This is a genomic window from Acinetobacter sp. YH12095 (assembly GCF_013419245.1).
GTDB classification, from domain to species: Bacteria; Pseudomonadota; Gammaproteobacteria; order Pseudomonadales; family Moraxellaceae; genus Acinetobacter; species Acinetobacter towneri.
The window spans coordinates 1-57,671 of sequence record NZ_VPAL01000013.1; the positions used below are offsets into that span (position 1 = coordinate 1).

Here is a 57,671-nt window from a genome sequence, read left to right on the forward strand (position 1 = left end):
TTAGCAACAGGAGGTGTTGCTGAATATATATCCATGTTCATGGATTAAGTCCCCACTTGTTTTTAGGTGGGAACTAAATTAAGGCTTATAGGATCGCTTGGTAAGGCTGTGTTAGCCGGATGCTTACGAATGGTTAGCTTTTCGACCAAATAGTCGATAAATACACGTACAGCAGGTAATAAACCACGGCGTGATGGATAGACGGCATGGAAAATACCATGCGGTGCGTGCCAGTCGGGTAAAACACGAACCAATTCACCCGATGCAACATAATCTTCAACAATCGTGTCAGGCAACAACACAATGCCACAATTTTGTCGTGCCAATTGCGCTAGCATCATTAAATCTGAACCCATGACTGTAGGGTTGACCTTAATTTTTTTCGGTTGCTGTTGTTGATCATGCACAACCATGTATTGATCTAAATGCTCATCCGACATGCTTAAAATTTTATGATGACTTAAATCTTCAGGTTTTTTCAAATCGCCAAATTCATTCAAATAAGCCTGACTGGCAAATAGATGTTGTTCGATGTTGCTGAATTTGCGAATCACCAAACTTGGATCATCATCTAAATTTGAGCGGACACGCAGGGCAATGTCGATCCCTTCGTTGACGATATCGACACGACGGTTGCTGACAATTAGCTGTACTTTAATTTCAGGGTAGGCTTTCAAAAACTCAGGCAAGATTTTGGCAATTTCATTTTGTGCAATTGAAACAGGTAAGCTGACTTTAATTACACCACGCGGTTGAATACTTAGGTGATCGACCAAGTCGTGCGCGGCTTGGGCAGCATTCATCATTACTTGCGCATGCCGATACACATTCATACCAATTTCTGTGACCGCAAAATGACGTGAGCTGCGCTGAATTAAACGCACACCTAAGCGTTCTTCTAGGTTGTGTACGCGTCGGCTAAGTTTGGATTTTGGAATATCGGTGGCGCGTTCTGCTGCACTAAATCCACCATGTTCGACCACTTGGGCAAAACAATAAAAATCATCCAGATCTGTAAGCATGACTAAATTCCATTTATGCAACAATACTTAAATTAAAGTGGCATCGTTGCATGTTGTCAATCTTTAATTGTGCTTTATTGCTGTGCTTTTTTGCAGAATCTCTAAAACTTGTCGGTATTCTTCTAAACGGGCTAAATCACGTGCTGTAGGATTGGGAATCCGCGTTAAATTCATGTTGTCTTGCACATCTGCAATTTTTACAGCACAGGCAAGCGGGTTTTGTGCAGTACGCATAGCCGCTTGAACACGAGTTTCATGCGGCAGTTTGGTGAGCGCCTGAATTGCTTGAATAATATGCGTTTGAAATCCTAAATTTTGCAGGTCTTGTGCTGTGGTGTGGGTATCTTCAAGAATGTCGTGCAGTACAGCGACAATTTGCTGATCGGGCTGTTGTAATTGCAACATTACACGTAAGGGATGCAAAATATAAGGCTGACCGCCTTTATCTAGCTGCCCTGTATGTTGTTGTACTGCAAGTGTAATTGCATTTTCTAGAGTTGCCATAAGTATAATTAAAAAAATTTCTATAATTATAAGCCGTGCTTAGCGCAAAATATAGAAATTGCTTGTTATGATGCAAACAGATTTTATGTTTATCTATTTTACTATTGGTGATGCTGCTCTATGCCATATCAACTCATTGAACTGAATACGCCTGCGACTGAAAATTTGCTTTGCCCACATTGCCAACATGCTGTTATTGATTGGGCAGAAGAACAATATATTCAGCCTTGCGAGCATACTTTGTTTGTCGCAATGGATTTGGGTTTTGAATATGCCTCAGATGTATTTGAACAAAGCATGCCACGCAGTGTCGATGAAATTCATGCACATGATGATCAGTTGGATATGTGGCAAGAACTGACTTCAAGTCGTTATCCGCAATATTTGATTTATAAAACGGATTTAGGCGTGCAAGGTTTATCTCGCTATGTTGGATTTACCGCGGCTTAATTGCACTTAACTTAGAGAGTCTAAGATATAAAAATAGGGAAATTCAAAAGCTGAATTTCCCTATATTTTGATGGATTAGATATTTTTTCTGCGTTTAGCTCTCCATATCTTCTTCTATTTCATCATCGGCACTGTCCATTCCTAATTCTTTGAGTTTTCGCGTCAAAGTATTACGTCCCCAACCCAATAATTCAGCGGCATGACGTTTACGTCCACGGGTTTGTTGCAGTGCAGCATTAATTAAGGTGCGTTCAAACATTGGAATGGCGATATCCAGAAGTTTCATCTCGCCATTTTTTAACTTTTGTACTGCCCATTGCCCAAGTAATTCATCCCAATGCTGCATAGATACCCGATCTGCCACATGAAGCGCAGAATGTTCGGCTAATTTTTCAATTGGAATTTGCTTGAGTTCGGTTGGTAAATCTTCAGGATAGACCTCACGTCCTGTAATCATCACGGTAAGCCAGCGACAAGTGTTTTCCAATTGGCGCACGTTACCTTGCCACGGCAATTGCTGCATATATTCGACTGTTTCAGGACGCAATATTTTTGGACTCACGCCTAATTCTTTGCCTGCACGTGCCAAAAAGTGCTGTGCCAACATTGGAATATCTTCACTGCGATGCGCCAGTTTAGGAATATGAATCCGAATGACGTTCAGGCGATGATATAAGTCTTCACGGAAGCGTCCATCTTGTACCAGTTTTTCCAAATCCTGATGTGTTGCTGCGACAATCCGTACATCCACTTTGACAGCAATATGTCCACCAACCCGATAAAATTCACCATCTGCCAAGACGCGCAATAAGCGGGTTTGGGTTTCAAAAGGCATATCACCAATTTCATCTAAAAACAAGGTGCCGCCGTTGGCTTGTTCAAAGCGTCCCTGACGTTGTGTATTGGCACCTGTAAATGCACCTTTTTCATGTCCAAAAAGTTCGGTTTCAATCAAATCTTTCGGAATGGCTGCCATATTCAGCGCAATAAATGGTTTGCTGCTACGCGGTGAGTGGCGATGCAGTGCATGCGCCACCAACTCTTTGCCTGTACCTGATTCACCATTAATGAGCACAGTAATGTGTGATTGCGATAAACGACCAATCGCACGAAACACTTCCTGCATGGCAGGCGATTCACCAATAATTTCTGTCGATTGAATTGGCTGCACTGTCGATTTTGCAGATTCTTGCTGTTGTAGTTTGGTGATATGCAAAATTGCACGATTGACTAAAGCAAGTGCTTCATCAATATCAAAAGGCTTGGGTAGGTATTCAAATGCACCTGTTTGATAGCTAGATACTGCCGATTCTAAATCGGAGTGCGCAGTCATAATAATCACAGGCAAGTCGGGATAACTGACTTTGACTTTGCCAAGAAAAGTTAAACCATCAATTCCAGGCATGCGAATGTCGGTCAAAATTACATCGGGTGCATCTTGGTTTAACTCATCTAGTGCAGACTGTGCTTCTTCAAAACTGGTGACTTCAAAACCTTCTTCTCTAAAAGTTTTTTCCAGTACCCAGCGCATTGCACGGTCATCATCAATCACCCAAATTTTATTTCGCGACATGACTCGCCTCCCAAGGTAAATATAAGCTAAATATTGTTTTTCCTGGAATGGATTGGCATTCAATCATTCCGTTATGTTGATGCATAATATTTTGTGCGATGCTCAAACCAAGTCCTGTACCGTTTGCGCGTCCAGTCACCAATGGATAAAACACGGATTCTAAAATGTCTTCAGGTACGCCTGGGCCGTTATCTTCAATATCAACACGTACGGTAGAACGATTCAGCACACCATTAATGGTAACCAAGCGTTGAATACGAGTTCTTAAAATCAATTCAGGTCGATGCTCGGTAAAGAAATCGGGATGTTCGGTCATGGCTTGTACTGCATTGGCGCAAATATTCAGCATGACTTGAATCAATTGATCGCGGTCTGCCATGACTTCAGGTAAAGAAAGGTCATAATCACGGATAATATTTATTTTGTTTTTAGTTTGATTGACGATCAGGCTGCGCACCCGTTCTAAAGGTTCGTGAATATTGACCAGTTCATAGCTTGGTAGTTGGCGTGAGCCGAGCATGGTATCGGCCAAGTTTCTTAAACGATCTACCTCGCTAATAATAATGTCGGTAAATTCATCATATTTCGGGTCATTTAAACTTCGTGCTAACAGTTGTGTCGCACCACGAATTCCTGCAAGCGGGTTTTTAATTTCATGTGCCACACCACGAATCAGCTGACGTGCGACTTGATGCTGTTGAATAAAGTTTTCTTCTTTGGAAATTTTGAGCATCCGATCAATCGGATTCAATTCAATCAGCAAAAGAGGATGATAAGGCTTGCCTGCATTTAACTGTGATGCAGTGTAATCGACATGAATATCTTTAAAATTGACATTAATGGTCGCTTCACGGCGGGTGTAGGGTTGACCAGTTTTGATGGTATTCAGGAAAGCCTCTTGCGTATTGAACTCATCATCAGGCATGTGCAGCAAATTTAAAACGGGTTGCCCCGAAGCGCGAATTAAACTGATATCAAACAATGCTTCACAAGACGAGTTTAAATAAAAAATATTCAGGTCACGATCAACCAGTAAAATTGCGGTGCTGAGGTTATCCACCAAAAGACGATAGTCAATGCTCTGGGTCTGATCCATTCGTGAATGCTTCCTGTATGAAATATTGTGCAAGGGCATTGTCATCTGTCAGCCATGTTCCAAATTTGGATCGAATTGAGGCGAATTAAGCAAAATGCACGCCAACTTTTCGTTTTTAGTGCATTTATCACTGAAGAATCGGAAAAATGCGCAGGAACTGGACTGAATTTTCAAGATATAACGGATAACAGAAACACTGTAAATAAAAAATGCATTAAAATGGTGCAATATTTAAATCATTCAGCCTGAATGGTTGTATTTTGGTGCATTATGCAAAGAGTCGGCTATTTCTCTATTTTTATGCAAAGAAAAGTCATACAATACGCGCATTCTAGTGGAGTGCAGATTCTATGAAATCCCCCAAAGTCGGTTTTGTTTCTTTAGGTTGTCCTAAGGCATTGGTAGATTCCGAACGAATTTTAACTCAGTTAAAAACTGAAGGTTATGATGTCGCATCTGATTATGAAGGTGCTGACTTAGTTGTTGTCAATACATGTGGTTTTATTGAATCTGCAGTACAAGAGTCCTTAGACGCGATTGGCGAAGCCATGAATGCCAATGGTCGTGTCATTGTGACAGGTTGCTTGGGTAAAGATGAAGATAAAATTCGTCAAATGCATCCCAACGTATTAAAAGTGACTGGCGCGGCTGCTTATCAGGACGTGATGGAAGCGGTGCATCAATATGTTCCTGAGCCACCAAAACATAATCCATTTATTGATTTGGTACCTGAACAAGGCATTCGTTTGACGCCTAAACATTATGCCTATCTTAAAATTTCAGAAGGCTGTAACCATCGCTGTACTTTCTGCATCATTCCAAGCATGCGTGGCGATTTAGTTTCGCGTCCTGTGGGTTCGGTATTAGAAGAAGCTGCGGCACTGAAACGTGCAGGCGTAAAAGAAGTATTGGTAATTTCTCAAGATACTTCTGCCTACGGCGTAGATACCAAATACAAATTGGACTTTTGGAACGGTCAGCCTGTTAAAACCAAATTCTATGATATGTGTGAAGCCTTAGGGCAATTGGGTATTTGGGTGCGTTTGCACTATGTCTATCCATATCCGCATGTGGATGCTGTAATTGATTTAATGGCACAAGGCAAAATTTTGCCTTATTTGGATATTCCATTCCAACATGCCAGCCCGAAAGTATTAAAGTTGATGAAGCGACCTGCGCACAGCGAAAACACGTTGGAGCGTTTAAAACTTTGGCGTGAAAAATGCCCTGAGCTGGTGATTCGTTCAACCTTTGTGGTGGGTTTTCCAGGCGAAACAGAAGAAGATTTCCAAATTTTGCTCGACTGGCTAAAAGAAGCGCAATTAGACCGTGTTGGTTGCTTTACTTATTCACCTGTTGAAGGTGCGGCAGCAAACGACTTGCCAGATCATGTGCCAGAAGAAATCAAGCAAGAACGCTATGAGCGTTTTATGCAGGTTCAGCAAGAAATTTCAGCAGCTAAACTGCAAAAACGTATTGGTCAAACCATGACCGTGTTGGTAGATGATTTGGAAGAAGAATTTCCAGTCGCAGTGGCACGTTCTTATGCAGATGCGCCAGAAATTGATGGCAACGTCTTTGTAGAAGATATTGACAAGAGCGTGATTAAAGCAGGTGATTTACTTGAAGTTGAAATTACCGATGCCGATGAATACGACTTATTTGCCAAGCTGATTCAGGTCAAATCTGCATAATGCTTTGCAGATTTGGATTGCTAGCTGTAAGCCATACAAATTGTAAAAAATTAAAGTTTAGAATTTAGAATTGGAGTAATGACAATGTTAGATTCAAAAAAGCCACGTTATGCACGTATCTTGTTGAAACTATCGGGTGAGGCACTTGCGGGTAATAAAGACATGGGGATTGATGCGCAAGTGCTCGATCAAATGTCTTTGGCAATTGCACACTTGGTCGGTTTAGGTGTGCAAGTGGGTATTGTTGTCGGTGGTGGTAACTTATACCGTGGCAGCCAATTACAAAAAGATGGTTTAGTCGGCCGTGTAACAGGCGACCAAATGGGTATGTTGGCAACGGTGATGAACGGTTTAGCCATGCGTGATGCCTTGGTGCGCCGTAACATCAAAACCCGTTTAATGTCTGCATTGCCTATTGGTACAGTGGTTGAGTCTTACTCAAGCCGTGATGCGATTCGTCACCTGACTCAAGGTGAAGTGTGTGTGTTCGTTGCGGGTACAGGCAATCCATTCTTTACCACAGATACAGCAGCATGTTTACGTGGTATCGAAATCGAAGCTAACTTGATCTTAAAAGCGACCAAAGTAGATGGCGTATATAACAAAGATCCAAGCAAATACGAAGATGCGGTGAAATATGACACACTTACATTTGACCAGGTGTTGGATGAAAAATTAGGTGTTATGGATTTAACTGCAATCTGCTTATGCCGCGATCACAATGTGCCGTTGCAAGTTTTTGATATGAATAAAGCAGGTGCATTGCTTTCTGTAGTGATGGGCGAAAAAGAAGGAACTCACGTTACGAACTAATGTACGTGAGCCACAAAGCTCTTTATACTACGGTTTAATTTAACCCTATATTTTGACTCAAATTTTAGAATACAGTAAGGAAGATCTTATGATTAACGATCTTAAAAAAGACAGCGAAGAACGTATGAGCAAGACTTTAGAGTCTTTAGAACATGGTTTTGCCAAAGTACGTACAGGTCGTGCACATCCATCAATTTTAAATGGTGTGATGGTTTCTTACTACGGTTCCGATGTGCCACTTAACCAAGTAGCCAACATTGGTGTAGAAGATTCACGTACCTTATTGGTTCAGCCATTTGAGCGTTCAATGGTGTCTGCAATTGATAAAGCAATTCGTGAGTCAGATTTGGGTCTAAACCCAATCACAGCCGATGCAATTCGTGTACCGCTTGCAGCATTGACTGAAGAAACTCGTCGTGACATGCAAAAAGTTGCGCGTTCTGAAGCAGAAAATGCCAAAGTTGCTATTCGTAACATCCGCCGTGATGTATTGGGCGACATCAAAGCATTATTGAAAGAAAAAGAAATTTCTGAAGATGATGAGCGCCGTGCAGCAGATGACATCCAAAAAATCACAGACAAATACGTTGCAGAAGTAGACAAGCGTCTTGCTGCAAAAGAAGCTGAGTTGATGAAGGTCTAATCAATGACCACATCGGAAGACAGCGCGTCTTTGCCAAAACATGTTGCCATCATTATGGATGGCAACAATCGTTTTGCAAAAAAAAATCAAATGCAAAAAGGGGAAGGACATCGCTCTGGTAAAGATGTACTTGACCCGATTGTTGAACATTGTAGAAAAAAACACATTCAAGCTTTAACCGTTTTTGCTTTTTCGAGTGAAAACTGGAATCGTCCGCAGTTTGAAGTGGATTTACTCATGCAATTGCTGGAAACCACAATTCATGAGCAATTACCACGCATGGAAAAATTCAATATTGCCTTACGTTTTATTGGTGACCGTTCACGTTTGTCGCCGCATTTGCGTGAGTTAATGTTGCATGCCGAACAAAGGACTGCTAATTTCAACAGCATGACACTCACAATTGCCATTAGTTATGGTGGTATGTGGGATATGGCACAAGCTGCAAAACAAATTGCTGCAGATGTTGTGGCGCATAAAATTGATATTGAACAAATAGATACACAACTTTTTGGTCAATATGTCAGTCTGGCAGACCTACCACCTGTCGATCTGTTGATTCGTACAGGTGGCGATTTTAGATTGTCCAACTTTTTACTTTGGCAAGCTGCGTATGCTGAATTGTATTTTACCCAAACCTTGTGGCCTGAATTTAGCATAGAAGAATTTGACGATGCACTGGCAGTATTTGGTGGTCGCGAACGTCGTTTTGGTAAAACTTCTGAGCAAATTCAACAAGAGAAAATTGAGAATTAATACATGTTAGAGCGGATTATTACCGCATTGGTATTGGTTGCTGTGGTGTTGAGTTGTATGTTTGCAACTCAGTCGCACTATCCAATGTTTATGCTGATGATTGTTGCAGCAGGGGTTGCGGGCTATGAGTGGTTCAAACTCATGCCAAGAAAAACTAAATATGTCCTCAAACCTGTGGCTTGGGGCTTTGGTGTATTGACTGCCGCTTTGGCAGCAATGGCACTTTATTTTAGTGATATTGCCTTGTTACTTTGGGCAGCTTCTATTTTGACATGGTTACTCAGTATTTATTGGGTCAAGTCTTATCCAGAATACGATGCATGGTATAACCCAAGCTTAAGTTTTATTGGTTTTATTCTAATTTCTGCTGCGGTCACTGCAATTTTTTCCGTATGGAATAGTTCGCCGTGGTGGTTAATGTACTTGTTCTTGTTGGTTTGGGGTGCAGACTCAGGTGCTTATTTTGTTGGGCGTAAACTGGGCAAGAAAAAACTTGCACCGAATGTCAGTCCAAACAAATCAGTAGAAGGCTTATATGGCGGTGTTTTTACTGCCATGCTAATCGTGATTGTTGTTGAAGTGGTGTATTTAGACCTGACTTTGGCACAACATATTTTATTCCTGATTCTTTCGGTGATTACGGTATTTAGCTCGGTATTGGGCGATTTATTTGAATCCATGATCAAACGCCGTGCAGGTATTAAAGACTCTGGGCGCGTCTTGCCAGGTCATGGTGGTGTGCTAGATCGGATTGATTCTTTGCTTGCAGCAGCTCCAATTTTTGCTGCGGGTATGTATGTTTTAAAACTTATTGGCGTAGATTTATAAATGTCACAAGCTGTTTGTATCTTGGGTGTGACAGGTTCAATTGGACAAAGCACCCTAAAAGTACTGCAACAACATCCAGAGCAGTATTCAGTTTTTGCCGTGACGGCGCACAGCCGAATTCAAGAACTGGTTCAAATATGCAAACAGTACCATCCTAAAATTGTGGTTGTACCTGCGTCAAAAGTTGATGAGTTACAGCAATCACTTGCACAGCAACATATTTCTGAAATTGAAATTCTAAGCGATGAAGCGGGTCTAATCGCAGTTGCCGAACATCCTGAAGTGGATGTGGTAATGGCAGCCATTGTTGGTGCGGCAGGTTTGTTACCTACACTGGCTGCGGTTAAAGCGGGTAAACGCGTATTATTGGCCAATAAAGAAGCTTTGGTGATGTCGGGTGACATCATGATGCAGGCGGCACGTGAACATGGAGCTTTGTTATTGCCTGTAGATTCTGAACATAACGCGATTTTCCAATGTTTGCCTGAACATTATTTACAGGCTGAGCGGAATGGACAACCTAAGTTAGGTGTATCACAAATTTTACTGACTGCTTCGGGCGGCCCATTTTTAAACCACAGCCTAGAAGAACTGCAACACGTTACTCCTGCACAAGCTTGCAAACATCCAAATTGGTCTATGGGACAAAAAATTTCGGTAGATTCTGCAACCTTAATGAACAAAGGTTTGGAATTAATCGAAGCGTGTCATCTTTTTGCAATTTCAGAGCACTTTGTTACAGTGGTGGTGCATCCACAGAGTATTATTCATTCCATGGTTCAATATGTGGATGGTTCAACTTTGGCACAAATGGGTAATCCTGATATGTGTACGCCAATTGCGCATGCTTTGGCATGGCCGCAGCGTATCCAAACGCATGTTCCGCCTTTAGATTTGTTTGTCAATCATCAGCTTGATTTTCAAGCACCCGATACCACACGTTTTCCTGCGTTAAGTCTGGCACGTCAAGCCATGCAAGAAGGTGGTCTGGCGCCTGCTATTTTAAATGCAGCAAATGAAATTGCAGTTGCAGCATTCTTGCAGCAAAAAATTCGTTTTACTGAAATTGCGACAGTGGTTGAGCATACCTTGAACCAAATACAAAATTCAGCCGCAGAAAGCATTGAACTGATTTTGCAGGCAGACCAAAATGCTCGTGCTATTGCACAGTATTTTGTGTTGAATAAAGGAAGCTAAAGCATGAGTGCTCTATTTATTGTGGTTACAGCGATTCTTTTGCTAGGACCTTTAATTGCAATTCATGAATTTGGGCACTACTTTGTTGCACGTAAACTAGGTGTCAAAGTTTTGGTGTATTCCATCGGCTTTGGACCAACCATTTTAAAATGGACTTCCAAAAAATCAGGGATTCAATATCAGCTTTCGGCATTGCCTTTGGGTGGCTATGTCAAAATGCTAGATGAACGCGAAGAAAACGTTGCTGTAGAAGACCTACCTTATGCCTTTAACCGTCAGCATCCGTGGAAACGTATTGCGATTGTGGCAGCAGGTCCGTTAATCAACCTGATTTTTGCCATATTATTGTTCTGGCTATTATTTTTACCCTCTCAAGAACAGTTGAATACCCGTGTGGGTAAGGTACTGGCAGATACACCTGCGGCGGCAGCGCAAATGCAAGTAGGTGATAAGATTACCGCCATTGATGGTACGCCTGTGACGACATGGGAAAAGCTGAACTTTGCCTTGGTAGATCGTGTAGGTGAAACAGGCAAGATCCAGGTACAGGCGGAACGCGCAGGTGAAATCAAAACATTTAGCTTACCCATTCAAAATTTCTTAAATGATCAATCCCAATCACCTTTAGATATCTTGGGTTTTACACCGTATCGCCCACAAATTCCTGCAATTGTCAGTAAGTTAAGTGAAGATGGTGCGGCCATTCGTCAAGGTATGCAAGTCGGCGATCAAATTATTGCGATTGATGGCGTCAAAATGAATGACTGGTACGATGTGGTACAAGTTGTTCAAGCATCGCCAGAAAAATTACTGAAAGTAGATGTGCTGCGTAACAATCAAGTACAGCAACTGGAAGTGATGCCGCAAGGCAAACGTGACAATATGGGCAATGTTTCGGGTGTATTGGGTGTGCAAAGTGATCCTGGAAAAATTGTCATTCCAGAAGATTTTAAGCAAACCATTCAATACAGCCCGAGTGAAGCTTTATTTATGGCGGTAGATAAAACAGGTCAGCTGTCTAGCATGATTCTGAATTCTATTGTCAAAATGGTACGTGGTTTAATTGGTTTAGATAACTTATCAGGCCCAATTACTATTGCCAAAGTCGCAGGGCAAAGTGCGGAAATGGGGTGGCAAACTTTTATTTCCTTTATGGCACTTATGAGCGTAAGCTTAGGAATTCTAAATTTATTGCCAATTCCAATGTTGGATGGCGGGCATTTAGTTTATTATTTTATCGAGCTGATTCGTGGAAAACCTGTTTCTGAACAAATACAATTAGTTGGTTTAAAAATTGGTATGGTACTGCTTGGAAGTATGATGCTCCTTGCATTATTTAATGACATTATGCGTTTATAACAACGTAGATACGAAATAAATTTAACACTGGAAAAGACTGGCATGCAGCACACACATTTATTTATGCCCTTGGCACTGGTTAGTGCAATGGCGGCAACACAACAAGTATATGCAGCAGATGAATTTATTGCGCGAGATATAAAAATAGATGGTCTTGTTCGTTTAACGCCAGCCAATGTCTATGGAATGATTCCAGTGAATAGTGGTGATCGTGTCAATGAAGCAGTGTTGGCCAATGCGATTCGTTCACTCTATGCCACAGGTTTGTTTGATGACATTCAGGCCAGTCGTGAAGCCGACACTTTAGTGTTTAAAGTGGTTGAGCGCCCAATCATTTCTAAGGTTGAATTTAAAGGCAATAAACTGATTCCAAAAGAAGCGTTGGAAGATGGTTTAAAGAAAATGGGTGTGGCTGAGGGTGAAGTGCTGAAAAAGTCAGCACTACAAACTTTAGAATCTGAGCTTGAACAGCAGTATATGCAGCAAGGTCGTTATGATGCAGATGTACGCGTCATTACCACAGCACGCCCAAATAACCGTGTAGATTTAACCGTAGAATTTGTTGAAGGCAAAGCCGCCAAAGTGGTAGATATCAACATCATTGGCAATACGGTATTTAAAGATAGCGATATTAAGCAGGCGTTTGCTGTTAAAGAAAGTAGCTGGAGTTCGATTGTTACCCGTAATGACCGTTATGCACGCGAAAAAATGGCAGCAAGCTTGGAAGCATTACGTGCTCTATACCTCAACAAAGGTTACATCAACTTCAATATCACCAATTCAAGTTTGAACTTGAGCGAAGATAAAAAACATATCTTTGTTGAAGTGTCTGTAGATGAAGGTGAGCAATTTAAGTTTGGTGAGAGTAAATTCTTGGGTGATGCTTTATATAAGCCTGAAGAACTGACCGCACTGCAAATTTACAAAGACGGTGAAACTTATTCACAAGAAAAAGTGAATGCAGTAAAACAATTATTGCTGCGTAAATATGGTAATGCAGGCTATTACTATGCCGAAGTCAATATTGTTCCGCAAATTGACAAAGAAACTAAACTGGTAGATTTAAACTACTACATCAACCCAGGTCAGCAAGTTACAGTGCGTCGTATTAACTTCGCTGGTAACAGTAAAACCGCCGATGAAGTACTGCGTCGTGAAATGCGTCAAATGGAAGGTGCATTGGCAAGCAATGAAAAAATTGATTTGTCTAAAGTCCGTTTAGAGCGTACAGGTTTCTTTAAAACCGTTGATGTCAAGCCTGTGCGTATTCCAAATGTGCCAGACCAAATTGACTTAAATGTAAATGTAGAAGAACAGCACTCAGGTACAAGTACTTTAGCGGTAGGTTTCTCGCAAAGCGGTGGTGTGACGTTCCAAGCTGGTTTAAGCCAAACTAACTTCTTAGGTACGGGTAATTCGGTTTCGATTGATTTATCACGTTCTGAAACACAAGATTACTATAACCTGAGTGTGACTGATCCATACTTCACGATTGATGGTGTGCGTCGTGGTTACAACATGTACTACCGTAAAACCAAGTTAGATGATAACTATAACGTTAACAACTATGTGACTGACAGTTTCGGTGGTGGAATTAACTTCGGTTACCCAATTGATGAAAACCAAAGCATTAGTGCAGGTTTAAACATTGATCAGACCGAAGTAACCACAGGTCCTTATGTTTCGACTTATGTTCGAGACTATTTGTTGGCTAATGGAGGATCTCATACCAGCATAAGTCAATACTGTACTAATGGTACATGGAAATTCAATGAAGCTACTAAATCAAATGATTGTGTGGATGAAAATGATAATGTTTTACCAACTACTCCGTACCAAGATAAGTTTAAAGGCGATTTTTTAACCTATAATTTAAATTTAGGCTGGTCATATAATACCTTAAACCGTCCAATTTTCCCAACCAATGGTATGTCACACCGTGTGAATGCAGAAATTGCCTTACCAGGCAGTGATGTCGAGTTCCAAAAAGTGACCTATGATGCACAGGCATATTTCCCATTAGGTCAAGACTTTGTTTTACGTGGCTACGGTAAGTTAGGTTTTGGTAATGATTTACCGTTCTATAAAAACTTCTATGCAGGTGGTTATGGCTCGGTACGTGGTTATGATAATAGTACTTTGGGACCTAAATATCCTGGAGTTGAGTTCCAAGAGCGCATGAACATCGATCCTTTGCGCAATAAGCAAGACCCTTCTTTTGAGGAAGTGGGTGGTAATGCTTTAGTACAGTTTGGTACGGAACTGGCTTTACCTGTACCATTTAAAGGGGATTGGACACGTCAAGTTCGCCCAGTGATTTTTGCAGAAGGTGCACAAGTTTTTGATACGCAGTGTGATGTTCCACATGGTAATTTAACTATTAATGGTGTGGATATCGATGCTAAAAAGTACTGTAAAGACAACTACGGCTTTGACTTCGGTGAAGTGCGTTATAGCGTGGGTGTAGGCTTTACTTGGATCACCATGATTGGTCCATTATCACTCAGTTATGCATATCCGTTAAATGATAAACAAGGCGATGACACTAAAAATATCCAATTCGAAATTGGTCGTACTTTCTAAGTATGACCACTTTTTGGGTAGCATAAATACAGGATAGAAATATGAAAAAAACAATATTGAGTTTGGCATTGTTGGGTTTATCTACAATGGCTGCAGTAGCACATGCTGCAGGCTATGGTGTAGTAAGTTTAGAGCGTGTTGTAGAAAATAGCAGTTATTTAAAACAGCAAAATTTGGCGTTACAGCAGTCGGTCAAACCACAAACCAGCAAACTTGAGCAATTGGCAAAAGAATTAGAAGCTATGCAGCAGCGTGCGCAGCAATCTAATAATTTATCTGATGCTGAAAAGCAAAAAATGAATACTCAGTTTCAAGCGAAATTGAAAGAATTTAATGGTTTGCAACAAGTAGTGCAAACTCGTGTTCAGTCAGAATTGCACAAAATTAACGATGGTTTTGAAACTCGTTTAAAGCAAGTTGCTGAACAATTGCGTAAAGAAAATGGTTTAGATGTGGTTTTGAATAAAAACTCAGCACTTGCCTATGACCCGAAGTATGATTTAACTGATAAAATGATCCAAAAGGTCAACGTACTTAAATAATCAATGAGTTCCCAATATTATCGCTTAGAAGAAATTGCTGGTTTAGTTCAAGGTCAATACATTGGACAAGCCGACTTACGTTTGCAAGGTTTGGCAAGCCTTGAGTCTGCTCAGGCGCATCAACTTGCATTCGTGAATGGCGATAAATATTTAGCGCAAGCACGTAGCTCCCAAGCGGGAGCTTTCATTGTGACCGCTTCACTACAAGCCGAGTTAGACAATCATCACAACTTTATTGTGGTCGATAATCCGTATTTAGCTTTTGCAATTTTAACCCATGTATTTGAGCGTAAGCATACGCAACGTGGTATAGAAAGCACAGCCCAAATCCATCCATCAGCCATCATCGCCGATAGTGCCTATATTGGTCATTACGTCGTAATTGGTGAAAATTGTGTGGTGGGTGACAATACGATTGTACAATCGCATTGTAAAATAGATGACTTTGTTGAAATTGGTCAACAGTGTTTTATTGATTCACATGTGACGCTAACAGGCGAAGCCAAGCTTGGGCATCGCGTGCGTATACATGCCAATACCGTAATTGGTAGTGAAGGCTTTGGCTTTGCACCTTATCAAGGCAAATGGCACCGTATTGCACAGCTGGGTTCGGTGATTATTGGTAATGACGTTCGTATTGGCTCGAATTGCAGCGTAGATCGCGGTGCACTAAATGATACAATTTTGGAAGATGGTGTCATTATTGATAACCTTGTGCAAATCGCACATAACGTCAAATTAGGTGCTCATACGGCCATTGCAGCAAAAACTGCCGTGGCTGGAAGTGTGACAATTGGCAAAAACTGTATCATTGGTGGTGGAAGTGCAATTTCAGGGCACTTAAATATTGCTGATAATGTGACTTTGACAGGAATGTCAATGGTCACAAATAATATTTCTGAATCAGGAAAATATTCGTCAGGTATAGGCTTGTTTGAAAATCAAAAGTGGAAACGTACTGTTGTGCGCCTCAGACAATTAGCAGATGTGCCATTGACCCAATTGGTGAAAAGACTTGATGATATGCAATCTCAAATTGAGTCCCTTGAATCAACTTTTAAATTGCGTAAATAATTATGATGACTGAGTCGAATTCTAGCACCTTCACTAAACCTGAATTGCCAATGCACATTCAAACCATTCGTGAATATTTACCCCATCGCTATCCGTTTTTATTGGTAGACCGTATTGTAGAAGTCACTGATAACGGTATCGTGGGTTATAAAAACGTATCTATCAATGAAGAATTCTTGCAAGGACACTTCCCGAATTATCCGATCATGCCGGGTGTTTTAATCGTTGAAGCGATGGCACAAGTGTCGGGTATTTTAGGTTTTATCATGAATAATGAGAAACCGAGCGCAGGTTCTTTGTTCCTTTTTGCAGGCGCAGAAAAAGTTCGATTTAAAAAACAAGTCGTTGCAGGCGATCAACTTGTATTAAAATCTGAATTAGTTATGCAAAAACGAGGCATTTACAAATATAATTGTATCGCCACCGTTGATGGCGTCGTCGCAGCAACCGCGGAAATTATGGTTTCGCATCAGAAAACAGAGCAAGCATGAGCAATAACCCACTCATTCACCCAACCGCTATTATTGACTCATCTGCAGTAATCGCTTCAGATGTCACGATTGGTCCATACTGTATTATTGGCCCAAATGTAACGATTGGTGAGGGTACAAAACTTCATTCGCATGTGGTGATTGGTGGTTACACCCGTATTGGTCAGCACAATGAAATTTTCCAGTTCGCCAGCGTAGGTGAGGTCTGTCAGGACTTAAAATATGCAGGTGAGGAAACTTGGCTAGAAATTGGTGATCACAACAAAATTCGTGAACACTGCAGTTTGCATCGTGGTACGGTGCAAGACAATAGCCTGACCAAAATTGGTAGTCACAACTTACTTATGGTCAATACGCATATCGCACATGACTGTATGGTGGGTGATCACAATATTTTTGCCAATAACGTGGGTGTGGCAGGTCATGTGCATGTTGGGGATTATGTGGTTGTCGGTGGAAACTCTGGTATTCACCAATTCTGTAAAATTGACTCTTATAGCATGATTGGTGGTGCATCGCTCATTCTTAAAGATGTGCCTGCGTATGTCATGGTTTCTGGTAATCCTGCACATGCATTTGCAATGAATGTGGAAGGAATGCGTCGTAAAGGCTGGTCGAAGGATGTGATTCAAGGTCTTCGTGAAGCCTTTAAACTCATTTACAAATCTGGATTAACCACTGAGCAAGCCATTCAGCAAATTCGCATTGATATTTTGCCAAATGTGGCAGAAGCGCAGCGTTTAATTGATTCTTTAGAGCAATCTGAACGTGGTATTGTGCGTTAAGCTTTGAGTTTGTCGAATGCGGCAAGCTTCAGAATATTAAAAGACATCCTCGGATGTCTTTTTTATTGGCTTATTTAAAGAATCTTGCTTCTTCAGACTTTGGGTATTGGCTCAGAATTTTACTTTTGTATTGCGCTGCCAAAGCAGGTTTGTGATCTACATCTTGCGCAATACTATATAAACGATATAGGGCACTTGATGCTTTTGCAGATTGAGGGTACTTGGTTGCCACAATTTCAAAATTCTTTTTGGCTTCGCTGTAATTGGTCGGTTCAATCGCTAAATTAAACTCAGCTAACCAAAAATAAGCATTGCTGATATACACACTGTTTGGGTGGTTTTTAATAAAGTTTTGCATGGGTGCAATGGCTTTTTTAGCACCACCTTGTTTATAGGCATCCAATGCAACAGTATAGGCTGCTTTTTCTAGCTCAATATTGGTATTTAAACCTTGAGCTGTTGGGCTAACATGCGTTGTATTTTGCGCAGATTGCGGGGCATTGCTATTTAACTGGTTGTTGCTGGTGACTGGGTGCAGTATCCTTTTGGTTATCCTCCTCAGCGGTAGGAGTAGATTCAGGGTCTATTTTTTGCTGGAGCAGTTCTAGACGTTGATCTAAATCGGTATAGCGATTTTGCAATTCATGTTTGAGCTGCGCAATTTCATTGTCTTGTTCTTCAATTTTGCCGCGTAACTGGCGGATGTCATTTTCAAGTTGCTGGTTTTTTTGCATCAACTGCCAATTGATATTGGTGGGTACATTGGCAGTTGCCATATTACTCGTTGCAATCGCAGGGCTATTGGCATACCTAGCACTGCTTTGGCTGAGATTGTGGCTTTCAATTGGAATATTGGCAAATATAGGCGTTGAGCACAGTAGGGCAAGAGCACAAAGTGCATGCTTTTTTAGCATAATTGAACATCCATCTTAATCTTGTGTAGGTGAGTCCTTGTAAGCATATTGAACTCAACCTGTTGATTTGGTCATTTTCCACATTTAAAACGTCCACGCGTGGAATTGCAATAAGCTTTTACAAACTTATCATCAATCTCAGCGCAATATGGGTAAATCTAGGATTTAAATCTCGAAATAATTTTATGATGGGTTAGTTAGACTAAATTTTAAATGACGTTATTCTATAAATGTCTTCAATTGTTTTTAAAATAATCAATTGGATAGCATTATAAAAGGAAATACAGAACAACGCTTGCAAGTTTGTTAAAAATCTCTATACTCTGTTTTTGCAATGGTAGCCCTGCTGGTTACTTCGCAATTGTACTCTACGAACCCCGTCAGGACCGGAAGGTAGCAGCGGTAGTGGAACTATGATGTGCCGAAGGCTTGCTGGTAGGGTTGCCACCAGTTTTGAAATAATAATTCTATTTATCTTCTACTTATTTTGATCTTATATCCACTATTTTAAAAATCCTGCTCTTTCCTACGAATTGCTTTCATAATCTCATCCATATCAAAGCCCCGATACTGTAAAAAACGAATTTGTTTGGCTTTAAGTTTTGGCTCGTTTGCGACTTCTGTGCCGAATTTTTTCACTTTCAGTTGATAGGCTTGTTCTGTCCAATCAGTTTCTTTAAGTTCTTCTGAAATTAAACTGCTATCCACTTTTTTGTTTTTAAGAGCCATTTTAATACGATTTGGCCCTTTACCTTGCCGCTTTTGGCTAGCCAGTAACATTTCTGCTAGGCGTTGATCACTCTGATAATTTTCACGTGCCAATTCATTGACTAACTCAATCACTTCATCACGGTTTTCTGCATATAAAGCCAGTTTTTCAATTAAGTCATTTTTAGAATATTCTTTACGCGTTAAGACAGCAAAGGCGTAGCTGCGTAGACGAGAACCTGTTAGTCCTGGGCGTTTGTTTTGCTGTTCGTCTTGGTCTTCATTGTGATTGTGTTCTTGATCATCAATGGCATCTGTATAAGCAGGGTATTGTTTATTAATGTTAGGCGCAGAATTTGAGGCAAAATGCAGGGCAGACGTTGTTTCGGAATATATCTGCTCAGTTCGGCTACATGATTGCTCATCTTCGCCAAATTGTTGTTTTAGCGCAGCGTAATCAATCAGTTTGGGGAATTTGTCTTCAGGCATGGTAATGCTTCCATATACAATAAAACGCTCCGTAGAGCGTTCTATTTAATTCAGTTTGTTGTGTTCATATTAGCGTATGCTTAAACATCAAGTAAGTCGAATTCTTCTTCGTCTTTATCTTCTACAGGTGCTGCTTGACCTGTCGTGAGCAGTTGTTCACGAATAATCGCTTCGATGCCTTTAGCAAGCTCTGGATGTTCTTCAAGGTGGCGAATGGTGTTGTTTTTACCTTGACCAATTTTATCGCCTTGATAAGAATACCAAGCACCTGCTTTTTGCACGATATTTTGTTGAACAGCCAAATCGACCAGCTCGCCCAAATGGTTAACGCCTTTACCGTAAAGAATCTGGAACAATGCTTCTTTAAATGGAGGCGCCATTTTGTTTTTCACAACTTTGACTTTGGTTTCAGAACCAATAATCTCGTCGCCTTCTTTCACCTGACCTACACGGCGAATATCTAAACGAACAGAAGCATAGAACTTCAATGCGTTACCGCCAGTTGTGGTTTCTGGGCTACCAAACATTACACCAATTTTCATACGAATTTGGTTAATGAAGATCACCATACAGTTCGAACGTTTGGCATTACCTGTGATTTTACGCAAGGCTTGGCTCATTAAGCGCGCTTGTAAGCCCATGTGTGAATCACCCATTTCACCCTCAATCTCGGCGCGAGGGGTTAAGGCAGCCACGGAGTCGACTACAATCATGTCAATTGCACCAGAACGTACCAACATATCGGCAATTTCAAGGGCTTGTTCACCGTTGTCTGGTTGCGATACTAAAAGATTGTCAATATCTACACCAAGTTTACGTGCATATTGAGGATCAAGCGCGTGTTCGGCATCAATAAAGGCACAAGTTCCACCAGCTTTTTGACATTCTGCAATGGCTTGCAAGGTCATAGTCGTTTTACCTGATGATTCAGGGCCGTAAATTTCAATGATACGACCTTTAGGTAAGCCACCAATACCCAATGCAATATCTAGGGTCAATGAGCCTGTAGATACGGCTTCTACCGCTTGCACAGTGTTGTCACCAAGACGCATGACTGTGTTCTTACCAAATTGTTTTTCAATCTGGCTTAACGCAGCGTTTAACGCCTTGCTTTTATTCTCATCCATCTTACAACCTCAATACGATGTCACGAAACAATATACTCAAGTGGATGCATTTACTTAAATCTTTTCCACATGCAATATAGTGACAGAATTTGTCCTGTAGTTCTATTTATATCACGGGCTGTGCGACAGCCTGTGACGCTCTATTTAATCATCATTATATGACCAAAATTGGTCAAATTGCTGATCATTCTCTTGTTTAAATTTGCTGATGTCACGACGGTCTTTTTTACTTGGTCGATGATCAGGTCGTGCTAGATTATGCAACTTTCTTTGGGTCGCAATCAATTCCCTGCGTGCAATACTCACTTCAGTTTCTTCATAAAGTTGCTGAGCGACAGGGGCAGGGCCGCGTACGCCGGATAATGCCTTGACCAATACGGTTTTCTTATCAAAACCTTGTTGAATGGTCAGCTCAGTTCCTACACGAATTTCTTTGGAAACTTTAACGCGCTCGCCATTGTGATGTACTTTGCCGCCTTCAATGGCAGCTTTTGCAATAGAGCGGGTCTTGAAAAAACGTGCAGCCCATAGCCATTTATCAATTCGGATCGTTTCAATGGCTTCGTGGGACGAAGTTTTAGGCATATTTTTGAGTGTCCTCAAATTGTTCTAAGACAGGAATTAAATCTGTTAATTGGTGCAACATAGGGTAATTACAAGTCTGACGCGTAGGTTTTGCTGAGGATGGCTGGGCAATACTATATAAGTGTCCAATCCCAAAGGCTTTAGCACCATTAAGCACCTTTTCGGTGTCATCTATAAAATAGCAATCTTCAGGATTAAATGCATGTTGTTGTTGCAATGTTTGCCAAAATTCAACGCGCTCTTTGGCATAACCAATACTTTCAGAACTAACAATCACTTCAAAATACTTTGCTAAACCTGTATGTGCTAATTTAAAGTCTAAACCTGCACAATCGGCATTGGTGGTGAGCCAAATGTGATAGCCATTATTTTTTAAATATTCCAGTAACTCGATAGCTTGTGGACGCAACGTGACTTGATCTTTATATTCAAGTTGCATCGCAAGCATATCTACACCCACTTTAGCCGTCCAAAAACGTGAGGAATACCACTCTAAGGTGTGGCTATGCGCTTGATAAAAATCGTATAAAATTTCTTTGCTGCGCTCTAAAGAACAGGCGTGTAATTCTGCATAGCGAATAGGCAGTTGTTCATTCCAAATAAAATCATCATAAGCGAGATCTAACAGCGTTCCGTCCATGTCAAACATGATGATATTTTTGTGCATTTAGACATCCTAAACCATAAAGCAATTGCCAAAAGGCAAATAAAACTGGCTCATTTAAACATGCTTGAGGCATAACTCAAAATGCTGTCTGATTATTCGCCAAATTGTGCTAGGCTAAATAAATAAGCACTGTACATGCGTTGCATATAAATTAGGTGAGATGGGGCAGTTGTAAAAAGTAACTGTAGCGTTCACAAAAACAATTTTTTTGACATATTTCTGTATTTGTTTGTCTGTACAAGCATAGAAATTGAATGGTAAATTTTTTAAATTAGGGAGCTAGTAATGGCTGAACAACAGTATTTAGATTTAAAACACTTAGATAAACAACTCGATGAGTTTGAGAAAAAGAAGAAAAAAATTAAGAAAATGCGTATCGGCTATAAATTATTTGCGCATTTAATGGGCGATGAAAAATTCGCCCATCATGTTTCAGAGTCGGCATTAAACCCAGATAAACGTAGTTATCGTAAAGTCAAAATTAAAATCACCTCAGATGAGGGAGAGTTAACTTTTCTAGAAAAGGATTGATTAATTTTTTGATTTAAAATTCTAGTGATTTTGATTATGTATACAAATATGTGTACCTTTAAATCTGGCCCGATTGATGCAGATCGGGCTTTTTTATACCTTAATTCTATGAATGGTTCAACCTGAATTAGAATCCTTTTATAAGTCGAAATTTGATCATAAATGATCAGTAAAATTAGTATTGAAAGTCCCTTCTTTTACGCTATGTATTGCTCAGGATGAGGAGTATATTCCGCAAGTGGATGAGGGGATTCTTATAAAAAACCTCTCCCTGAGGAGCATGCTCCGCAAGTCTCCTAAAAGGAAAGGGAATTTCCTTTGCAGTGATTCAAAAATGATTTAAGAAAGAATCTTTTTAAATAAAATGCATCAAGTTGTCATAATCTGCACTTAAGCTATTCAGCAAACTCAGTGAAATGTAATAGGTCGTGTTTAGTCTATTTCAGTATAAGTTCTGTGTATAAATGTGGCAAGGTGCGCTCAAATGTTACGCTTTAACTATCAAAAGAGGCATGAATATGACAGAACGATACCTGAGAATATTGACAATTTTTCATGATTAAATAAATTTAAAAGGAATTGTGATGTCTATTTTAGGAATTGCTATTACCACTATTTTGGGTTTATTGGGTATTGCTGCAATTATTATTGGTTTTTTTGGTGGTGAAACTTATTTGGTGATTGTGGGTATTTTATTATTGGTTAGTGGTGCACTCACTTTATCGATGTTTAAAAAAAGATTATCCAATCCATTTAAAGATTAATTAACTAAGCACTCAATAAATAAAAAACTCAAGTAAAAATGAATTGCTTTGACACATAAAGTCTTGATTTAGCATATCTAGCCACTAAATTTTATCTACGCATCAGCCGTAAATTTTATTACAATGTTTTTATGAAAGTAATGAAAAATTAGACCTTTAGATACAGTCTAAAAAGGATAGTTATGTTTATAAAAACAAAGGCGCCAACGCATACTTTAATTTTACAGTTATTGCCAATCGTGCAGCAGGCGTGTGAAATTTTAAATCAGGAATTTCAAGATTATTGTTCAGGTGCTGCTTTTGATGTAGAAAAGAAAACCGATGATTCTCCTGTTACGCAAGCCGATTATCGAGTCAATTATTATTTAATGCAGGCTTTGGCAAAAATCTCCAATTTACCTGTGTTGTCCGAAGAAGGTGAGCAAGACCAACGTCAGCAATGGCAGCAATTTTGGTTGCTTGACCCTTTAGATGGCACAAAAGAGTTTTTACATCAACGTCCTGAATTTACCATTAATTTAAGTTTAATTTGTAGTGTGCAAACAACTTTTGCAGTACTTGCAGTACCAGGCGAGCAAACTATTTATTTTTGTCCTGAACAGGGTATGCCATTGAAATATCATATTTTAACTCAGCAATGGTATCTCTATCAGTCTGAACCCACGGTAACATCTTCAGTTCTAAAAATTGGATTAAGCCACAGTAGTCAAAAAAAATCACACTATGCAGACTATTTAAAAAGCTTGGCGCAGTTGACCAATTTTGAAGAACTAAAAGCAGGTAGTGCTTATAAATTCTGCATGATTTTGGAAGATCGTGTCGATATTTACCCACGTTTTCATCCGACTTCTGAGTGGGACACCAGTGCAGGACAATGTTTATTGGAACGAATAGGTGGTGGATTGGTCGATTTTCAGGGGCGGGCATTTTTATATAATCAGCGCGATACATTGTTAAATAGTGGTTTTATCGCCTATAAAAATACGCAGATGAAACAGATTGCCTTACAAGCACTTGGACTTATGGCGAAGTCAGATTGAGCAAAGTGCTGAACATGGTATAGTGTCAAGCAACCAAGTTAAAATTTTGGCTAGATCATGGCATTAGAACTACTCCCTGCAAGTATGCTTAAAGCAATTGATTTATTGCCTGATGCTCAGACGCCTGTGACTTTGTTTACCCGTCATTCTATTCGTGAAATTGTCGTTGGTCAGGGTTTGGCTGGCTATAATTTACAATTGACCGAACAAGGTCGCGATTTAGCCGAAGCATGGGGAGGCTACTTGGTTGGAAATACAGATCGGGTGATTCAACACTGTATTTCAAGTCCTATTCAGCGTTGTGTCGATACGGCTGCTTTAATGATTCGTGGGGCAGATGGCATTACCCTTGAACCAAATACCCATCACATTGAAATTAGAGAACAAGGTTTATTGGTGGAACCAGGAAGCTTTGTACTTGATATCAAACAGGCAGGCCCATATTTTCAGAAACAGGGTGCTTTAGGCTTTATTAATAGTTTTGTGAATAATGCCTTGCCCGGCATGAAACATCCGATTCATGGTGTCGTGGATGTCCTTGAGCTGATTTATAACACCCATCCAACCAACCAATACGGACTGAGTTTGGCTGTGAGTCATGATACGATTTTAGCTGCAATTATCGCGGTAATTTCTGGACGTAATGAAGTCACGCAAGCCGATTGGCCAGACATGATGGAAGGTTTATTCGTTTGGTTTGAAGGTGATGAGTTTTTAGAATCCAAGCTAAAATGGATTTGGCGCGGTCAGATTCACACTTTAGATATCTCGCAATTTCGTCAGAAAGTTTAAGCAGAACATTGAACGCATATTCTAGTGCTATCCATTCAGTACGATAGAATACCGTCTGTCAGAAATTAAAAAAAATAATTCAAATTTTATTCTCTTTTTTTCCTTCATTTTATGCAGTTGTGAGCGCAAACTCGATCAAATATTGTCTATCAATCTGTGTGCTGCTTTAAAAATTCGCTGATTTTTATAAAGAAAAATTAATAAAATTGTGTTGAAAATATAAAGCGATATGAAACTTGAGAATTGCATAATTTTATACATCTATTTAATATAAAAATACAAGTGATTGAAAAATATGTGTTTATTTTTATATTTTTTGTCATAAATTGACATTGGGGTGGAATAAATAATGAAAAGTGTGACTCGGTTTTCGCTTAGTCTATTAAGTGTATGTATATTATCATCCATGCTTGCTGCATGTGGTGGTGGTGGCGATGGGGAGGCCGCTGGGAATTCAAATCAAGAAAATCCAACACCATTGGAAATTCCTCAGCAACCACCTGTGGGTAATGTGGCTAATCCTTACCCTGAACCTACACAAGATGTCATCAATCAATCGGCACTTGGGTTTTATGATTACAACGCCAATTCTGAATCACGTGAAGTGCGTAATGATTTAGAAGGTGATTTTCAGGCAATGATTCAATTTGCTCAAGGGCATGTGGTTGATCCGAATGGTAACGAGGCGAAAAAAATGCCACGTTTGACCGCAGAAAAAGAAGCATTATTATTGGTTACACCAAATCAGGGCATGGACAATATCGACACTTTGCAGCTTGAAGTGTATCAAAATGAACGCTTGTTACGTCGTGTTGCTTTACTTGATCCAACCCAGATTCCTGCTTCAGACCAGAGCAATCAAGATGGTCGTGCTGAGGTGTTGTATAGTAAGCGTGCGTGGTCGGCTAAATTAAATTGGGATGAAGTACGTCCCAGTTTAAAGCTGCGTTTGGTCGATTCTAAAAACCGTACTGGTGCACTCGAAGCAGAAAAAATTGATTTTGCCGCACCGGGTGAATTGGTACTCAATAATATTCGTATCGGTCTACTAACTGCACCACCGAAATCGGGCGGGCATTATATGTTATTAGAGCCTGAAAAAGCGGGTACCGATTATTTCCAAACCATTCCTGCGGCACAAATGACCGTGGCAAAATATGATGACATTCAGCTAGATCGAGTGATGGTCGCCAACGGCACGATTTACGATACCCAAAGTGCGGGTGAAGGTGGTGTCTAGTCGGGGGACATGCGGGAAAATACTGCAAAATCGACCTTTAGTGTAGGAATTAACTTGGCCAACTGGGGGGTGACCAGTGCCTCGATGTTGAGTCATCAACAGCCACAACTTACACAAACTGTAATTGCCCATCATGCACGAGGTAAATATACAAATGGTGATCAAACGCATGGTTTAAGTGGCGGTAATGGTATGTTGACCCTGTATGATTCTGTGGGCAACGAGTTCAGCCATGAAATTGGACATCATTATGGTCTAGGGCATTATCCGGGTTCACAAGGTGAAAATATGTTCTGGGCTGCACACCATGCAGACAGCGGTTGGGGCTATATTGCGTATCGTAATAAAATGCGCGGTAACTTAGCGTGGCATACTCGAAACTTGGGTGATGGCAAAAATGGTGTGCCTAACTTCCTGAAACAATATGCTTATGGTTGGGATGCGATGTCAGGTGGTGCAACCAACAGTAGCATTTCGCGTTATACCCATTACACGGGTTACAGTACCCATATTCGGATTCAACCCCCACTTTGGGGCGCGACATGTTTGGGATGAAAGCTCACCAAGTGGTTATAAAATTTGGAATAAAGACACACGCCAAATGGAAGTGGTTTATCCAAAAGTACCAAGCTCCAATCAGGTTTGGTACAACAGTGCCGATGGTTACTATTTAAAACCGCGCTTATTTGGTGTGCCTGTAATTACTATTATTGGCGGATATGATCCTGAAACTCAGCAAGGTGTGTTGTATCCTGCTGCACGCAGTAACTGGGGTAATGTTTATAATTTACCTGGGGCAAATCGTGCTGCTGAAAATGCCGCATGTTGCTTAGATGTTCAATATGCCAATCGTAATCAGAACGTGGCATTGGCACCTAACCGTATGACCAGCAATGCCAATAAACTGCATGTCAATTTAGCACTTGCTGAGCAGCCAAAACAGGTGAATTTATACTGTAAAAAAGCCAATCATGCCGAGAAGTTATTATCGACACTGAATATTCCGCAATATAGCGATAGTATTCAACCTGCGGTAAAAATTGGTCGTACACATGGCTATGAAGCTTTAAGAAAAGTTGAAATGCCTGATTTTCAGAAGCAGTTGGAAGCGCAAGCCAGTCAAGCTGTGGTGGCTTTAAAACCTGCTGCACAACTATTGTATGATTCTTATGCAGATTATCGTCAAGAGCTAAGTGCAACTGCACAGCAACAATTACAGCGTTATGAACAACAGCAAAATACGATTTATCGTTTAAACCGCTGGATGAATGTTTATCGTGCCGATTTAGAAAAGACTAAGCCTGAAGCGGAAACAGCATTGCACAATTTTGTGGAGCGATTGGGTTTAGGCAATGAAAATATTGTGGCTGAAGCAACACTAATGAAAAACAGAAATAACTGTTTGAAAGTTGAAACTTTGGCGAGTGGTCAGAAAAATGCTTACATTAGTGGAGCAAGTGGCTGTACAGGCGATGCAACTGAGCAGTGGATTTATGATGGTTTGGGGCGTATTCACAGCAAAGCAGAAATGGATCAGTGCTTAACCAACAACGGCAATGTGGTCTCACTTGCAAGCTGCAGTACATCTAAAGACAGTCAGGTCTGGGAAATGCACACAGCTTCGGGAACGATTCGTCAGGGGAATCAGTGCTTTGATTTAGAGCATGGCTACCTAAAAGAAAACCGCGCGCGTTTAATTCGTTATGGTTGCACAGGTGGTGCGAATCAGCAATGGACGCAATTAAAGGCTAATAACAGTTTGCAACTGGCTTATTTAAGTCCACAAAATTTACGACTGATGCTGAAATAATTCTTCGTCTGAATTATTCATCTTCATTAATTTAAAACACCTTTTGACCAGTTCAGGAGGTGTTTTTTATTTTATGGTGGCAGGTGTATTTGAAGTGATGTAATTGGCGTGCAGAAATTAAAGATTGCTTAATTTGATAAATTATCGAAACAGCAGGCACAAAAAAAGCCCTTAACGGGCTTCTTTTGTTTAACACTTAGTTAGAAGCTAAAGCTTTAACTTGAGCGTTTAAACGGCTCTTATGACGAGCTGCTTTGTTCTTATGGATGATGCCTTTATCAGCCATACGGTCAATTACTGGAACAGCTTTTTTGTAAGCTTCAGTAGCAACCGCATAATCACCTGCAGCAATAGCAGCGATTGTGCGTTTTAAATAAGTACGAACCATAGAACGTAAGCTTGCGTTGTGTTTACGTGCTTTAACGTTTTGACGAGCACGTTTTCTAGCTTGAGCAGAGTTTGCCACTCGTGCACTCCTTGAAATAGATTGGTCTGGGCGGGCTGCAATTACTTCCGAAAACCAACATCAGAAGAATTATCACCAGCCCGTAAACAAGTGCCATATTTTGATGAAACTAGACAGTTAAGTCAAGTCTTGACATGCTTTGACAACATTTTAGCTGCAGAAAAATCAGAAAGAAACAGGTAGATTAGCTTTAAGCCTCAGAGATTGTTTAAAAAATGACAAATTCTATTCAAAATGCAATTGTAATTGGTGGGAATGGTTTAGTTGGGCAGCAATTGGTCAAACAGCTTAATCAGCTGCCTGAATGTAAAAATATCACCGTTGTTTTGCGTAGACCTTGCTCGGAATTAAATCGCTTAGAAAAAGTCCAGACGTTACTCCTCGAAGACTTTTTATTGCTCAATGATGAAGATGTGAGCGGTTATAGTCATGCATTCAGTTGTTTAGGCACAACCTTAAAAAAGGCAGGCTCAAAGCAGGGATTTTATGCTGTGGACTATACCATCAATGCACATTTTGCCGAATTATTGCAGGCGAAGGGTACGCATTACATATTGGTCAGTGCTTTGGGAGCAGAAGCCAAATCAGCCGTATTTTATAATCGTGTCAAAGGTGAGCTAGAACAATATATTGAAAGTTTGGATTTAGACAAAGTATCAATTTTGCGTCCATCTTTATTATTGGGTGAGCGCAACGAACAACGGCGTTTAGAAGATTTAGGACAAAAGCTGTATCTTAAAATATCACGATTTATTCCCGATCATTTTACATATAAGCCAGTAAATGCTACGCAAGTGACTCATACTATGGTCGAGGCAGCGCAATCGCAAATTCATAAATTTCAAATTTATGATAATTTACAAATACAAAAAACCAAGTAAAAGGGGAACAACGTGTCTACAGTACCATTCGTAACTTGTGACTTATTAGATGACCATCCAGAACATGACCTTCAAGTGGTGATTCCATCTTTGGATGGTAAATTTTTCAAAAGTTACGGTGCACGTAAAACTTTTGGTGGTCAAATTGTGACTGTAAAATGCTTTGAAGATAACTCACGTGTAAAAGAGTTATTGGCAACCGATGGCACAGGCAAAGTTTTGGTGGTAGATGGTGGGGCATCTATGCGCTGTGCCTTAATGGGTGACTTGATTGCTGAATCCGCAGTGAAAAATCACTGGAATGGCGTGATCATTTACGGCTGTGTACGTGATGTCGATGCAATTGCAGCACTTGATTTAGGCGTACATGCTTTGGCTTCAATTCCACAAAAAAGTAACCGCAAAGGCGTGGGTGAAGTGGATGTGAGTTTGCATTTCGGACAAGTCACTTTTAATTCGGGCGATTATGTCTATGCTGATAACAACGGTATTATTGTGGCAAAAGAAAAGTTGGTCGATTTATAAGCGGTTTGATGGCGCAGTCATCAAATTGCTGAGCACATCACAAGGAAAACAAAATGGTGCATCATCAAATTAAAGTCATTCAGGCAGTGGCATCTATGCTCACCGAAGGTGGACGTGGAGTGAATGGGACAGCATTTCCTAAGCAACCCGAAAAAGCCTTAAAGTTATATGAGTTTGAAGGTTCACCATTTTGCCGTCGTGTACGCGAAGTCATGACCTTGTTAAATTTGGATTATGAGGTTTATCCATGCCCCAAAGGCGGCACAAAATATCGACCTTTGGTGAAACAACTGGGTGGTAAAACTCAGTTTCCATTTTTAATTGATGAAAATACAGGTGATCAGCTCTATGAATCACAGCAGATCATTCATCATTTATTCAAACATTATGGCAAAAGTGGAAAAACGCCAAAAAAATACGCGCATTTTCCTAAAATTCCTTATGTTGCACTTGCAGGCACGTTATTGAATGGTGCACGTGGTGTGTGGATTAACCAGAAAATTGTAGAGCGCGCTGCACCTGAACAACTGATTGAACTGTGGGGTTTTGAGGGAAGTCCTTATACACGTGTAGTACGTGGTGTATTGACTGAACTGGAGTTGCCATTCAAATTTCATAATGTAGCCAAAGAGCGTTGGCAAGATCAAGGCTTGGCAAAATTACGTTTAAAACCGGGTAAATATGTGCCACTGGCAGGTGGTAAGCGTGAGCAGGTATTAAAAGTCATGGGTGATAATATTCAAGTCCCATTTTTAATCGATCCAAATACCCAGACTCAGCTTTTTGAATCAGCTAAGATTGTGAAGTATTTACAGCAAACTTATGGCAAATAAGCTTTAAGTCATTTTTTGATTGTTATAAAAGCATCTTCAAGATGCTTTTTTGCATTTGGCAGGATGCAAAATATGCATCATTATAAATAGCCTAAGCAAAGTGGGGTTGAAACACTGACTTATAACATCAGGGGAGCATAAATCACCCTGATCAGTTGCATCTATTTTAGTGAAGCATTTAAACTCTGCAGCATTCACTTTGATTTCGCCAATTTATAGGTTCAAAATGTTCAGCAAACTTACAGGGTTGTTTAAAAATAAAGCCAATCTCGAAGAAATTGCCTATTTAGAAGCACAGAATATTCAATGGGATGCGGAACAAGGCTATATTGTCGATGGTATTTTGCTTAACGATGTTTTGGCAGAGCGTTTAAATTATTTATCCAACCGCCGTATGCAGCAGTTTGATGATTTGGCACAGCTGTATTCTACAGCTATGATTATCAATGAAAAAATTGATCTGGAAATTGCGCAACAGCGTTTTAACACAATGCTTGGTAATACCGAAGAAAACTTACTGGAATTTAAAGCGATTGTTAAAAAATTGAATGATTATTATCGACAGTTTTTACGTGATCAAAAGTAAAGAGGCGTGTGTATCAAACTTTAAAGCTCGCTGTTTTATAAAATTTTGCAATTAAATACGCTGTAATGGTGGATGAAAAAAATTACGTAAAACCGTCAATTCATCGTGCTAGTATAAGCCCCATGTTGTTTAGACCCTAAAGCTATATACATGTTCCAACACGAAATTTCCCAACTCAATTTAGCACAACTGAAAGCTGGCGAAAAACGCTGGATTGGTAATCTACAAGGTTCTGCCGCAGCATTATTATTTAAAGAAATTGGTCAGCAGAATCAGCATTTATTTGTGATTGTCGCGCGCAATCAACAACATTTGGCGCAGTTAGAAAGCGAATTAGAATTTTACGGGGTAAAACCGACTATTTTCCCCGATTGGGAAATTTTGCCTTATGACCGCTTGTCACCGCATCAAGATATTGTGTCGGAGCGTTTGGCGATTTTATCCAATATGCCGCAGCAAGGTGTATTGTTGGTTTCGGCAACCACTTTGGCACAACGTGTTGCACCAACCTCATGGGTGTTAGGCGAGCATTTCGATATTCGTGTTGGGCAAAAGTTTGCTTTGGAACAACAAAAGCAGCGTTTGGTACAAGCAGGCTATCATCTGGTCGATACAGTCTATGATCATGGTGAATTCGCTGTGCGTGGCAGTATTATGGATATTTATGCTTCGGGACAGGAAGCACCCATCCGTATTGATTTATTTGATGATGAAGTTGAAACCTTAAAGTTTTTTGATCCAGAAACGCAGCGTACCACCCAAAGTTTGCAGAATTTTACGGTTTTACCCGCCAAAGAATTTCCATTAAAAGAAGGTCGTGCGATTTTCCGTGACCGCTATGCAGAAAGTTTCCCAACGGCAAACCCGAAAAAGAACCCTGTGTATCAGGATGTGTTAGAAGGCATTGCATCGCCTGGTTTAGAGTTTTATTTTCCGTTATTCTTCACTCAAGCACAGCTTGAAGGTCAAAATACATTACTTTCATACTTACCAAAGCATTGCATTGTCATTACAGATAAGGCGGTGGATGACTGTTTAACTCAATTTTGGAAAGATGTGCTGTATCGTTATGAGGACAGACGTCATAACATCGACCAGCCGATTTTGCCGCCTGAGCAATTATTCCTACAACCAAATCAATTATTAGAACAACTGAATCAATTTGGACGTGTGATTGCATCGCCCGAAGCTTTTGAGCAAAAAGCAGGTGTAGTGAACTTAAGCACACTTGTACCACCACGTTTGGCGGTTGATCCTAAACAAGAACAACCCTTTCATGCCGTTAAGCAATATATTGATGCGGCCAATCATCCTGTTTTATTGGTGGCAGAAAGTGCAGGTCGTCGTGAAACCTTAAAAGATGCGTTGCGTGCCGCTTTGGGTGAAATTCCACAAGTGGAGAGTTTTGAGGCATTTCAGCAGTCTTTACAAGCCATTGCGATTACCAATGCACCTTTAGATCGCGGCTTGGTCATTCAAGATCAATTGAGTGTAATCTCAGAAAATCAGTTGTATGAACATCGTGTGGTGCAGCGCCGTCGTAAACGTCAGCAGGAAGTTTCTGAAGAGTTTTTAATTCGCAGTTTGACCGAGTTAAGCATTGGTGCACCTGTGGTACATATTGATTATGGCGTAGGGCGTTATGCAGGTTTAATTACTTTAAATATTGATGAGCAAGAGCATGAGTTTTTACAACTTGATTATGCCGATGCTGCAAAAGTGTATGTACCTGTTACCAATTTGCATTTAATCAGCCGTTATAGCGGTGGTGATCCAGACCTTGCGCCTTTGCATAAATTAGGCACAGATGCATGGAATAAAGCCAAACGCAAAGCGTTGGAACAAATTCACGATGTGGCAGCAGAATTACTGCATATTCAGGCACGTCGTCAATCTAAACCGGGTTTTGCTTTTGAGTTGGATCATAGTCTTTATATGCAATTTGCCAGTGGCTTTGCTTATGAAGAAACCCTAGACCAAGCCAATGCAATTGAAGCGACTTTACATGACATGCAACTGGCAAAACCAATGGATCGTTTGGTCTGTGGTGATGTTGGTTTTGGTAAAACCGAAGTCGCCATGCGGGCTGCATTTGTCGCGGTACAGAATAATAAACAAGTCGCGGTATTGGTTCCGACCACATTGTTGGCACAACAGCATTATGAATCTTTTAAAGACCGTTTTGCCGACTGGCCTGTGCGTATTGAAGTCTTATCGCGTTTTGGTTCAAGCAAATCTCATCAAAAAACCATTGAAGATTTAGCTGAAGGCAAAGTCGATATTGTGATTGGGACGCACAAAATTCTGCAAGAAAATATTCAGTTCAAGCAGTTGGGTTTAATGATTGTCGATGAAGAACATCGTTTTGGGGTGCGTGACAAAGAACGTATTAAAGCGCTGCGCGCCGATGTGGATATGCTGACTTTAACCGCAACGCCAATTCCACGTACCTTAAATATGGCATTTAGCGGTATGCGCGATTTATCCATTATTGCTACACCACCTGCACGCCGTTTAGCGGTCAAAACCTTTGTGCAAGAGCATACAGGCGATACGGTGAAAGAAGCCATTTTACGTGAATTGTTACGTGGTGGTCAGGTGTATTTCCTGCATAATGAAGTGGAAACCATTGAGCGTAGTGCTGAAACCATTCGTGAATTGGTACCAGAAGCGCGGGTTGCAGTTGCGCATGGGCAAATGCGCGAGCGTGAATTAGAGCAAGTCATGCAGCAGTTTTATCATAAAGAATATAACGTGTTGGTTTGCTCAACCATTATTGAAACAGGGATTGATGTTCCAAATGCCAATACCATTTTAATTGAACGTGCAGATAAACTCGGATTGGCGCAGTTGCACCAACTACGTGGTCGTGTTGGACGTTCGCATCACCAAGCTTATGCGTATTTGCTGGTACCTTCCATTAAGGGCTTAAAAGGCGATGCTGAAAAACGCTTGGATGCGATTCAGCGTGCCTCAACTTTGGGTGCAGGTTTTATGCTGGCAACCGAAGACTTGGAAATTCGTGGTGCGGGCGAATTACTGGGTGAGCAACAAAGCGGTTCAATGCAAGCTATTGGTTATAGCCTGTATATGGAAATGCTGGAAAAAGCCACCAAAGCCATTCAAAAAGGTAAAACCCCTAACTTCGATGCACCATTGTCTTTAACTGCAGAAATCAACCTGCACATGCCTGCTTTAATTCCAGATGATTATTTGGGCGATGTGCATCAGCGCTTATTGTTCTACAAACGCATTAGTAATACCGATACTCAAGAAAAGCTTGATCATATCCGTATGGAGTTGATTGACCGTTTTGGTATTCCACCACAAGCGGTGAAACAATTATTTGCTGTACATCAACTGCGTTTAAAAGCAGAGCAGTTGGGCATCACTAAAATTGATATTGGTACAAATGGCGGTCATATCGAATTTTCACCAGATACACCTGTGCAAGCCATGAGCATCATTCAAATGATGCAAAAACATCCGACCTATTTCCGTATGGATGGTGGACAGCGTTTAAAAGTGATGGTGATGTTGGAGGAAGCTGAAAAGCGGATTCAATTTATTGCCGATCTATTAAACAGCCTGCTAAAAACTTTGCACAGCTGAGTTTAAAAATGCAAATTGATCCAAATATCATATCGGTAAATTTATGAATATTTGCTAAGAAACCTCTGATTCTATAATGAATATTATTCATGATGAATTTGGTTAAAATTGCACTTTATTTACATCGAAACATGATGGGAATCATACTCAGTTCACTAGGGATGTGATAGTATTACCCATCATTACAATTTGCGTCATTTATAAAGATATGTTTAGTTTGCATCCACAACTTGCTCAAGATACTTTTTTTGTAGGCGACTTTCCTCTGTCAACATGTCGTTTAATGAATGATATGCAATTCCCTTGGTTAATTCTAATTCCACGTGTGCCAGGGGTTACAGAACTATACGAATTAAGCCAGGCAGACCAAGAACAATTTTTACGTGAATCTAGCTGGTTATCTAGCCAATTATCACGTGTATTCCGTGCCGATAAAATGAATGTGGCGGCTTTAGGTAATATGGTTCCACAATTGCATTTTCATCACGTCGTGCGTTATCAAAATGATGTGGCTTGGCCTAAACCAGTTTGGGGTACGCCAGCTGTACCATACAGCAATGAAGTTTTGGCTCACATGCGTCAAACCTTGATGCTTGCTCTGCGTGGTCAAGGCGATATGCCATTTGACTGGCGAATGGATTAATTGAAATGAATTGCCACGCAGGATGCGTGGCTTTTTAATCCTAGATTGGAGTAGGCCGCGGTGTTCATGTACAATTGGATGGAAAGAGATCCCAAACAATTCGAATTTCTGCATCGTTTAGTCGGGTATGCAAGTTTATCCCTGATTATGGTGGTCTATCACTACACCTACGCCGATACCAATTATCAAATTTACCTTCCGTTTTTTCTTACTTTTTTATTACTGATAATTCCTAAATTTTCGCGTTGGCTGCAATATAAATATAGTCATCAAGCCAAGCGTAATATCCTGTTTATTATTGATATTGTGGTAGTCGCAGTATGTTTGTCTGCGGTACATCTGAATTTGGTACTTACTTTTGCCGCTTTATTTGCGCTGCTATATACCGCCATTTATATTAAAGTTTCTTTCTTTTTGGTGGCATTGGCATCCTTATTGGCGGTCACAGTTTTTTATTTTTGTAATATTTTTATTTTTGGTTTTAACGAATATTTTGAACAAAGCAGTACCGAACTTACGATTTTAGCCTTTTTATGTATGATCTTTTACTTTGGCATGGGCAGTGCCTATCAGGCACGTCGTATCCGCTATACCACGGCAAAGAAAGACCATTACTACACACAAATGAACCGCTATATGGAATTTGCGAATCAGCTTAGTCGCTATGCACCTTTGCAGTTGTGGCAATCGATTATGAAAGGTGAGTCGGAAGCGAAAATTGAATATAAACGTAAAAAAATGACGATTTTCTTTTCTGATATTCAAGGCTTTACTGAACTTTCTGAAACACTAATTCCAGATGATTTAGCATTCCTGCTCAATGATTATTTAAGCCACATGACCGAAATTGCCAAGCAATATGAAGCGACGGTGGATAAGTTTATGGGTGACGCGATTTTAATTTTCTTTGGTGATCCAAATACGCAAGGTGTTGAACAAGATGCTAAAACTTGTGTAGAGATGGCTATTGCGATGCGTCAGCAAATGAAATTGTTACGCGAACGTTGGGTCAAAATGGGCTATCCGCCTTTACATATTCGTATGGGTATCAGTACAGGATATTGCCACGTTGGGAACTACGGTGCAGCACATCGGATGGCATATACCATTGTTGGGCGTGATGCTAACTTAGCTGCGCGTTTGCAAAGTGCGGCCGAAGTTGATGAAATTTTACTTTCAGATGACACTTATAAACTGATTAAAAATGATTATTTGTGTGCTCCGAAAGCACCGATCTTTTTAAAGGGGATTCAAGGTCCTGTAAAAACTTGGCAAGTGATGGAAAAATATGCGGCCAGCAAGTCGGATTATCAGCGTTGGTTTGACTACGAATATAAAGGTTTTCATTTGTTGCTTAATTTGGATGAAGTGCAGAATTTTGAATATCCTGAGCTAATTACCGTATTAGAAAAAATGATTAAAAGAATTCAAACGCAGCAAAAGCTGACCAACTCACAGGGCATTGTAAAACTTAATCTTGAAGATGAAGTGATTGAACATCCACCTGTTGAAGAAATTGCCAAAACTCATATTCCTGAAAAACACTAAAATTTTTCTTATAATGTAGATCTCGTTTAACTTTTAAATCCTCAAAAATTTTAAATCTAAAGTTGTGCAATAAAAAAACTGCGCCGTAGCGCAGTTTTTTAGAATTAGCATCATTTTATGATTAATGATTTTCTGAAGCATGGTTAATGGTGTATTTTGGAATTTCGACTTCCAAGTCTTCATTGACCACTTTAACCTGACAAGATAAGCGTGAATCAGGCTCTAAACCCCAAGCACGGTCTAATAAGTCAGCTTCAACATCATCCATTTCTTCTAGGCTGTCAAAGCCTTTACGAACAACAACGTGGCAAGTGGTACATGCACAAGACATATCGCAAGCATGTTCAATTTTAATGCCATTTTCAAGTAAGCTTTCGCATAAGTTGGCATTTTGTTCGACTTCAAACTCAGCACCTTCTGGGCAGAATTGCGCATGTGGAAGTACTTTAATACGTGGCATAATCTTTACCTTAAATTAGTTTGAGTTTGACCAGTCGTCGAGTTTAGTGCCTTTAAGTGCTGCATCAATATGTTGATTCATACGAATTGCAGCAAAAGCATCACTGTGTATTTTAAGCTGTTCAACAGCATGTTCAATGGCTTTAATGTCTTGTCCAGTCAATTCGGCTTCCAACTGCGCTTTGGCAGTATTTAAAGCTTCTAATTGTTCTGGGCTTAATAGTTGTGCATCTACTTTTAAGGCTTGTTGTAAAGCTTCAAGTTCACGTTGTGCTTCAACTTTGGTTTCATGCAAATGACGCAATTGCTTGTCTTCTTCTGCATATTTGAAACCATCTAGCAGCAAACGCTCGGTATCTGCTTCAGATAAACCATAAGATGGCTTGATGTCGATATTTGCAGTCACACCAGAAGTGGTTTCTTTAGCAGAAACACTGAGCAAGCCATCAGCATCGACTTGGAACGTAACTTCAATGCGTGCCTGACCCGCAGTCATTGGTGGAATACCGTGTAGCACAAAACGACCTAAGCTACGACAATGTTCTACCAAATCACGCTCACCTTGTACCACATGAATCAACATGGCAGTTTGGCCATCTTGATAAGTGGTAAATTCTTGGCGACGTGCTACAGGAATTGCAGTATTGCGTGAAATTAAGCGTTCTACCAAACCGCCCATGGTTTCTAAACCCAAAGACAGTGGGGTAACGTCTAATAGCAACGAACCATCTTTGCTGTTACCAATTAGTTGATTGGCGGTAATTGATGCACCAATTGCAACCACTTCATCTGGGTTAATTGTGCATAATGGTTCTTGATTAAATACTTCACGAACAGCTTTTTGCACGGCATAAGAACGTGTTGAACCACCAACTAAAACTACATTTTGAATGTCATCTAGGTCAAGTTTGGCATCGCGTAATACACGTTTGCATACACTAATGGTTTTATCTAAAGCAACCTGAATAATACTTTCAAAGTTTGCGCGGTCTAATTGCAGCGTGTGCTCTAACAGTTTTAATTCAACACTTTCTGCATTGCTGAGCGCTTCTTTGGCTTTACGTGCAGACACAATAAAGTGTGCATATTCTGCATCATCTAAACTTTCAATATTCAGCTGTTTTTTTGCCCATTTAACAATCAGACGATCTAAGTCATCACCACCTAAAGCAGTGTGGCCGCCTGTGGCTAAAACTTCAAAAACACCTTGAGAGAAACGTAAAATAGAAACGTCAAACGTACCACCGCCCAAGTCGTAAATCACATAGTTACGGTCTTGAGCCAAGTTGGTGTCTTGATCTAAACCGTAGGCAACCGCTGCTGCAGTCGGTTCATTCAATAAACGCAATACTTTTAAACCTGCAAGCTCGGCAGCGTCACGTGTGGCTTGGCGTTGAGCTTCATCAAAATAAGCAGGAACAGTAATCACTGCACCATTTACAGGGTTTTGTAAGCTGGCTTCTGCGCGGTCTTTGAGTTGTTTAAGTAATTCTGCCGAAATTTCAACAGGTGTTTTACGGCCTTGAGCTGTTTCAAAAGCAGGCATTTGATTGTCTTCACCCACTAACGTGTATGGATGTTGAAATTTAATGTCCGCTTTAGAACGACCCATAAAACGCTTGACTGAAACAATCGTGTTTTTAGGGTCTGTAGTAATAAATGGCGCAGCAGCATTGCCATAATGTGTATTTTGCTCTGCATAATGGACGATAGAAGGCAGTAGCACGCGACCTTGCTCATCATGCAAGACTTTGGCTTTACCAGAAAGAACTGTGGCAACCAATGAATGAGTGGTGCCTAAGTCAATGCCAATCGCAATGCGATGTTCATGCGGTGCACTTGATTGACCTGGTTCTGCAATTTGCAAGAGCGCCATTATGTAAAATCCTTTGCCCGTTAAATATTAAAATACAAACTAAAATTAAAAATCATCGTCTAAATCAAAACTGTCATCATCAAGGAAACGATCTTCAGCTTTGTCTAGGTCAGCCATAACTTTCATGAAAAAGCGTAATTTACGCACAGTGTCACGCGCTTCTGCCCAATCTTCTTCGGCATAGTCAATTTTAAATTCACGGACTAAGCCATCAACCCATTGTTGTACTTCAACCTTTAATGACCGTAAGTCATCGGCACAGTTGGCATCATCCAATTGCTCACGAATTTCCAAGGCATCTTGTAAAAATTCAAAGTCATGGATGGATTGATCGAGATGATAATCTTGCTTTTTCAATGAGAGTAAATATGCAGCACGACTGTCTACCGCAGAGAGTTGTTTAAACGCCTGATTAATTTTACTAGATTTAATCAAGGCTTGATCTTTGTCTTCGGCTTTGTCGGGGTGATATTGCTGCTGTAGCTTTAAAAATTCAGCTTTTAAAGTAGCGAAATCAATATCGAGTGCAACAGGAAGATTAAACAACTCAAAATGATTCATGGGAGATGGAATCCGCAATTAGTGTGCAAAATTGGCTGCATAAATGCAATTAAAACAGTGTATTGTACACTGTTTTAAGCTAAAAAGAGGGAGGTGGCGTTATACCGTGAACGATTCACCGCAGCCACATTCACCTTTTTTATTGGGGTTGTTAAACTCGAAACCTTCGTTTAAACCATTTTTGACATAGTCCATTTCCATGCCATCTAGGTAAACTAGGCTTTTCGGATCAACGAAAACTTTAACACCAAACTGTTCAAACATTTGGTCGTGCGTATCGACTTCATCTACAAATTCGAGTACATAAGCCAAACCAGAACAGCCTGAAGTTTTCACACCAACGCGAATACCTTGACCCTTACCGCGATTCTTTAAGTAATTGCTGATATGAGTTGCAGCATTTTCAGTTAAATTGATCATGAAAACTCCGTTTGTTTTTCCACAAAACTTAGCAAATTAAGCTTTGGTCTTTTTGCTGCGATAGTCTTCTACAGCAGCTTTAATTGCATCTTCTGCCAATACAGAGCAGTGTACTTTCACTGGTGGAAGGGCAAGTTCGGTAGCAATATCAATGTTCTTGATCGCTTGTGCTTCATCTAAAGTTTTACCTTTAAGCCACTCAGTAACCAAAGAACTAGAAGCAATGGCAGAACCACAACCATAAGTTTTGAAACGTGCTTCTTCAATCACGCCTTCGTCATTCACTTGAATTTGCAGACGCATTACATCGCCACATGCAGGTGCGCCCACCATACCTGTACCAACGTTTTCAGCATTTTTGTCTAAAACGCCAACATTACGAGGGTTTTCGTAATGATCAATTACTTTATCGCTATAAGCCATGTCGCTTCTCCAAACCTCGGGGTCAGCCTTAATATAAATATGGGGGTGAATTTACCTTTATCAATCTAATGGCTTCCTGTCAAAGCCATTAGATTTGGGATGAATTAGTGTTCAGTCCATTCTACTTTAGAAAGGTCAATCCCTTCTTTATACATATCCCAAAGCGGTGAAAGTTCACGTAACTTTTCAACAGCAGCTTTAGTCACAGTTAGGACATGATCAATATCTTCTTCAGTGGTGTATTTACCAAAACTGAAACGAATTGAGCTGTGTGCAAGTTCGTCTGAAAGACCTAGTGCACGTAATACATAAGATGGCTCTAAAGTCGCTGAAGTACACGCAGAACCTGAAGATACCGCAGCATCTTTAAGAGACATCATTAAAGATTCACCTTCAACAAAGTTGAAGCTGACGTTTAAATAGTTGGCTACGTTTAGTGTTGGGTGACCATTCAGGAAAACTTGTTCCATGGTGTTCAAGCCATTCCAAAGTTTGTCGCGCAATACACGTAAACGGGCTTGTTCAGAAGCCAAGTTTTTGCCTGCAAGTTCAAATGCTTCGCCCATACCTACAATTTGGTGGGTTGCAAGTGTGCCTGAACGCATGCCACGCTCATGACCGCCACCATGCATTTGTGCTTTTAAGCGTACGCGTGGACTGCGGCGTACAAATAGCGCACCAATACCTTTAGGGCCATAGATTTTGTGTGCAGAGAAGCTCATTAAGTCTACTTTTAAGGTAGATAAATCAATTTCTACCTTACCTGCAGCTTGCGCAGCATCAACGTGGAAGAAGATTTTTTTGGCACGGGTGATTTCGCCAATTGCAGCGACATCGGTAATCGTACCAATTTCGTTATTGACCATCATCAACGACACTAAAATTGTGTCTGGACGAATTGCCGCTTCAACCATTTCAGGTGTAATTAAACCTGTTTGTGGTTGTGGCTCTAAGTACGTGATTTCAAAACCTTCAGATTCAAGCTCACGGCAGGTATCTAAAATGGCTTTGTGTTCAATTTTAGAGGTAATAATGTGTTTGCCTTTAGACGAATAGAATTGTGCTACGCCTTTTAGTGCAAGGTTATCTGATTCTGTTGCACCAGAAGTCCACACGATTTCACGTGGGTCTGCTTTGATCAAGTTCGCAACTTGTTCACGTGCATATTCAACTTTTTCTTCTGCTTGCCAGCCATAAGCGTGCGAACGAGAAGCGGCATTACCGAAAGTCCCATCAAAAGTCAGGCACTCCATCATGCGTTCTGCAACTTGAGGATCTACAGGAGTGGTTGCTGCGTAGTCAAGATAAATTGGACGTTTCATGTCAAATACCTGTAACCGATAACAGAGCTGAATCAAACGGTGCTGTGTTCTGGCGAATGGCAACAGTTTGTACGTTGTCACGCGCAACTAAATCAGCAAGTGAGATTTTAGCGAGATAGTCGGCAATATGATGGGAGAGTTCCTGCCATAAGTCGTGAGTCAAGCACATTGCACCATTTTGACAGTTGCCTTTATGGTCGCAACGCGTTGCATCAACAGTTTCGTTTACGGCTTCAATGATTTCTAGCACAGTGATTTCATTTGCACTACGTGCTAAATGGTAACCACCGTTAGCACCGCGAACACTAGACACTAAGCCGTGGCGCTTAAGTTTTGCGAATAACTGCTCAAGATAAGCAACAGAAATAGTTTGACGGGCTGCAATTTCAGCAAGCGTGATCGTTTGTTCAGTTGGCTGCAAAGCTAAATCAAGTAGAGCAGTCACTGCGTAGCGACCGCGAGTTGTTAAGCGCATGATTCGATACACATGATTAGACTAGATATGGGTATTCTATGAATCCCGACTAAATTAGTCAAGTATTTTATTGTGATATTGTGCGCGAGGATTTACGCTGTTTTTCTTGATATTTTAATGCGTTTAAACGATCCATAAATTATACACTAATAACGTAATTAATAGTACTGTTATTACACCAAAGACGATGTTAATGCGCTTTTGACGACGTTCAATCCGACGAATACGGTTTTTATGCTGTTTAAGCTCAACTTGTAGGGTGTTGATCTTAGAGCGTTGTTCATCAATTTTGTCTAAAAGTGGGGCAATGCGCTTTTTAGAACCAATCACTTCTTGTTCTTGCGGTGCTTCTTTCAGCCATTGTTTCCAGTCAGCTAAAACTTTGGGTGCACTAAAATGCAAAATTAGATCACGAAACTCATCTTTAAGGGTAATGTCACCATCTATACGCATGTGTTTAATACTGCGACGATTACCTAAAATAAAGATTTTAAATAAATCTATGAGGGTGGTGCGCACATCTAAATCGACAGCTTGTTCAGGTGCTTTGCTGTCAAATAAGATGCCGTTTGGATTGAATTCCACGTAAATGTCGAAATAAGGAATATAGCTATTAATTTTAATGGTGATTTTCTGGTCGACAAACTTTTTAGCCTGCAAAGCGACCACACGATCATGTTTTAGAATAAAGCTAAAAATTGTTTCCAGCACAATCATGAGCATGGTCAGCAACAAATGTGGATTACTTTGTCTTTGTTGCGAATCACTCATAAAATCAAATCCCTAAATCTAAAGTTGAATTCCTTGTTTTGCGCTTCGTTGAGAATACATTCTAAGAAGCGCAGCGAATAATCTTGCTTTGTAGAACAGTTTAGCAAAACGATCAAGTATTTAATTTGCTATTATGAAAGCATTTTGTAGGTTTATTACATTTATGTGCGCATAAAATAAGCAGGAGAGAGGTTCATGGAAAAAACGACGGATAGCGTAGAAGAGCATTTGCTTGAATCAGAAACCACATTGAAAAATAAAGATAAATTACGCTCAGGACGTAAATCATCACTCGATTTTCGTAAATATACCAAGCAAATTTGGCTAGCAGGTTTAGGTGCATTTTCACGCGCAGAAGAAGAAGGCAATAAATTGTTTGACTCTCTGGTCAAGGTGGGTGAGGAATTAGAATCTAAAACTACAGAAATTGCCGATCAAACAGTTGAAAAAGTGTCTGAAAAAGCCAAAGAGTCGGTCATTGATACTAAAGATAAAGTTGAGCGTTTAATTGACCATAGCGTCAATCATTCTTTAAATAGAATTGGCTTGGTGACAGCAAAAGACCTACAACATTTGGAGCAATTGGTACTGCAATTACATGCCAAAGTCGATGCGTTGATTGAAGAAAATAAACAATTAAAAGAAGATGTTGCGAAAAAGTAATTCTGTGCAAAGGGGGCTTAAAGGATGTTGCTTTATTATACATCGGGTATTTTAGGGCAAAACTGAATAGAGGCTAACAGTTCCATCGTTTTTACCATTTATTTTGCATAAAAGCGTGCAGGGAGTATTGCTTTTACCCTCAAAGCATTGCTATAAAGGCGTTACGGTAATTTAAATTAAATCTCTGGACCTTAAATAAACGATATTAAGAGGACGTAATTTTCATGAATAAATCAGAATTAATCGATGCAATTGCAGAGAAAGGGGGATTGTCTAAGACTGATGCAGGTAAGGCCTTAGACGCAACAATTGCTTCTATTACTGAAGCGCTTAAAGCGGGTGATACTGTAACCCTCGTTGGTTTTGGTACATTTAATGTGAAAGAGCGTGCTGCTCGCACAGGTCGTAACCCACAAACAGGTGCTACACTTGAAATTAAAGCAAGCAAAGTACCAAGCTTTAAAGCGGGTAAAGGTTTAAAAGATTCAGTAGCATAATCTTTTAAAATGCCAAGAAAGCGCGCCAATTGGCGCGTTTTTTATTAATAATGTCAATAAACGGCTTCAACGCATTCATTCGTTGAGGGTTTTCAGTTAAAATCTCGCACAAATAAAATATTGGAATACTTATGGAATCTTTTCGTAAAGTTATTAAGGGTTGGTTGGGCAAAGTTTTGCTCGTCTTGTTCTTGACCCCTTTAGCACTTGTAGGTATTGAAGGATATTTTAGTGGAGGTCAGTCTGAAGACACTGCACAAACAGTCAATGGTCAGCAAATTTCAAAACGAGAATTAGATAATCTGACCAATTCCTTGAAAGAACAATACTTGGCCTATACCAATGGTGATGAAACACTATTGAATCAAAATTATATTCAAAACAAAGCCAAAGATACGTTGGTTGCACGTACCTTGTTATTACAACAAGCTGAGAAATTAGGGATTTCTTTGAGCGATGCACAAATTGAACAAATGATTGCACAGCAACCGAATTTCCAACAAGATGGCAAGTTTTCTGAAAGCTTGTATGCGAACTATCTGCAATCTGTAGGCATGACCAATCAGGCGCTTGTGGCAAATTTACGCCAAGACCATGCGTTAAAAATGCTGAGTGCTAGCTTTACCGATTATGCTTTAGTTAGCCCGTCTGATATTCAGCAAATTGCCAATTTACAAACCCAGCAACGTACTTTGCATTTATCTAGCATTAAGTTAGATGACTACAAGAAAAACATCACCACAAATGCACAAGAGATTGCTGCGTATTATGAACAGCACGCCAATGCCTTTAAACAGGTTGCTAGCGTTGATGTCGATTACATTGTGGTGACTCCAGCCAATATTGCACCTGCAAATACGGCTGTCACTGACGCAGAGTTACAACAGGCTTATCAAAAGTTTGTCGAAACTCAAAAAGGTGCTGCTGTACCGACAGTGAAACATATTTTAATCACCACCGATGCGCGTGATGATGCCGCAGCTAAAAAACTTGCAGAGCAAGCCGCAGCTGAAATTAAGCAAGGTACAAGCTTTACTGCAGCTGCACAAAAGTATTCGGATGATCCTGAGTCTAAAGCCAAAGGTGGTGAGGTTGCAGGTTATGAAGCAGGCGTATTTGGCGATGCCTTTGACAAAGCCGTGGGTAGCTTAAAATCTGGTGAAGTATCACAGCCGATTAAAACTCAATATGGCTATCATGTGATTCAAACAGAAGGTGCTACAGTTCAAGTCCCTGCGTTTGAAACTCAAAAAGCACGTTTAATGGCAGAGTTGCAAAAAGCCAAAACTGAAAATGCGTATACCGATACCATCAACAGCTTAAATGAATTGGTGGTGAGTAGTGATGCTTTAGATGTTGTGGCAGAAGAAGTGAAAACGGCCAAAGTCGAATCTGTTAATGGTTTAACTTTGGCGGCGCAGCATCCTGTTTTAAGCCAGCCATCTGTCAAAGTTAAATTGTTTAATGATGATGTGAAAAATGGCGATCGCAACGCATCGAGTAACATTACTTTAGCCAATGGCGATGTGGTATGGGTGAAAGTGCGTAATTACCATGCCGCAGGTGTGCAAACTTTAGAAGAAGCAACACCCCGCGTAAAAGCTAAACTGATTGAGAAAAAAGCCTTTGATGCAGCGAAAAAAGATATTCAAGCTGCGTTGGATGCCTTTAAAACTCAACCTGCAGCGACCGTTTTGGCGAAAAACCAAATCCGTTTTGAAAATGCAGGCACATTCACCCGTGCAGATGGTTTGTTAAAGCGTGAAATTGAACGTGCTGCATTTAGTGTGCTTGCGCCTAAAGATGGTATGTGGTCAGTAACAACAGCATCTATACCAAATGAATTGGTGGTGGTAGCTGTATCAAATGTAAACGATACTACATCGAATGCTTTAACGCCTGAGCAACTGAAAGAGTTAGCGCAGTTGTATCAACAATTACGTGCTCAACAAGAGCTAGATGACTATACGCAATATTTGAAATCGAAAGCGAAAATCAAATAAGTGATGAACATCTACAAAAAAACCAGCAAATTTGCTGGTTTTTTTGTGCATCTAAAATGATTAAGTAAGCAGTTTCAAGATTTATTCAGCGCGAATTTTTAGCTCATAACCTGTGTATTTACGAATGTTGATGACACCTGTATCCAAGATTAAATATTGCCCTTTAATTCCTTGCAGTTTGCCGCGAATGATTGGGGTTTTATCTAAGTTATGCGATTTAATTTTCTCAGGATACTGTTCTACAGGGTACACAAATTCACGCGGAAGTTCCTGATCTAAAAGCTCTACCGTTTCGTTGAATTCAAGGTTTTGACTAAACTCATCACGAATGGTCTGAATTTTAGGCGCAAACTCTTCAATCAGTTGTTCACGCACTTCAATTAGGTTTAGCGGCTCTGCTTCGCCTTTGAGTAGTTTGCGCCAGTCGGTTTTATCTGCGACTTGTGTACCAAACATAACTTCCAATTGCCCAGATAAACGGCGTGAGCCGACTTTCATAATTGGCAAGGCTTGAGTTGCGCCCTGATCTAGCCAACGTGTTGGCATTTGACCTAAACGGGTGATTCCCACTTTTAAAGCACTTGAATTGGCTAAATATACGATGTGCGGTTGAAAGCAGACTTCTTGAGCAAAACTATCTTCACGACAGGTACCTAAATGATAGTGACAGGTCTCAGGCTTCATGATGCACATATCGCAAGATGCTTTGGTTTTAAAACACTTGAAACAATGTCCTTGCGAATAGGATTTTGGTGTTTTCACACCACAAGAAACACAATAAATATTGCCCGTCCATTCCAGTTCAAGTTCTTGCCCAAGCTGAAAAGGCAGGTCAATTTCTGCACGGTCTAGAATAAATTTATATTCAACATTTGCCTTGTGTACCTGTTCATCAGTTACACTATGGTCCTTAAGACCTGCGTGCATTTTATGGCAAATGCCTTGTAGTTCCATAAGAATACTCTCTCGAAAATGAAGGAATGCAGTGATGGCTGAAATGCGTTTAATTCAAGCATTAATTGATGATTTATCTCAACAACAGCCAATTTCTACTGCATTGTGTATAGGGCAAAATATTGAAGCAAGCCCGAAGTATAACAATCAAGCGGCTGATGAGCAGCCAACTATCCAATGGCAGTATTTTAGCGCATTGGCATTTTTAAATCTGCCTTTTACCCAACGTTTTGATTTGGCAGTTGTATTTTTAGATGCTGCCGATTTTGCTGCGCAGACACCACAACACACCTCGCAAATTTTGGTGAAGCTACGTGATTTATTGGCAAAACGTATTGTGGTGATTGCTGCGCGTGAAGATGAGCAATTGCTTAGAGCGCTTGGTTTTACGCAATTGATTGAACATCGCTTTGAGCAGCATCATTTGTGCTTATGGCAATTTAATATTTTGACTTATAAGCACGTGCCTGATTGGTTTAATTCTAAGTTTTGGGCAAACCCTGAAAATTGGGATAAATTCCGCTGGTAAGTGCTGAATTACGATCACAAAATTCTAATAATGATAATTAATTCACATAAATTTAGGATATTGCAAAATTTAACAATTTCAAGCGCGCAATTCAGTCAAAACTTCGTATGCTGTCATAAGGGCATTATTAGGAAAATAAAATGACCAATTTAAGCAATATTGTTGAAATTTTAGCAAAGCAGGCATTGGGCGCGAATCAGCAATCTAATCAATCTCAAGGCGGATTGGGTGGTATTTTAGGTTCGGTTTTGGGGCAACTTGGTGGTAATAACCAACAATCTGCGCAAGGCGGCTTGGGTGGCATTCTTGGTTCGGTACTAGGTCAGTTAGGTGGGCAACAACAGCGTTCTGCTACAGGTGCTTCAGGTACACAAAGTTTATTGATTGCAGTTTTGCCTTTGGTGTTGGCATGGATTCAAAAACAGGGTGGCTTGCAAGGTGCTTTGGATAAACTCAAAGGACAAGGCTTAACCAGTCAGGTGGATGATTGGGTGTCTACAGGCCCAGGTGAAAATGCGCATGTAGGTGCTGAACAAGTACAAAGTTTATTTGATGATGCCGATGTAGAGCAGGTCGCACAGCAAACTCAGGCGCCAAAGCAAGATATTTATAATGCGATTTCTGCAGTATTGCCGCAAATTATTGATTCATTGACACCACAAGGTGAGCAAACTAGCAAACAAGAAGCCAATGATGATATTCAACAAGTGATGAATTTAGTGTCTGGATTTTTAAAGCGTTAATATTGAAAAATTCAGCTTTGCAAAACTGACTTGAATAAACTAAGCCAGCAAGTTTGTTGGCTTAGTTTTTATTTGGTTTTTTAAGTATGCAAAAAACACGCCGAAGCGTGTTTTTTGGTTTTTTAAGTTTGGTTAGACTTAGAAGTCGTAACGGAAACCCAAAGAAAGACCTAAAGCATCTTCGTCATTCACGCCACCAACGTTGTTTGAGCGACCTTGTGACCATGGTGTTAAGTTAGATTTTTTGTCATTAAGCATAGTTGCAAGGTTTGCGTATACACGTACGGCCTTGTCTAAACGGTGCTCTACACCCACAGCCAATAATGTTGCATTTGCATCATCTGCATCTACATCACGATGGAAGACTTGACCGCGTACATAAGTCTTCGGTGTAACTTTATAATCCGCTGCTACGCCAAATACTTGTGCATCTGGGTTTGCAGTTTCATTATCATGTGTTAACAATTGATATAAAGCACCAACGTTTAACTCAGGTGTGATTTTGTATGCAGCGGCAATACGGAAGCCATCACGCTCACCACGACCAGCATCTTCTTCATAGTGCTCATAAGCAGCAGCAAAATCGACTTTGCCTTCTTTATAAGTTAAAGCTAAGTCATAAGCTTTATCATCACGATCAGCTTTAGTATTTGTTGTTGTAGTGCCTGGAACAACAACTGTAACTGGACCGTCTACAGTATTAATGACTGTAGTTTTTTGTGAGGTTGTAGATGTGAAACCAGCACTATTACCTTCATGTAAAGAAAGTGCAGCTAGAACATTAAAACCGCCACCAAATTTAGGTGATTTATATTCAATTGAGTTAGCATTACGCTCATCAAAACGTAAGTTACCAGCACGAGTTACGTTACGGATGTCACCAACTTGGTCACCAAAGAAGTTGACTGGACCACGTGCAGCTTTAAATGGGCTGTCAAAACGACCTACACGCGCTTGACCGAAGTCACCTTTTAAACCTACAAAAGTATCACGAGTAGCAAACTCTAAATCATCATTTGCAGAACCGCTAGCAAAGTTAATTTCTTGTTCAATTTGACCAAAAACAGTCATGCCATTTTCTAATTTTTGTTCAGCTTTGAAGCCTAAACGTGATGAGTTAGAAGAAAGACCAACTTCGTTGTAGTCTTTACCATCATCAAGATAGTCTAAAGATACGTGTGCACGACCATAAACTTTAACATCAGCAGCCATCGCTAATGCTGGTGTTAAAAAGGTTGCCCCAACTGCTAATGCGCAAAGCGTTTTTTTCATGTGTAGCTCCAATACAGACTATTGTTTTTTAGTCCTAAACATTGTTCAGAAGTAGGGTTGATCTACCGCTGTTCTCTATTGGTGCTAAGTATTCCTTACAAATGCGACAGTAATATTAAGGAAATATTTCAAAATTATTAAAAAGTACAAATTAGATCAAAAACTTACTTTTATTCGCATTTTTTTAGTGACTGAGTTTTTAAATTTAGAAAAAATATATGAAATGAATAACTTAATTGCAAGCAGACTGAAATGCTATTGTCATAAACTGCTTGAAAAAATGCAGGGTTAAAGTATGAGATGAAAAAAATGGAGCAGGTGCTCCATTCATTTTTGCTGCTTATTTTGGAAATATTTTAGAGCGCTGCTTTAATTTTTTCCGCTTGGGCTTTAATTTTGTCTTGGTCGCCCATTTGTGCAGCATGTTTCCCAAGCTGATGTACCGACGTCGGAATTAAGTGAAAATGCACGTGGGGGACAGTTTGACCTGCGCTTGTACCTGACAATTGCATTAACACGATACCATCTACACCCAAAGCTTGCTGCATTGCTTTTGCAATTTTTTGCACAATTTGAATGGTATATGCTGCTGCATCTGCAGGTAAATCCAATAAAGTTACTGCAGGTGTTTTAGGAATCACGAGAGTGTGACCATCGGCTTGCGGCATGATGTCCATAAACGCAAGCACTTGGTCATCTTCATACACTTTAATTGCAGGAAGTTCGCCACGTAGAATTCTTGCAAAAATATTTTGATCATCGTAAGCCATTATGATTCCTTAAATTCAGCTTTGATATTTCAGAACGGTTATTTACAGTTCAGTTCTTTTTGACGTTCTTTGATTGCGTCAAGACGTTGTTGTTCTTTTTCAGAAAACTTAGGTTTGGTTGTATAGCAGTTGTCATTACCAAAACGTGCTTTAGCTTCTGGGTCTTTGAAGCAGAACCCTTTAGATGCATAAATAACATCGTGGTCATTTTTAAGTTTTTGACATTCTTGTTCGGATGCAAAAGCAGTTGAACTTGCCCCAATTAAAGTTGCAAGGCTTGCAAATACGGCAATGCTAAACTTGTTCATAAGAGTTTCCTCTATTTAATGATGGTGTGACTAGCCACTTAATACACATTATTGGGTTTATGGCTGTATATTCAATGGCGAGTTCTTACTCTAGGGTAATATTACTCCATAATTCATACATTTTCACAGCAGTGGAAAAATCACTGTCTTTTTCTGCGGTTAAATTCGCTGCTTGAATCAGGCTTTGGGTTAAAGCCAATACAGGTGCAGGCAAAGCTGCTTCATGGACTAAATCTAATGCGATACCTGTGTCTTTAGCCAGTAAAGGGAGTGCAAAAGTATTTGGAAAAGCGCGATTCAGTACTCGCTGCGGCAAAATCATTTCCGTTACTGCGCTTTTACCACTTGAAGCATTTATGCATTGCAAGGCCTGATTTAAGTTTACGCCATGTGCTTTTAAGGTGGTAAAACCTTCAGCTGCAGCACACAAACTCACTGCCATTAACATATTATTCACCGCTTTTACGGCAAAGCCAGCACCAGGTTCACCCACATGCTGAATCACTTTACCAAAAGCCTGAATTGCAGGTAGGGCTTTTTCAAAAGCAGCAGCTTTACCGCCAATCATGACTGTTAATGTGGCATTTTCTGCACCAATGGTTTGTCCGCTTACAGGTGCATCTAAAAAGTCGATCTGTTGTGCTTCAAGTTGTTGTACCAATTTTTTAGCACTTTCGGGTACGCCACTGGTGCAATCGACCCAGACTGAACCTGCTTTAAGTTGAACTTGTGCAATCAGGTTTTCAACTTCGGTACTGGTGGGCAAGCAAGAAAAAATAATATCTGCTTGCACCGCTTGAGCCAATTCAACCGCTTGTGTGCCATATTCAGCAGCATGTTGCTCGGCTTTGGCAAAGTTACGATTCCAGACATAGACCGTATCAAAATGTTTAGGTAAATGGGCTGCCATGCGGTAGCCCATTGCGCCTAAGCCAATAAATGCAACAGATTGAATCATGTTTTTGCTCTCTTTATGCAATTTTGCTAGATCGTTGTTCTAACCAAGTGGTCAGTTTAGGCCAGAATTCATTGGCACTTTTTTGACTGGACATTAAACCCAAATGTCCACCTGGAATAAGAGTAAACGTGACATCGGTACTACTTGTCAATTCACATAAAGGTTGAGCAGCTTCAGCAGTGACAATTTGATCGCTATCACCCGCACCGACCAAAAGTGAACAATGAATATTTTTAAGGTCTATCTGATGTTGTTTGAGTTGAATATGACCTTGTTTGAGTGGGTTTTGCAGCCATACATTCAATACCATGTCCTGATTAATCCCACCCGGATAATCAATCATATTATTTAAAAAAATGGCTAAAGTTGCGTTTTCATGCAAGGTTTGTAAGTCGTGCAGATTCGACAGCATCTGTTTATTGCTTTCCAGCCATGCTCTAGGGTCTAAAATCTTAAAACCAATCGCATTGATTAAACCCGGTGTATGAATTAAATGCTTTGGAATTTTTCCTGAATAAAAGGCATGTTGCAATTTGGGATATTTAGAAATCAGTTGATTGGTCAGTTGAAAGAGTTTACCAACCCGCCCCGAAGCATAGCTATCTACAGGGCTACCCAAAACCATCAAGTTTTTAATATGAGTTGTTTGTTGGTCGGCGGTATAAAGCATGGCAAAAATACCCGCCATACTCCAACCATGTAGTGAAATTTGTTCGACTTTGGCGTGTTGTAAAATGAGTTGAATACAATTAGGGATTGCATCCTGAATAAAAGCCATAAAATTTAAATGACAATGTTGATAGGTCAATTGTCCCCAATCAACCAAATACACATCAAAACCGCTATGCTGAAAATGTTTCACTAAAGAGCGATAAGGATATAAGTCATAAATCGACATGGTAATTGCTAAAGGCGCAACAAAAACCAGCGGCTCTTTATATTGCTTATCTGGCGAAGCGTAATAGCGAATCTGCGCATACTTATAACGTGCCACGATGTCGTATGGCGTGGTCTGAGATAAGATCAAATCACGGCTTTTAAATAAGCGAGTGCTGAGGTTTTTAAGCTTTTTTCGGTGCGGATTAAATTTTCTTTGTAGCTGATTCATGAGGTGTTCCATCACACGTGGCGCCGATTTGAATGAAGTCTAAGCGATATTTATACATTTTACCTTGACCTTAAATGCGCTTGGCGCTCAAAATGTTGGCAATTATTTAACAAACAGGTCTTAGGACTAAGTTTAGGGCTGAGCAGTAAAGATGAGTCAACACGACGACATTGAATATCAATTAGATACTTTGGCAATTCGTACCGGACACAACCGTACAATTGAAGGCGAACACAGTGAGCCAATTTTCCTGACTTCATCATTTGTTTGTGAAAATGCTGCCGATGCAGCTGCAAAATTCTCAGGTGAAATTGAAGGCAATACCTATTCACGTTATACCAACCCAACTGTACAGGCTTTTGAAAAACGCTTGGCAGTATTAGATGGTGCAGAACGTGCGGTTGCGACAAGTTCGGGTATGGCGGCCGTTCATGCGATCACTTTGGCTTATCTTAAAGCGGGTGATCATGTAGTCTGTTCACGTGCTGTATTTGGCTCGATCATTTCACTATTTGAAAAATACGTGATGAAGTTTGGTGTCGATGTCACTTTTGTTGATTTAGAAGATTTAGACAGTTGGAAGCAAGCGATTCGTCCAAATACGCGTTTGTTATTTATTGAAACACCATCAAATCCATTGGCACAAGTAGGCGATTTACAAGCCATTGCCGATATTGCACATGCAAATAATGCTTTATTTGCAGTTGATAACACCTTCTGTACCCCAGTTTTACAACAACCAATTAAATTTGGTGCTGACCTAATTATCTACTCATCGACCAAATATATTGATGGGCAGGGACGTGCTTTAGGCGGCGCTGTGGTGGGCAAAGATAAACTGGTTGAAGAAATCAACGGTGTGATTCGTACTTTGGGTAACTCATTAAGTCCATTTAACGCATGGATTTTCTTAAAAGGTTTAGAAACTTTAAGCCTGCGGATGAAAGCACATTGCGCTAGCGCACAAAAACTTGCCGAGTGGCTAGATGCACATCCAAAAGTTGAAAAAGTGTATTATGCAGGTCTGCCGCATCATGCGGGGCATGAGTTGGCGAAAAAACAACAGTCTGGCTTTGGTGGTGTTGTATCTTTTGTGGTGAAAGGCGAGCGTGAAGGCGCGTGGACTGTGATTGACAACACACGCTTCCTATCTATCACCAGTAATTTGGGCGATGTAAAATCAACCATTACCCATCCTGCAACAACATCGCATGGCAGAATGACCCCAGAAGCCAAACAAGCAGCAGGTATCAGCGAAGGTTTAATTCGTGTTTCTGTTGGCTTGGAAGATATTGATGATATTATTCGCGACATCGAGCGCGGTTTAGACCTCATTTAAAACTAAATAGATCATTTGTTCGGAGATTTTTATGAACATTAATATGTTGATGCAGCAAGCACAGCGCATGCAAAAAGAAGTGGAAAACAACATTAAAAAAGCCAAAGAAGAACTTGCGCAAACTGAAGTGCATGCAGAAGCAGGTGGTGGTTTAGTGAAAGTGACTATGACCTGCCGTAATGTGGTCAAACGCATTGAAATCAACCCTGAATTATTGCAAGACGATGCAGACATGATTGAAGATTTGATTGCCGCTGCAATGAATGATGCTGCCCGTCAAGCCGAAGCAATTTCTGAAGAAAAAATGAAGTCTGCAAACTCAGGCATGGGCTTGCCACCGGGCTTGGCTGGTTTATTCTAAGGAACGGCGTATGTTTAGTGATCGTTTTGATCAACTGGTACAAGCGCTACGCATTTTGCCAAGTGTTGGGCCAAAATCGGCTCAACGCATGGCATTGCACCTGATTATGAAAAATAGAGAAGGTGCAGTCGGTTTGGCTCATGCTTTGAACGAAGCTACTAGCTATATTCATGAATGTTCAATTTGTCACTCATTAACGGAAGATGAAGTCTGCAATATTTGCGCCTCACATGATCGTGATGCACACTTACTTTGCGTGGTGGAATCTCCGGCCGATGTCATGGCGATTGAGCAAAGCGGCAGTTTTCGTGGCAAATACCATGTTTTAGGTGGACACTTATCACCTTTAGATGGCATTGGGCCTGACGAAATTGGTATTCCATATCTGGTTCAGCGTTTAAGTGATGGCAACATTACCGAAGTCATTTTGGCGACCAATGCAACCGTAGAAGGTCAGGCGACAGCGCACTATTTGGCAGAAGCGACCAAACATTTGCCTGTGCAGATGACCCGTATTGCGCAAGGTGTGCCGCAAGGTGGCGAACTTGAATATGTCGATAGCCATACTTTAAGTCAGGCGGTGCATAATCGGATGCGAATGAAATAAGCATTTAGGTGCTTATTTCATGTGAATAGTCATTTGATAAATCATCCACAAAAATGATTACTTGCCTTTAAAGCCAATAAAAAATCAAATTAAGATAAAAAAACGATAAAAAATTTAAATTTTCACTGTATCGACTTAGAAATAAGATAAAAATTGAAAATACTGGACATATTTTTATAGCTAAATGCTATTTAATGTTTAAAATGAACCCCTAGAGAATCCTGTTTTACCTGCTCGCTATGTTCCAATTTATTCACCAACAAAAAGACTTTGAAAATGTCTTGGCATTAATGAGCCAAAACAGCATTTATGGTTTAGACACCGAATTTATTAAGGTTGATACTTTATGGCCAAAATTGGGTGTATTCCAAATTAATGTGAATGATCAGGTCTATTTGTTAGATGGCACTTCTTTAAATTTAAGTGCATTTTGGGAAAAACTGTTTCAAGCGCAGCAAAATATTTTTCATGCCTGCGGTGAAGATATTGATTTAATTTATCATTATGCACAGCAAAAAAACTTAGATAACGTGTTTGATACCCAAGTTGGCATGTCATTTTTAGGGCATGGTTTACAAGTCAGTTATCAAAACGCTTTAAAAACCATGCTCAATGTCGATATTGATAAAGGGCAAACTCGCTCAGACTGGCTTGCACGTCCGTTGTCCGATGAGCAGTTAAATTATGCTGCCAATGATGTGTTGTATCTAATGCAATTGGCAGATAAGGTACAAACCGACTTAAAACAAAATTATTTACTGGATTTTGCACAAGAAGATTGCCGCAATTTAACTCAGGAAATTGGTGAAGAAACACCTTTAGAGTTGTTGTATCAGGATGTGGGCAACTATCGTCATTCACGCCGTCAACTCATGCAATTGCAACAATTGGCCGTTTGGCGTGAGCAAATGGTAAAAGCCTTAAACCAACCACGTAGTTTTATTTTGCGTAATTCTACTATGCTGGACTTGGTCGAGAAAAATCCTAAAAATCAGTTCCAGCTCAGTACTATTAAAGATTTACGTGCGCATATTGTGCGTGAACATGGCAAAACTATTTTAGATTTAATTAAATATTTGCCTGATCAATCACAATGGCCATTACGTATGGCGCGACCAATTCGTCATTCTTCAAAAGAAGTGGGCGAAAATGTAGAACAGGTGATTCAACGTGCCGTACAGGAAACTCAAATTCCAAAAGAAGTTTTGCTGCGTAAAAAATGGCTCAATGCGCTTTATCAGCATGTGGTATTTCATAACGATGAGCAAGATTTGCCTAACTATTTGTTAGGTTGGCGTTATGAATTACTCACCAAGCCTTTAATTGAAGTTTTACATGCCGACGAGCGTTATTTGTCTGGTCAGATGAAAGTTGCTGAATAAATCAAACCGATCCACATTTTAAATAAAGCCGTTTTTCACCTGAAAATGGATGAATTTTCACGCCATTCTTTGTTTGAGTGTAAACATAGACCAATGCGTTAATAATGGTTAATGTATCTCGGTTTTTTTTGTTGTATCCTTTGACTGAGTTTTTAGAGTTTTGTTGTTTATGCACTGTTCAATTTATAAATCGAGCAAAAAAGATGAGATGTATTTATACATCGCCCGTCCTGAGCAAACTGAAGATCAAGCAGAAGCGTTTAACCCGCTAGAGGTTTTACCTGAGCCAATGCGAGTTGCATTTGGTCGTGCGACATTTGTAATGGATTTGCAACTGTCTGAAAGCCGTAAGTTGGCACGTGTGAATGTTTTGCATGTCATGGATTCTATTCAAACACGTGGCTTCTTTATTCAAGTGCCACCAGAAGGCTTAATTAACCCAAATGCCGTTGAACCAGAAGGTTTACGTGGTGCTTAAGCTTTATTCAGGAGTTGAGAAATGAATAGTGTGATGACTGGATTGGATTCAATTCCTGAAACTGCAATTGCTGTTTCTGTTTATTTGTTGGGGAGTGCCATTATTTTATGGTGCTGGTACGAAATTGCCAAACGCTTGCCCAATCCGTTAGGTGGTATCACTTGGATTGTGCTGTTTGCAATTTTACTTACCCCAACAGTATCAGAAGGCAGCAATGCAGC

The 57,671-nt window shown here is 40.2% G+C and carries 58 protein-coding genes, 1 other RNA gene and 2 pseudogenes (1 of these 61 running past the window's edge); 37 read left to right on the top strand and 24 right to left on the bottom strand.

Features of this window, described 5'->3' with window-relative positions; genetic code table 11:
• Positions 1-62: 62 nt before the first annotated feature.
• Both FTU35_RS09435 and FTU35_RS09440 read right to left on the bottom strand, forming a co-directional pair.
• Positions 63-1,022, bottom strand: a complete 960-nt coding sequence (locus FTU35_RS09435) for a LysR substrate-binding domain-containing protein (protein ID WP_154320781.1) — start codon at positions 1,020-1,022, stop codon at positions 63-65.
• Positions 1,023-1,085: 63 nt separating this feature from the next.
• A complete protein-coding gene (locus tag FTU35_RS09440; RefSeq protein ID WP_136143954.1) occupies positions 1,086-1,526 on the bottom strand; it encodes an HD domain-containing protein in 441 nt (146 codons plus the stop codon).
• Positions 1,527-1,646: 120 nt separating this feature from the next.
• Here FTU35_RS09440 and FTU35_RS09445 point away from each other — a divergent pair, with 120 nt between their 5' ends.
• The gene (locus tag FTU35_RS09445; RefSeq protein ID WP_004976724.1) at positions 1,647-1,976 is read left to right on the top strand and encodes a hypothetical protein; all 330 of its coding nucleotides are present in this window, start codon (positions 1,647-1,649) and stop codon (positions 1,974-1,976) included.
• Between the two features lie 94 nt (positions 1,977-2,070).
• Here the strand turns inward: FTU35_RS09445 and glnG are convergent, their stop codons facing one another.
• Entirely contained in the window at positions 2,071-3,549 is a 1,479-nt protein-coding gene (gene glnG, locus FTU35_RS09450; protein WP_154320780.1) for a nitrogen regulation protein NR(I), read from the bottom strand.
• The gene (gene glnL, locus FTU35_RS09455; protein WP_004976718.1) at positions 3,536-4,645 is read right to left on the bottom strand and encodes a nitrogen regulation protein NR(II); all 1,110 of its coding nucleotides are present in this window, start codon (positions 4,643-4,645) and stop codon (positions 3,536-3,538) included. The genes glnG and glnL overlap by 14 nt, the downstream gene beginning before the upstream one ends.
• Before the next feature lie 350 nt (positions 4,646-4,995).
• Here glnL and rimO point away from each other — a divergent pair, with 350 nt between their 5' ends.
• The 12 genes from rimO to lpxA all read left to right on the top strand — a co-directional run bounded on the left by rimO (position 4,996) and on the right by lpxA (position 17,410).
• A complete protein-coding gene (rimO, locus tag FTU35_RS09460) occupies positions 4,996-6,339 on the top strand; it encodes a 30S ribosomal protein S12 methylthiotransferase RimO (RefSeq protein WP_096901422.1) in 1,344 nt (447 codons plus the stop codon).
• Positions 6,340-6,423: 84 nt separating this feature from the next.
• Complete coding sequence (gene pyrH, locus FTU35_RS09465; RefSeq protein ID WP_004976712.1) at positions 6,424-7,152, top strand: UMP kinase; 729 nt, start codon at positions 6,424-6,426, stop codon at positions 7,150-7,152.
• An 88-nt stretch (positions 7,153-7,240) separates the two neighbouring features.
• Positions 7,241-7,795 carry a ribosome recycling factor gene (frr, locus tag FTU35_RS09470; RefSeq protein WP_004976711.1) on the top strand — a complete coding sequence of 185 codons (555 nt, stop codon included), beginning with the start codon at positions 7,241-7,243 and terminating at the stop codon, positions 7,793-7,795.
• Between the two features lie 3 nt (positions 7,796-7,798).
• Complete coding sequence (gene uppS, locus FTU35_RS09475; RefSeq protein ID WP_004976709.1) at positions 7,799-8,551, top strand: polyprenyl diphosphate synthase; 753 nt, start codon at positions 7,799-7,801, stop codon at positions 8,549-8,551.
• A 3-nt stretch (positions 8,552-8,554) separates the two neighbouring features.
• Positions 8,555-9,379 (top strand): CDP-archaeol synthase, encoded by an 825-nt coding sequence (locus tag FTU35_RS09480; RefSeq protein ID WP_136143951.1) that lies wholly within the window; start codon positions 8,555-8,557, stop codon positions 9,377-9,379.
• Positions 9,380-10,576, top strand: a complete 1,197-nt coding sequence (ispC, locus tag FTU35_RS09485) for a 1-deoxy-D-xylulose-5-phosphate reductoisomerase (protein ID WP_154320779.1) — start codon at positions 9,380-9,382, stop codon at positions 10,574-10,576.
• 3 nt (positions 10,577-10,579) lie between these two features.
• Positions 10,580-11,935: an RIP metalloprotease RseP gene (rseP, locus tag FTU35_RS09490; protein ID WP_154320778.1), complete on the top strand. Its 1,356-nt coding sequence runs from the start codon at positions 10,580-10,582 to the stop codon at positions 11,933-11,935.
• Between the two features lie 186 nt (positions 11,936-12,121).
• Positions 12,122-14,518: an outer membrane protein assembly factor BamA gene (gene bamA, locus FTU35_RS09495; protein WP_373686820.1), complete on the top strand. Its 2,397-nt coding sequence runs from the start codon at positions 12,122-12,124 to the stop codon at positions 14,516-14,518.
• A gap of 41 nt (positions 14,519-14,559) precedes the next feature.
• Entirely contained in the window at positions 14,560-15,060 is a 501-nt protein-coding gene (locus FTU35_RS09500; protein WP_167845973.1) for an OmpH family outer membrane protein, read from the top strand.
• Between the two features lie 3 nt (positions 15,061-15,063).
• On the top strand, positions 15,064-16,134 hold the full coding sequence (lpxD, locus tag FTU35_RS09505; protein WP_179991367.1) for a UDP-3-O-(3-hydroxymyristoyl)glucosamine N-acyltransferase: 1,071 nt from the start codon (positions 15,064-15,066) through the stop codon (positions 16,132-16,134).
• Positions 16,135-16,136: 2 nt separating this feature from the next.
• Positions 16,137-16,625 (top strand): 3-hydroxyacyl-ACP dehydratase FabZ, encoded by a 489-nt coding sequence (gene fabZ, locus FTU35_RS09510; RefSeq protein ID WP_004976697.1) that lies wholly within the window; start codon positions 16,137-16,139, stop codon positions 16,623-16,625.
• Positions 16,622-17,410, top strand: a complete 789-nt coding sequence (gene lpxA / locus FTU35_RS09515) for an acyl-ACP--UDP-N-acetylglucosamine O-acyltransferase (RefSeq protein ID WP_004976696.1) — start codon at positions 16,622-16,624, stop codon at positions 17,408-17,410. Before fabZ ends, lpxA begins: the two co-directional genes overlap by 4 nt.
• 70 nt (positions 17,411-17,480) lie before the next feature.
• On the opposite strand, the pseudogene FTU35_RS09520 reads toward lpxA, so the two are convergent.
• Positions 17,481-18,327: pseudogene (locus tag FTU35_RS09520) on the bottom strand (YbgF trimerization domain-containing protein).
• 341 nt (positions 18,328-18,668) lie between these two features.
• Here FTU35_RS09520 and ffs point away from each other — a divergent pair.
• Positions 18,669-18,765: signal recognition particle sRNA small type (gene ffs / locus FTU35_RS09525), an RNA gene on the top strand.
• A gap of 66 nt (positions 18,766-18,831) precedes the next feature.
• On the opposite strand, the gene FTU35_RS09530 is transcribed toward ffs, so the two are convergent.
• The 4 genes from FTU35_RS09530 to FTU35_RS09545 form a co-directional block, all read right to left on the bottom strand.
• Entirely contained in the window at positions 18,832-19,521 is a 690-nt protein-coding gene (locus FTU35_RS09530) for a regulatory protein RecX (protein ID WP_179990297.1), read from the bottom strand.
• Positions 19,522-19,601: 80 nt separating this feature from the next.
• Positions 19,602-20,648 (bottom strand): recombinase RecA, encoded by a 1,047-nt coding sequence (gene recA / locus FTU35_RS09535; RefSeq protein WP_004976691.1) that lies wholly within the window; start codon positions 20,646-20,648, stop codon positions 19,602-19,604.
• 144 nt (positions 20,649-20,792) lie between these two features.
• Positions 20,793-21,233, bottom strand: a complete 441-nt coding sequence (locus FTU35_RS09540; protein WP_004976690.1) for an RNA-binding S4 domain-containing protein — start codon at positions 21,231-21,233, stop codon at positions 20,793-20,795.
• Complete coding sequence (locus FTU35_RS09545; protein WP_096901429.1) at positions 21,226-21,900, bottom strand: HAD-IA family hydrolase; 675 nt, start codon at positions 21,898-21,900, stop codon at positions 21,226-21,228. The genes FTU35_RS09540 and FTU35_RS09545 overlap by 8 nt, the downstream gene beginning before the upstream one ends.
• Positions 21,901-22,185: 285 nt before the next feature.
• Between FTU35_RS09545 and FTU35_RS09550 the strand changes: the two genes are divergently transcribed.
• The 5 genes and pseudogenes from FTU35_RS09550 to FTU35_RS09570 all read left to right on the top strand — a co-directional run bounded on the left by FTU35_RS09550 (position 22,186) and on the right by FTU35_RS09570 (position 28,077).
• Positions 22,186-22,431, top strand: coding sequence for a hypothetical protein (locus FTU35_RS09550; protein WP_004976684.1), 246 nt, complete (start codon positions 22,186-22,188; stop codon positions 22,429-22,431).
• A 584-nt stretch (positions 22,432-23,015) separates the two neighbouring features.
• On the top strand, positions 23,016-23,195 hold the full coding sequence (locus FTU35_RS09555) for a hypothetical protein (protein ID WP_004976682.1): 180 nt from the start codon (positions 23,016-23,018) through the stop codon (positions 23,193-23,195).
• 182 nt (positions 23,196-23,377) lie between these two features.
• Positions 23,378-24,235 (top strand): 3'(2'),5'-bisphosphate nucleotidase CysQ, encoded by an 858-nt coding sequence (locus FTU35_RS09560; protein ID WP_180064700.1) that lies wholly within the window; start codon positions 23,378-23,380, stop codon positions 24,233-24,235.
• Between the two features lie 57 nt (positions 24,236-24,292).
• Positions 24,293-25,027: a histidine phosphatase family protein gene (locus tag FTU35_RS09565; RefSeq protein ID WP_167845976.1), complete on the top strand. Its 735-nt coding sequence runs from the start codon at positions 24,293-24,295 to the stop codon at positions 25,025-25,027.
• 349 nt (positions 25,028-25,376) lie between these two features.
• A pseudogene (locus FTU35_RS09570) lies at positions 25,377-28,077 on the top strand (M66 family metalloprotease).
• A 196-nt stretch (positions 28,078-28,273) separates the two neighbouring features.
• Here FTU35_RS09570 and rpsT read toward each other — a convergent pair.
• The gene (rpsT, locus tag FTU35_RS09575) at positions 28,274-28,543 is read right to left on the bottom strand and encodes a 30S ribosomal protein S20 (protein ID WP_004976669.1); all 270 of its coding nucleotides are present in this window, start codon (positions 28,541-28,543) and stop codon (positions 28,274-28,276) included.
• A 215-nt stretch (positions 28,544-28,758) separates the two neighbouring features.
• Here rpsT and FTU35_RS09580 point away from each other — a divergent pair, with 215 nt between their 5' ends.
• The 7 genes from FTU35_RS09580 to FTU35_RS09610 all read left to right on the top strand — a co-directional run bounded on the left by FTU35_RS09580 (position 28,759) and on the right by FTU35_RS09610 (position 37,171).
• Positions 28,759-29,424, top strand: a complete 666-nt coding sequence (locus FTU35_RS09580) for a nucleoside-diphosphate sugar epimerase (protein WP_154320771.1) — start codon at positions 28,759-28,761, stop codon at positions 29,422-29,424.
• Between the two features lie 12 nt (positions 29,425-29,436).
• Positions 29,437-29,949 (top strand): ribonuclease E activity regulator RraA, encoded by a 513-nt coding sequence (gene rraA / locus FTU35_RS09585; RefSeq protein ID WP_004976667.1) that lies wholly within the window; start codon positions 29,437-29,439, stop codon positions 29,947-29,949.
• Between the two features lie 53 nt (positions 29,950-30,002).
• On the top strand, positions 30,003-30,782 hold the full coding sequence (locus FTU35_RS09590) for a glutathione S-transferase N-terminal domain-containing protein (RefSeq protein ID WP_004976665.1): 780 nt from the start codon (positions 30,003-30,005) through the stop codon (positions 30,780-30,782).
• 226 nt (positions 30,783-31,008) lie between these two features.
• On the top strand, positions 31,009-31,368 hold the full coding sequence (locus tag FTU35_RS09595; RefSeq protein ID WP_004976663.1) for a hypothetical protein: 360 nt from the start codon (positions 31,009-31,011) through the stop codon (positions 31,366-31,368).
• 150 nt (positions 31,369-31,518) lie between these two features.
• Complete coding sequence (gene mfd, locus FTU35_RS09600) at positions 31,519-34,980, top strand: transcription-repair coupling factor (RefSeq protein WP_154320768.1); 3,462 nt, start codon at positions 31,519-31,521, stop codon at positions 34,978-34,980.
• A 208-nt stretch (positions 34,981-35,188) separates the two neighbouring features.
• Positions 35,189-35,623 carry an HIT domain-containing protein gene (locus FTU35_RS09605; RefSeq protein ID WP_004976660.1) on the top strand — a complete coding sequence of 145 codons (435 nt, stop codon included), beginning with the start codon at positions 35,189-35,191 and terminating at the stop codon, positions 35,621-35,623.
• Positions 35,624-35,689: 66 nt separating this feature from the next.
• Positions 35,690-37,171: an adenylate/guanylate cyclase domain-containing protein gene (locus FTU35_RS09610; protein WP_004976658.1), complete on the top strand. Its 1,482-nt coding sequence runs from the start codon at positions 35,690-35,692 to the stop codon at positions 37,169-37,171.
• Between the two features lie 121 nt (positions 37,172-37,292).
• On the opposite strand, the gene fdx is transcribed toward FTU35_RS09610, so the two are convergent.
• From fdx to FTU35_RS09650, 8 genes are all read right to left on the bottom strand, one after another.
• The gene (fdx, locus tag FTU35_RS09615; RefSeq protein ID WP_004976656.1) at positions 37,293-37,631 is read right to left on the bottom strand and encodes an ISC system 2Fe-2S type ferredoxin; all 339 of its coding nucleotides are present in this window, start codon (positions 37,629-37,631) and stop codon (positions 37,293-37,295) included.
• A gap of 15 nt (positions 37,632-37,646) precedes the next feature.
• A complete protein-coding gene (gene hscA / locus FTU35_RS09620; protein ID WP_104851921.1) occupies positions 37,647-39,506 on the bottom strand; it encodes a Fe-S protein assembly chaperone HscA in 1,860 nt (619 codons plus the stop codon).
• 45 nt (positions 39,507-39,551) lie between these two features.
• Positions 39,552-40,067, bottom strand: a complete 516-nt coding sequence (gene hscB, locus FTU35_RS09625; RefSeq protein WP_154320767.1) for a Fe-S protein assembly co-chaperone HscB — start codon at positions 40,065-40,067, stop codon at positions 39,552-39,554.
• 99 nt (positions 40,068-40,166) lie between these two features.
• Positions 40,167-40,487: an iron-sulfur cluster assembly protein IscA gene (gene iscA, locus FTU35_RS09630; protein ID WP_004976650.1), complete on the bottom strand. Its 321-nt coding sequence runs from the start codon at positions 40,485-40,487 to the stop codon at positions 40,167-40,169.
• Between the two features lie 36 nt (positions 40,488-40,523).
• Positions 40,524-40,910: a Fe-S cluster assembly scaffold IscU gene (gene iscU / locus FTU35_RS09635; protein WP_004976649.1), complete on the bottom strand. Its 387-nt coding sequence runs from the start codon at positions 40,908-40,910 to the stop codon at positions 40,524-40,526.
• Positions 40,911-41,014: 104 nt separating this feature from the next.
• Positions 41,015-42,232, bottom strand: a complete 1,218-nt coding sequence (locus FTU35_RS09640) for an IscS subfamily cysteine desulfurase (protein WP_004976647.1) — start codon at positions 42,230-42,232, stop codon at positions 41,015-41,017.
• Between the two features lies 1 nt (position 42,233).
• On the bottom strand, positions 42,234-42,707 hold the full coding sequence (locus FTU35_RS09645; protein WP_004976645.1) for an Rrf2 family transcriptional regulator: 474 nt from the start codon (positions 42,705-42,707) through the stop codon (positions 42,234-42,236).
• A gap of 123 nt (positions 42,708-42,830) precedes the next feature.
• A complete protein-coding gene (locus FTU35_RS09650; RefSeq protein ID WP_004976643.1) occupies positions 42,831-43,478 on the bottom strand; it encodes a hypothetical protein in 648 nt (215 codons plus the stop codon).
• A 195-nt stretch (positions 43,479-43,673) separates the two neighbouring features.
• Here FTU35_RS09650 and FTU35_RS09655 point away from each other — a divergent pair, with 195 nt between their 5' ends.
• The 3 genes from FTU35_RS09655 (at position 43,674) to FTU35_RS09665 (ending at position 46,641) form a co-directional block, all read left to right on the top strand.
• On the top strand, positions 43,674-44,141 hold the full coding sequence (locus FTU35_RS09655; RefSeq protein ID WP_004976642.1) for a phasin family protein: 468 nt from the start codon (positions 43,674-43,676) through the stop codon (positions 44,139-44,141).
• Positions 44,142-44,365: 224 nt separating this feature from the next.
• Positions 44,366-44,638: an HU family DNA-binding protein gene (locus tag FTU35_RS09660; RefSeq protein WP_004976639.1), complete on the top strand. Its 273-nt coding sequence runs from the start codon at positions 44,366-44,368 to the stop codon at positions 44,636-44,638.
• Positions 44,639-44,769: 131 nt separating this feature from the next.
• The gene (locus tag FTU35_RS09665; protein ID WP_131261456.1) at positions 44,770-46,641 is read left to right on the top strand and encodes a SurA N-terminal domain-containing protein; all 1,872 of its coding nucleotides are present in this window, start codon (positions 44,770-44,772) and stop codon (positions 46,639-46,641) included.
• An 81-nt stretch (positions 46,642-46,722) separates the two neighbouring features.
• Here the strand turns inward: FTU35_RS09665 and FTU35_RS09670 are convergent, their stop codons facing one another.
• Entirely contained in the window at positions 46,723-47,595 is an 873-nt protein-coding gene (locus tag FTU35_RS09670; protein ID WP_131261455.1) for a DUF2797 domain-containing protein, read from the bottom strand.
• A 34-nt stretch (positions 47,596-47,629) separates the two neighbouring features.
• Here FTU35_RS09670 and FTU35_RS09675 point away from each other — a divergent pair, with 34 nt between their 5' ends.
• On the top strand, positions 47,630-48,124 hold the full coding sequence (locus tag FTU35_RS09675; RefSeq protein ID WP_004976635.1) for a DUF6231 family protein: 495 nt from the start codon (positions 47,630-47,632) through the stop codon (positions 48,122-48,124).
• Between the two features lie 140 nt (positions 48,125-48,264).
• Complete coding sequence (locus FTU35_RS09680; protein WP_004976634.1) at positions 48,265-48,867, top strand: YidB family protein; 603 nt, start codon at positions 48,265-48,267, stop codon at positions 48,865-48,867.
• Positions 48,868-49,005: 138 nt separating this feature from the next.
• Here FTU35_RS09680 and FTU35_RS09685 read toward each other — a convergent pair whose 3' ends face one another.
• The 5 genes from FTU35_RS09685 to FTU35_RS09705 all read right to left on the bottom strand — a co-directional run bounded on the left by FTU35_RS09685 (position 49,006) and on the right by FTU35_RS09705 (position 53,283).
• Positions 49,006-50,139 carry a porin gene (locus tag FTU35_RS09685; RefSeq protein WP_096901442.1) on the bottom strand — a complete coding sequence of 378 codons (1,134 nt, stop codon included), beginning with the start codon at positions 50,137-50,139 and terminating at the stop codon, positions 49,006-49,008.
• Positions 50,140-50,495: 356 nt separating this feature from the next.
• Complete coding sequence (locus FTU35_RS09690) at positions 50,496-50,909, bottom strand: HIT family protein (RefSeq protein WP_004976632.1); 414 nt, start codon at positions 50,907-50,909, stop codon at positions 50,496-50,498.
• 38 nt (positions 50,910-50,947) lie between these two features.
• A complete protein-coding gene (locus FTU35_RS09695) occupies positions 50,948-51,217 on the bottom strand; it encodes a YARHG domain-containing protein (protein ID WP_136144520.1) in 270 nt (89 codons plus the stop codon).
• An 85-nt stretch (positions 51,218-51,302) separates the two neighbouring features.
• Positions 51,303-52,175 carry an NAD(P)-dependent oxidoreductase gene (locus FTU35_RS09700; RefSeq protein WP_096901444.1) on the bottom strand — a complete coding sequence of 291 codons (873 nt, stop codon included), beginning with the start codon at positions 52,173-52,175 and terminating at the stop codon, positions 51,303-51,305.
• Between the two features lie 13 nt (positions 52,176-52,188).
• Positions 52,189-53,283, bottom strand: a complete 1,095-nt coding sequence (locus tag FTU35_RS09705; RefSeq protein ID WP_154320766.1) for an alpha/beta fold hydrolase — start codon at positions 53,281-53,283, stop codon at positions 52,189-52,191.
• 151 nt (positions 53,284-53,434) lie between these two features.
• Between FTU35_RS09705 and FTU35_RS09710 the strand changes: the two genes are divergently transcribed.
• The 6 genes from FTU35_RS09710 to FTU35_RS09735 all read left to right on the top strand — a co-directional run.
• The gene (locus tag FTU35_RS09710; protein WP_096901446.1) at positions 53,435-54,622 is read left to right on the top strand and encodes an O-succinylhomoserine sulfhydrylase; all 1,188 of its coding nucleotides are present in this window, start codon (positions 53,435-53,437) and stop codon (positions 54,620-54,622) included.
• Positions 54,623-54,653: 31 nt separating this feature from the next.
• Positions 54,654-54,983: a YbaB/EbfC family nucleoid-associated protein gene (locus tag FTU35_RS09715; RefSeq protein ID WP_004976621.1), complete on the top strand. Its 330-nt coding sequence runs from the start codon at positions 54,654-54,656 to the stop codon at positions 54,981-54,983.
• 10 nt (positions 54,984-54,993) lie between these two features.
• On the top strand, positions 54,994-55,590 hold the full coding sequence (gene recR, locus FTU35_RS09720; protein WP_004976618.1) for a recombination mediator RecR: 597 nt from the start codon (positions 54,994-54,996) through the stop codon (positions 55,588-55,590).
• A gap of 239 nt (positions 55,591-55,829) precedes the next feature.
• A complete protein-coding gene (locus tag FTU35_RS09725) occupies positions 55,830-56,972 on the top strand; it encodes an HRDC domain-containing protein (protein WP_096901447.1) in 1,143 nt (380 codons plus the stop codon).
• A 169-nt stretch (positions 56,973-57,141) separates the two neighbouring features.
• Positions 57,142-57,450: a YcgL domain-containing protein gene (locus FTU35_RS09730; RefSeq protein ID WP_004976615.1), complete on the top strand. Its 309-nt coding sequence runs from the start codon at positions 57,142-57,144 to the stop codon at positions 57,448-57,450.
• A gap of 21 nt (positions 57,451-57,471) precedes the next feature.
• A protein-coding gene (locus FTU35_RS09735) for a hypothetical protein (protein ID WP_096901448.1) crosses the window boundary here: on the top strand, positions 57,472-57,671 show its 5' portion. It continues 184 nt past the right edge of the window; the window shows 200 of its 384 coding nt (coding positions 1-200); the start codon lies at positions 57,472-57,474; its stop codon lies beyond the right edge, outside the window.

Bases quoted from the DNA above. Each gene is read 5' to 3' on its own strand.
- FTU35_RS09435 (WP_154320781.1), bottom strand. From the start codon at position 1,022: ATGCTTACAGATCTGGATGATTTTTATTGTTTTGCCCAAGTGGTCGAA.
- FTU35_RS09440 (WP_136143954.1), bottom strand. From the start codon at position 1,526: ATGGCAACTCTAGAAAATGCAATTACACTTGCAGTACAACAACATACA.
- FTU35_RS09445 (WP_004976724.1), top strand. From the start codon at position 1,647: ATGCCATATCAACTCATTGAACTGAATACGCCTGCGACTGAAAATTTG.
- glnG (WP_154320780.1), bottom strand. From the start codon at position 3,549: ATGTCGCGAAATAAAATTTGGGTGATTGATGATGACCGTGCAATGCGC.
- glnL (WP_004976718.1), bottom strand. From the start codon at position 4,645: ATGGATCAGACCCAGAGCATTGACTATCGTCTTTTGGTGGATAACCTC.
- rimO (WP_096901422.1), top strand. From the start codon at position 4,996: ATGAAATCCCCCAAAGTCGGTTTTGTTTCTTTAGGTTGTCCTAAGGCA.
- pyrH (WP_004976712.1), top strand. From the start codon at position 6,424: ATGTTAGATTCAAAAAAGCCACGTTATGCACGTATCTTGTTGAAACTA.
- frr (WP_004976711.1), top strand. From the start codon at position 7,241: ATGATTAACGATCTTAAAAAAGACAGCGAAGAACGTATGAGCAAGACT.
- uppS (WP_004976709.1), top strand. From the start codon at position 7,799: ATGACCACATCGGAAGACAGCGCGTCTTTGCCAAAACATGTTGCCATC.
- FTU35_RS09480 (WP_136143951.1), top strand. From the start codon at position 8,555: ATGTTAGAGCGGATTATTACCGCATTGGTATTGGTTGCTGTGGTGTTG.
- ispC (WP_154320779.1), top strand. From the start codon at position 9,380: ATGTCACAAGCTGTTTGTATCTTGGGTGTGACAGGTTCAATTGGACAA.
- rseP (WP_154320778.1), top strand. From the start codon at position 10,580: ATGAGTGCTCTATTTATTGTGGTTACAGCGATTCTTTTGCTAGGACCT.
- bamA (WP_373686820.1), top strand. From the start codon at position 12,122: ATGATTCCAGTGAATAGTGGTGATCGTGTCAATGAAGCAGTGTTGGCC.
- FTU35_RS09500 (WP_167845973.1), top strand. From the start codon at position 14,560: ATGAAAAAAACAATATTGAGTTTGGCATTGTTGGGTTTATCTACAATG.
- lpxD (WP_179991367.1), top strand. From the start codon at position 15,064: ATGAGTTCCCAATATTATCGCTTAGAAGAAATTGCTGGTTTAGTTCAA.
- fabZ (WP_004976697.1), top strand. From the start codon at position 16,137: ATGATGACTGAGTCGAATTCTAGCACCTTCACTAAACCTGAATTGCCA.
- lpxA (WP_004976696.1), top strand. From the start codon at position 16,622: ATGAGCAATAACCCACTCATTCACCCAACCGCTATTATTGACTCATCT.
- FTU35_RS09530 (WP_179990297.1), bottom strand. From the start codon at position 19,521: ATGCCTGAAGACAAATTCCCCAAACTGATTGATTACGCTGCGCTAAAA.
- recA (WP_004976691.1), bottom strand. From the start codon at position 20,648: ATGGATGAGAATAAAAGCAAGGCGTTAAACGCTGCGTTAAGCCAGATT.
- FTU35_RS09540 (WP_004976690.1), bottom strand. From the start codon at position 21,233: ATGCCTAAAACTTCGTCCCACGAAGCCATTGAAACGATCCGAATTGAT.
- FTU35_RS09545 (WP_096901429.1), bottom strand. From the start codon at position 21,900: ATGCACAAAAATATCATCATGTTTGACATGGACGGAACGCTGTTAGAT.
- FTU35_RS09550 (WP_004976684.1), top strand. From the start codon at position 22,186: ATGGCTGAACAACAGTATTTAGATTTAAAACACTTAGATAAACAACTC.
- FTU35_RS09555 (WP_004976682.1), top strand. From the start codon at position 23,016: ATGTCTATTTTAGGAATTGCTATTACCACTATTTTGGGTTTATTGGGT.
- FTU35_RS09560 (WP_180064700.1), top strand. From the start codon at position 23,378: ATGTTTATAAAAACAAAGGCGCCAACGCATACTTTAATTTTACAGTTA.
- FTU35_RS09565 (WP_167845976.1), top strand. From the start codon at position 24,293: ATGGCATTAGAACTACTCCCTGCAAGTATGCTTAAAGCAATTGATTTA.
- FTU35_RS09580 (WP_154320771.1), top strand. From the start codon at position 28,759: ATGACAAATTCTATTCAAAATGCAATTGTAATTGGTGGGAATGGTTTA.
- FTU35_RS09590 (WP_004976665.1), top strand. From the start codon at position 30,003: ATGGTGCATCATCAAATTAAAGTCATTCAGGCAGTGGCATCTATGCTC.
- FTU35_RS09595 (WP_004976663.1), top strand. From the start codon at position 31,009: ATGTTCAGCAAACTTACAGGGTTGTTTAAAAATAAAGCCAATCTCGAA.
- mfd (WP_154320768.1), top strand. From the start codon at position 31,519: ATGTTCCAACACGAAATTTCCCAACTCAATTTAGCACAACTGAAAGCT.
- FTU35_RS09605 (WP_004976660.1), top strand. From the start codon at position 35,189: ATGTTTAGTTTGCATCCACAACTTGCTCAAGATACTTTTTTTGTAGGC.
- FTU35_RS09610 (WP_004976658.1), top strand. From the start codon at position 35,690: ATGTACAATTGGATGGAAAGAGATCCCAAACAATTCGAATTTCTGCAT.
- fdx (WP_004976656.1), bottom strand. From the start codon at position 37,631: ATGCCACGTATTAAAGTACTTCCACATGCGCAATTCTGCCCAGAAGGT.
- hscA (WP_104851921.1), bottom strand. From the start codon at position 39,506: ATGGCGCTCTTGCAAATTGCAGAACCAGGTCAATCAAGTGCACCGCAT.
- hscB (WP_154320767.1), bottom strand. From the start codon at position 40,067: ATGAATCATTTTGAGTTGTTTAATCTTCCTGTTGCACTCGATATTGAT.
- iscA (WP_004976650.1), bottom strand. From the start codon at position 40,487: ATGATCAATTTAACTGAAAATGCTGCAACTCATATCAGCAATTACTTA.
- iscU (WP_004976649.1), bottom strand. From the start codon at position 40,910: ATGGCTTATAGCGATAAAGTAATTGATCATTACGAAAACCCTCGTAAT.
- FTU35_RS09640 (WP_004976647.1), bottom strand. From the start codon at position 42,232: ATGAAACGTCCAATTTATCTTGACTACGCAGCAACCACTCCTGTAGAT.
- FTU35_RS09645 (WP_004976645.1), bottom strand. From the start codon at position 42,707: ATGCGCTTAACAACTCGCGGTCGCTACGCAGTGACTGCTCTACTTGAT.
- FTU35_RS09650 (WP_004976643.1), bottom strand. From the start codon at position 43,478: ATGAGTGATTCGCAACAAAGACAAAGTAATCCACATTTGTTGCTGACC.
- FTU35_RS09655 (WP_004976642.1), top strand. From the start codon at position 43,674: ATGGAAAAAACGACGGATAGCGTAGAAGAGCATTTGCTTGAATCAGAA.
- FTU35_RS09660 (WP_004976639.1), top strand. From the start codon at position 44,366: ATGAATAAATCAGAATTAATCGATGCAATTGCAGAGAAAGGGGGATTG.
- FTU35_RS09665 (WP_131261456.1), top strand. From the start codon at position 44,770: ATGGAATCTTTTCGTAAAGTTATTAAGGGTTGGTTGGGCAAAGTTTTG.
- FTU35_RS09670 (WP_131261455.1), bottom strand. From the start codon at position 47,595: ATGGAACTACAAGGCATTTGCCATAAAATGCACGCAGGTCTTAAGGAC.
- FTU35_RS09675 (WP_004976635.1), top strand. From the start codon at position 47,630: ATGGCTGAAATGCGTTTAATTCAAGCATTAATTGATGATTTATCTCAA.
- FTU35_RS09680 (WP_004976634.1), top strand. From the start codon at position 48,265: ATGACCAATTTAAGCAATATTGTTGAAATTTTAGCAAAGCAGGCATTG.
- FTU35_RS09685 (WP_096901442.1), bottom strand. From the start codon at position 50,139: ATGAAAAAAACGCTTTGCGCATTAGCAGTTGGGGCAACCTTTTTAACA.
- FTU35_RS09690 (WP_004976632.1), bottom strand. From the start codon at position 50,909: ATGGCTTACGATGATCAAAATATTTTTGCAAGAATTCTACGTGGCGAA.
- FTU35_RS09695 (WP_136144520.1), bottom strand. From the start codon at position 51,217: ATGAACAAGTTTAGCATTGCCGTATTTGCAAGCCTTGCAACTTTAATT.
- FTU35_RS09700 (WP_096901444.1), bottom strand. From the start codon at position 52,175: ATGATTCAATCTGTTGCATTTATTGGCTTAGGCGCAATGGGCTACCGC.
- FTU35_RS09705 (WP_154320766.1), bottom strand. From the start codon at position 53,283: ATGAATCAGCTACAAAGAAAATTTAATCCGCACCGAAAAAAGCTTAAA.
- FTU35_RS09710 (WP_096901446.1), top strand. From the start codon at position 53,435: ATGAGTCAACACGACGACATTGAATATCAATTAGATACTTTGGCAATT.
- FTU35_RS09715 (WP_004976621.1), top strand. From the start codon at position 54,654: ATGAACATTAATATGTTGATGCAGCAAGCACAGCGCATGCAAAAAGAA.
- recR (WP_004976618.1), top strand. From the start codon at position 54,994: ATGTTTAGTGATCGTTTTGATCAACTGGTACAAGCGCTACGCATTTTG.
- FTU35_RS09725 (WP_096901447.1), top strand. From the start codon at position 55,830: ATGTTCCAATTTATTCACCAACAAAAAGACTTTGAAAATGTCTTGGCA.
- FTU35_RS09730 (WP_004976615.1), top strand. From the start codon at position 57,142: ATGCACTGTTCAATTTATAAATCGAGCAAAAAAGATGAGATGTATTTA.